The following is a 57,241-nucleotide window of genomic DNA, read 5'->3' on the forward strand; positions in this document are numbered from 1 at the left end:
TAGTTTTATACCGGTCAGACCCTTTAAAAAGAGAATCTTTTACAGATTTATATCCTAAGGTATCGATTACTACAATCTCTATCCTACGGTCAACGCCGTAAGTTTTTCTATACTCCTCATCCATTACAGTTGTATCTCTCCTTTGAGTAAGGGTAAATTGTGCGGTATCGATAAAACTAACAAGATTATCCCAGTTTCCTTCAAATTTTCCGGTCACTGTACGGTGAGCCAGTTCTGCATCTCTTATATCCTTAAGATTTTCAATTACTTTGGCATATCTTGCCTCTTTGACTTCATTGAATTTTATAGGTTGATAAACAGAATTAAAAACCAGGTATCCAAGGAAAATAATCACAATCCAAAGAACTAACTGAATGACAAGTTTCATGCGGGTGCAGTTTAAGATTTAATTAAGTATTCAGGCAAATCTACAATTTTTTTTTATTCGTAAAAGATTCTTCCGAAAAAAACCTTGTTATCTTTGGGCTTCGACGATATTACCATGGAGAAATTAAACGCTGCGAACTTCTACAAATTACTACTCAAAGATTTAAAATTTGAAGCTAAAGTTAAACAGGACATAGCCCTGCAGCAGCTGGCAACTTTTGTGGTAGATGGCAAAGAGGATTCCCTGTTTCTTTTAAAAGGTTTCGCAGGAACCGGAAAGACAACCATCATTAGTTCCCTGGTAAAGAACCTGTGGCAGGTAAGGAAAAGCGGAATCCTCCTGGCGCCAACAGGCCGTGCCGCTAAAGTGATCTCCAACTACTCCGGCCGGGAGGCTTTTACCATCCATAAGAAGATATATTTTCCGAAGAAGAAATCGGGCGCCGGAGTGAGTTTCGTGCTTCAGCCAAATAAACACCGCAACAGTATTTTCATTGTGGATGAAGCTTCCATGATCCCCGATGTCAATACAGATACCCAGATGTTTGAAAATAACTCCCTGCTCGACGATCTGATCGAATATGTTTATTCGGGGCATAACTGCAGATTGATCCTCATAGGAGATACTGCCCAGCTGCCACCTGTTAAGCTGGAGGTGAGCCCGGCACTGGAGGAGCAAAGACTGCAGACGTCCTACTTCCGGGATGTAACTCATATAGAACTGGACGAGGTGGTGCGACAAAGCGAAGAAAGTGATATTCTGCACAATGCTACTTTAATAAGGGAGGCCCTTAGGGAGGAGTTTTACGAGAGCTTCAGCTTTGAAATAAGTAGTAAAAAAGACGTAATAAGGCTGGTAGATGGCTATGAGATCATGGAAGCTATTGAAGATTCCTATCGCAATTTAGGACATGAAGACACTACTATAATTGTGCGGTCGAATAAACGTGCTAACCTTTACAATCAGCAAATAAGGAACAGGATACTTTTTCAGGAGGAAGAGATCTCCGCCGGGGACTACCTCATGGTGGTGAAGAACAATTACTTCTGGGTGAAGCCGAATAGCGAAGCCGGCTTTATTGCCAATGGGGATATCGTAAAGGTGCTGGAGATCTTTGCGATCAAGGAATTATATGGTTTCAGGTTTGCCGAGATCAGGGCGCAAATGGTAGATTATCCCAACATGGAGGCCATAGAGACCGTTGTGCTTCTGGATACGCTGGAAAGCAATAACCCTTCATTAACCTATGAGGAATCGAATAAGCTTTACCAGGAGGTGATGAAGGATTATGAAGAGGAGCGCACCAAATACAAGAAATTCCTGAAGGTGAAGAACAACAAATATTTCAATGCCTTGCAGGTCAAATTTTCATATGCCATGACCTGTCATAAATCCCAGGGGGGGCAATGGAAAACCGTATTTGTAGAGCAGCCTTATCTGCCCAACGGCATTGACCGGGATTATTTGCGTTGGCTTTACACGGCAGTGACCAGGGCGCAGGATAAATTATACCTTATAGGTTTTAAGGATGATTTCTTTGCTCAAACAGATTAGTCAAAAATGTCATTCTTGAGCCACTTTCTTTTTTAAACCTATTTAATAAATTTTATTTCGGAAGAAGAACTATAAAATTAAAATCATGTCTACTCAGCGACCTCTTAAAATAATTGCTATGATTCCGGCGCGCTATGCCGCAACCCGTTTTCCGGGAAAATTGATGCAGGACCTTCATGGGAAAAGTATTATTCTCCGGACTTATGAAGCTGCCAGGAACACCGGCCTTTTTGACCAGGTATACGTGGTGACCGACAGTGATGTCATTTTTGAAGAGATCACTTCAAATGGGGGAAAGGCTATTATGAGCAAGAAAGAGCACGAATGTGGGAGTGATCGTATAGCCGAAGCCGTAGAAGATATGGATGTGGATATAGTAGTGAACGTGCAGGGGGATGAGCCCATGATCGATACCGAAAGCCTAAAGCTGCTTCTCGAGGTCTTTAGAGGTAAAGATGCCCATTTGATCGATCTTGCTTCTTTGAAAACTCCGTTGCAGGAAAAAAAGGATATTAATAATCCGAATAACGTGAAAGTGATCACCAGCAAAGAGGATTTCGCCCTCTACTTTTCAAGGTCACCAATTCCTTACCCGCGTGATGAGAATAGCGGTGTAACCTGGTTCAAACACATTGGGATCTATGCTTTTAGAAAGCAAGCTTTAATGGATTTTTATCGCTTGCCAATGCTGGGATTGGAAGCCACTGAAAAGATCGAGTGCATAAGATACCTTGAGTACGGAAAGAATATAAAGATGGTAGAGACAAAAGTGAAGGGAGTAGGAATTGATACTCCCGAAGATCTGGAAGAAGCGAGAGAGCTATTGGCGAAGGAAAAAAACAGGTAAGAATGTCACTTTTGAGCCATTAGGCAGAGAACATTTGCTCAGGTCTCAACATGAAAATCTCTATCTTTGGTAAAAACTAACTAAAACGATCATGAAAAAAGCACTATTTATTCTTTTTACCGGCCTGTTGAGCGGCTTTGCTACAGCTCAGATCCAGGTTCCACAGCCTAGTCCTTCGGCTAAAATTGAGCAGCAGGTAGGTCTTACCAATGTAGTTGTTAAATATTCCCGTCCGGGGATGAAAGACAGAGAGATCTTTGGTGATCTTGTTCCTTATGGGGAAAAGTGGCGCACAGGTGCGAATAATAACACAACAATTTCTTTTGATACAGATGTCAGCATTGATGGAAAGGAATTAAAAGAAGGGGCTTATGCTATTTACACTGTTCCCGGAGAAGATAATTGGGAAGTGATCTTCTACAAAGACAGCAATAACTGGGGCCTTCCCCAGCAATGGGATGAAAGCAAGGTAGCGCTAAAGGCGACTGCAAATGTGCAGGAGATGCCGATGGAAATGGAAACTTTTACCATTCTTATAGATGAACTTCAAAATGATTCTGCCGCTCTTAATTTTATCTGGGAAAATACTGTAGCCACTTTGCCCATCAACGTTCCAACAGATGAGCGTGCAATGGCCAGTATTCAAAAAGTGATGAACGGCCCTTCAGCAAATGATTACTTTGCTGCTGCGACTTATTATCACGATGAGAAGAAAGACCTGAATAAGGCTTATGAATGGATCAATAAAGCTGTAGATATGGCTGGAGAAGATGCTTTTTGGATAATAAGAAGAAAAGCTCTTATTGAAGCCGACATGGGTAAGAAAAAGGAAGCTATTGCTACGGCTAAAAGATCTTTGGCATCTGCCGAAAAAGCCGGAAACAAAGATTATGTAAAAATGAATAAGGAATCTCTTAAAGAATGGGGAGCACAATAATTAAGGAATAAACCTTTCAAAAAAGCGGCTTTTTAGCCGCTTTTTTATGCTCTAAAAAAATTGAGCTAAAGCCCTGTTTTTGTTGTTTCACAACCTCCGGCTGAAGCCGAAGGCAATTCATATGATTTATATGGTTCAGAAAAATTGCACCGCAGTTCTGGTTTGAGGATTTGATGTGTAATTATGGAATAGTGAAATCTGAGCTTTAGCTCCCGTATGGCAGATCTTTGTAAGGATCATTAATAGCCCATGGCTTCAGCCAGAGGTTCCTTAGTTCCTCCCAGGGGCTTTAGCCCGAATTTTTGCGTTAGTACTCCAGCTTAATTTCTTTCCTTATCTGGTCAAGCAAAGAGATGAGTTGCACGCTCTTTTCAAAGCTCATCACATCACTCTCTATTCTGCCTTTCCGTAACATGTCATTTACGTGCCGGGCCTCATATTCATAACCATAGGAAGCCACATCGAAACTTTTTGTTTCAGCTCCCTGGGGAGTAGTTATTGTTACAGTTGCAGGTTCGTGCCACCTGGAACTTATCTTAATAATGGCTTTGTCTAGTTCAAATTCTGCAACCGTCGGGGTTTTTTTAATGATGGTGCTGTGCAACTCAGCTGTCACGCCGTGTTGATAGGAAAAAACCACATCACAGACTTCATCAACTTTAGTTTTACCCAGCTGAGCTTTGGCTTCGATCTTTTCGGGAATCCCGAGGCTGTGAAGTGCAAGAAAGACCGGGTAGATGCCTATATCCAAAAGGCTGCCACCCCCGAGCCTTTTCAAAAATAGTCTTCCGGTTTCAATGAATGGAGCGTTAAATCCGAAGTCGGCAGTAAGTGTTTTGATCTTGCCGTATTTTCCCGAATTAACTATATCAATAACATATTTAATGTGGGGCAGGAACGGCGTCCACATAGCTTCCATCAGGAAAACCTGCTTCTCCCTGGCAGTGGAGATCATTTCTTCTACCTGTTGGCGATTAATGGCAAATGGTTTTTCACAAAGCACTGCTTTCTCATTTTTCAGGCAGAGTAAGGTGTGCTCATAATGAAAAACATGAGGGGTAGCAATATAAACCACATCTAATTCTTCATCCTGCAGCATCTCTTCATAAGATCCATAAGCCTTTGTTGCTCCATTTTCCTTTGCGAAAAATTCAGCTCTTTCAAAACTTCGGCTGGCCACGGCGTAAAGTTCGGCATCCTTAACTTCCTTTAGACTGGTAGCAAATTTTCCGGCTATCTTACCGGGACCTATAATTCCCCATTTAATTTTTTCAGCTTTCATTCTTCAATGACTTTTGGAGAATTCTTCGGAAGGAAACTTTGCAGGACTACGGCGATGGCAATGACCAGGAGACAACCTGCCAGGTTCAGCCACAGGTAAGGCATCACATCCTGAAAGTAAAGGACAAAAATAATGGCCTGTGTTATCAATGCAGCAATGAAAGTGGCATTACTTTTTACATAGGTAATAAAGAACGCGAGTAAGAATATCCCCAGCACGTTTCCGTAGAAGAGGGATCCAATTATGTTTACCAACTGAATGAGATTATCAAAAAGATCGGCTATACTGGCTACGGCTATGGCGATAAGTCCCCAGATCAACGTAAACCATTTCGACATACGCACATAATGCTCCTGACTCTTCTCGCCTACATTCCTCTTGTAAAGGTCGATCATGGTGGTCGATGCCAGCGCATTTAATTCTGATGCCGTGGAAGACATAGCGGCCGAGAGGATAACAGCTAAGAGAAGACCTATAAGTCCCCGCGGAAGATTGTTCAGGATAAAGTGGATGAATACATAATCCTTGTCATTGGTCTCGACAAGCGGATTTGCCCTGCTAATAAGTTCTGTTGCCTCCTGCCGCACCTGAATTTCAGATTCATTCAGCTGAATCAATTCATTTTTGAATGTGTCCCGATCTCCTTCCTGAAACTTTCCGGCATTAGCATACTGAAGCGTTTTCTGCTGTTTTTGATCCTGAATTTGCTCAAGTTCTGATTGTAGCTGATTATATTCAGAAGAAAGTTCAGAATTCGCGACGGCATTTGTGGCCGCCGGATTAAAATTAAGCGGGGAGTAATTGAACTGATAGAAAACAAAAACCATCACCCCAACCAGCAGAATGAAGAACTGCATAGGAACTTTTAAGAGTCCGTTGAAGATCAACCCCAGCTGACTCTGCCTTACAGATTTCCCTGAAAGATAGCGTTGCACCTGGCTTTGGTCTGTTCCAAAATAGGAGAGGGCTAAAAAGGTGCCGCCAATCATTCCGCTCCAGAAAGTATAGCGGTTATCAAGATCAAAGGAAAAGTCGAGAATATCGAGTTTACCGCTGGCACCGGCAATTTCCAGGGCTTTGGAGAATGTTATCTCTTCCGGCAGGTATTGAATGATAAGAATTAGAGCCACCACCATTCCGAAGAAAATGACTGCCATTTGCTGTTTTTGAGTGACATTCACAGCCTTAGTTCCACCGGAAACCGTGTAGATAGTGACCAGAATTCCGATGATAATATTAAGAGTGGTGAGATTCCAGCCCAAAACTGCAGAAAGAATAATAGCCGGCGCAAAAATGGTAATTCCCGCAGCCAATCCCCGTTGCACCAGGAAGAGAAAAGCTGTTAAAGTCCGCGTCTTTAGATCGAACCGGGATTCAAGATATTCGTAGGCTGTGTAGACTTCGAGTCGGTAATAGATCGGGATGAACACCATGCATATAATAATCATCGCGATGGGCAGACCGAAATAGAATTGAACAAATCCCATCCCGTCGTGAAAAGCCTGTCCCGGAGTAGAAAGAAAAGTGATTGCACTTGCCTGCGTGGCCATAACCGAGAGGCCTACAGTCCACCACCTTGCTTCGTTTCCACCGCGAATATAATCCTGGACATTTTTACTGCCGCGGGTCTTGTAGACGCCATAAGTAACAATAAAAATAAGAGTGCCGGCTAAAATGATCCAGTCAATAAGCTGCATATCAGGAGAAGGTTGTCATTAGGATGTAAAACAGAAATATATAAACTGCATTTGCAATAAGCACTGCGGTGTAGGCTTTTTTCCACTGATATTTTTTAGGTGCTTCCATTAATTTGCAGAATTTTTACCAGCAGATTTTGAGGTGATATTTTCTTCCAGCGAGATCATGTTGGCAAACAATCTAAAAGCTCCCGGTACTCCTGCAGGAAATTCCCTGAAAAAGCTAAGACCGGTATAAATGAAATTTCCTTTGCCGTAGGGAGCCACTAAAAGACTTCCCTTCTTTGGAGTTTCTCCTTTATCATTCATCGCCAGAATTGGAGTGAATTCCTTTGCCCATTTATCCGGAAAGTAAAGGCCTCTTTCCTGAACCCAACCTTCAAAATCCTCTGAAGTTATTTTATTGGGGGAGTTGAGGATCGGGTGGTTTGGCGCCAAAAATGTCACTTTAGCATTCTCATCGGTTACCCTGTCTCTGGAAAGTTCCAGTTCATAGGGAGCAAGTTCATCTGTGACCAATCCGCGGCTGGTATTGTATTGAAGGATGAGGTTTCCGCCCTGCTTTACGTATTCAAACAAAGCCGGCTGCCTGTAGCGCAGTTCCTCAACAGTATTATAAGCCCGGGTTCCTACAACCACAGCATCATACTTTTCCAGAGAGCCAGCTGAAATTGCTTTGGGCTTAAGAATTTCCACATTGTATCCAATTTGTTCCAATGCCTGTGGCACCACATCTCCAGCTCCCGGAATATAGCCGATCAATTTTCCCCTTTTCTGGATATCCAGTTTCACCAGCTGAGTCTTGTTTGGAAGCACCAAAGTTTGCAGAGGTATGTGGGGATAATCCATTTGCAATATCGATTTGGAATATTCTTTTCCCTCCACAACTGCTACCGGATTAAAAGCCGATTTTTTCTGAACTGCGGGAGGCTGAACATTAAAATTGAAAGTGACTTCTTCTCCTTTTTGTAGAGGCCCAAAAATGTGATTTTCAGGAGTTATTTTCCAACCCGGTAAGCTCCCCGGCTTAAGGATTCCTGAAATGCCATTTTTCATTGCCTTTACAGTTACAGGGATGGTTCCTGGAGCACCGTTGGCAAATACCATCACCTCTGTACCGGCTGTGACTGAAATCGCCGGAACTACCTCAAATGGCCGGTAAGATTCTCCGGTGACGGGATCGTTGAATTTATAAGTGATATTTCTTTGAAAAGGAATATTTACATCATTGATCCTTACCACAAATTCTGCTTTGAGGTCCCGCGGAGTTTCAGGTAATCCAACTAAGTCATTATTCTCCACTTTGTACATTCCCAGGCTGCCTTCTTCATTCAGCCAGTAAGGACTCGTAAAATTGACATTTTCGGGAACAATGAAATCCACTCTTTCGAGTGAGGTTTTGTTATTGGCAAGAGATAGGTTGATAGGGATCTCTCTTGCTCCGGGATGAAGCTTTATGGAGATCAGCTGCGTTGGAACCTCACTTCTGTTGATAGCTTCAATATTCAGCTTTACTTCTTCTCCGGGAGTGGCGAGAGAAGTATTAGCCACAGCTTCCAAATAGAGCCCGAGAGAAGCCGCAATAATATCTTTTATCTGATTGGATTTTACTTCTTTCCAGTGCCGGTCTTCCAGCTGCTGAATGAGTTGATATGCTTTTCCAAGTTCGGGCACACTGGCAGCCGGGTCTTGAAAATTAAAGTTCTGCTCGACTTTCTTCAGTATTTCTCCGATCTCTTTTCCACCTTTTAAGCGGCTCCAGCCGGTATTGATGCCATGGAAAACGTCATTGTTGTTCTTTGGGTGATCTCCTTTTAGGAGCTCAATATATTCCGCAGCACTGCCGCGGGTTCCGGTGCTGCCAAAGCCTTGCGACTGGTGCTGGCTGCGGCTTAAAGAAGCGATCTCTGTATTGGATAATCCTTTCAGCGGAAAATATACTCCGGTGTCAAAAGTGAGAAAATGAGACTTGTCTGCTGCATCAAATTCCTCCTGGGATCCATAAAACCAGGGAGAGGTGTTGAAAAATAGCTTTTTTGGCTGCCATGTTCCCAGCTCCTCAGCTTGTTGAGGATATGCCGAACTTTTTCCTGCAAGATCAAAAGCACGGCTGCTTAGGATTGCGGAAGAAGTGTGGTGTCCATGAGTTTCACCCGCCGAATTAGCATCAAAACGATTGATGATCACATCGGGTTTAAAAGATCTTATTGCCCGAACCACATCCTTAAGTACTTCCTCCTCATTCCAGATGCTAAGAGTTTCCTCAGGATTTTTACTGTAGCCAAAGTCATTGGCGCGGGTGAAGAATTGTTCTCCCCCATCGATTTTTCGGGCGGCAAGTAGTTCCTGGGTTCTAATGACTCCCAGCAACTCCCTTAATTGCGGACCGATTAGGTTTTGTCCTCCATCTCCCCTTGTAAGCGAAAGATAGGCAGTGCGTGCGTCGAGTTCATTGCTAAAGTAGGAGATAAGCCGGGTGTTCTCATCATCGGGATGCGCAGCAACATAAAGCACTGAACCAAGAAAATTGAGCTTTTCAATTTCAGAATAAATTTCTGAAGAGCTCCATTTTTCAGGTTTTTGAGCCTGTACTGTGGAGGTGAAGATTAAAAGAACGAGGGCAAAAAGCTTCCGCATAGGATTTTCTTTTGATAAGCTATCAAATATAACAAGTTTCCGCAGCAATCTGATTTAGAGAGCATCTTTCCCTTCATCGGCTTGATATTCTCTCTCTATAAGAGATACAGCTTTTTGAAGAATAAGATTATTAGGATAAGTAATTAATTCGCCTTCAAGAGTGCGTAGGTGTAGATGAAACGCTTTAATATCTTCTATCACGGCCTCAATGGGCATATCTTTATCATGGATCGTAATTCTACTGCCAATCTTATAAGGGAACGAAAAGAAAAGAATGATCCCGGCCGTGATGTTGCTCAAAATGGACCAGATCGCAAACATCGCCACTCCAATAATGGCAAAGAGAGAGGAAAATATCAGCGCGATCTCCTGCGCATTGTAACCCCAGGTAAGCGAAAGCAGGAAAATAGCGATAATGGTCACCAGGATGTTGATATACTTGAACATGAGCCTGGTGCGGGTAATATGGATCTCACTGCGATGACCAACCCTATGGGCTGCTTTTTTCATGATGAACTGCAGGATCCACAGTGCCAAAAGAATCGCTACTGTTGAAATGATCTCAGTACGATTGAGAAAAAACAAATCTAACATTCCTGAAAATGAATTTTGGTAAATATACTTTATAGGATTAGGATAGCTGGATCAAAACCGAATTTATTCGGCCATCTCCCGCAGGGTTTGATACACGAGATGAGTGGGAAGGCCAACTACATTAAAATAGCTTCCCTCTAAATGCTCCACACCAATTAAGCCTATCCATTCCTGAATTCCGTAAGCTCCTGCTTTGTCAAAGGGCCTGAAGTTGTCAATGTAGAATTTCATCTCATCCTCTTCCAGGTGGCTGAAGGTAACTCTTGTGATCGCATGAACAGTACGTACCTTTTCAGAAGTCTTAAAACAAACCGACGTGATCACTTCATGAGTTTTTCCGCTAAGGGCTTTGATCATTTCCAGAGCTTGTGCAGGGTCTTGTGGTTTTTCGAGGGCTTTGCCTGCGTGCCATACAATAGTATCGCTGGTCACCAGAATGTCATTTGTCTTAAGCTCCCCGTCAAAAGCTGCAGCCTTAAGTTCAGCTAAATAATTAGTGATCTCGACATCTTTTAATTCTGAAGGATATTTCTCTTCGACCGGTTTCAGTCTTATCTCAAAATCCAGTCCCAGATCCCTGAAGAACTGTTGACGGCGGGGAGAACCCGATGCCAGTATAATAGTGTAATCTTTTAATTTTTCCTGTAGCATATCTATATCAAAACAAATCTGTAAAGGCCAATGGATAATATCCCTGCGGCCAGAATTAATTTAAGTACCAGGCTTAGGTGATGAAAATCTTTCTTGTTCTCGGCTACTGTTATTTTTACCTGGAAATACAGCAATGGCCCTATGACCAATAAAAGAACATATAACATGGCAGCCCGGCTCTCATAAAGGTAAGTATATAAATAATAAAGAACACTCATGAGAGGCAGAAGCGCAAGAGCGAAAATGACATAATTAGTTCTGCTTCTGCCGAGAAGCACAGGCAGCGTTTGATAACCGGCATTATAATCACCGGTAATATCTTCCTGGTCTTTTACTATTTCCCGGAGGAAATTCACCAGAAAAGCAAAGATCGCGTAGTCGATCAATATCGAAAAAATCACTTTTTGAGTGGTGAGGTTTTCAGGTGTTATAGCAGGAACAAGATCGAATATTCCAACCATCACAATGATCATGGCAACCATGATACTTACCACCAGGTTGCCAACGAGTATGGTTCCTTTGATCTGGGTGGCATAAAAATATAAAAAGGCCGAAGGGATAATGAACAAAGCCACAAATGAAGGTTTACCCACAAGGTTGCTCAAGTAAAAGCCTATTCCCACTCCAATTATATTAAGTACCATGAACCAGTTCCATGCTGCCTTTTCTGAAATTTTGGTGCCTATAAGCAGTTTCTGCGGTTTATTAATTCTATCGGCGGCAGTATCGTGCAGGTCATTGATAATATTACCGGCCGCGGCCAGGCAGATCATTGATAGCACAAGCAGTGAAAAACTTAGATCATCCAGTACGGTATCAATTCCGAAGGGTTCGAACAGGAAGTACTTCACCAGCACCTGTGTGAAAATGATCATCAGGAGATTCGGAAATCTAATAAGTCTCAAAAAAGGCATTTTTGACATGGCTTAAGCTGAAACAAATTTAAGTCCGATGATAGAAGCGATAAGGGTAAAGAGAAAGAATAAACGCCAGAAGTGTACAGGTTCTTTAAAGACAAAGATCCCGATCAATACGGTCCCAAAGGCACCGATTCCCGTCCAAACTGCATAGGCAGTGCCTATAGGCAGATTCTGGGTTACTTTATAGAGGAGGGACATGCTAATGCTAAGGCACACGAAAAAACCCACCATCCACCAGATGGCAGCGCTACCGGTAGTTTCCCGGGCTTTGCCAAGGCAGGTGGCGAAACCTACTTCAAAGAGGCCGGCGATAATGAGGAGGAGCCAATTCATTTATGGTCATCCCATTTGCCCTGAACCTTCAAAACCTGCTCGATCACATCCCGAACACATCCTTTTCCTCCCTTTTTGTGAGAGACATAGCGGGAAATTTCTTTGATCTCCGGCACGGCATCTTGTGGACAACAAGGAAGTCCAACTTTCTTCATGGCATAAAGATCGGGGAGATCGTCACCCATATAAAGCACTTCTTCTGGCTTGATATCGTAGATGTCAAAAAATTCTTCCATTTGCTCCACTTTATCTGGACAACCCAGGTAAATATCTGTAATTCCCAGGCCTTTGAGTCGGGCGCGGACGCCTTCATTTTTTCCGCCGGAGATCACACAGATCGTGTAATCTTTTTCCCTGGCATATTTCATGGCGTACCCATCCTTGATGTTCATGGTGCGCAGCAGTTCGCCGTTGGTGCTAATTTGGATGGAGCCGTCTGTAAGGACGCCGTCTACGTCAAAAATGAAAGTTGTTATTTGGGTAAGGAATTCTTTATAGCTTTTTTCCATGAAAGGTTTGAATTGCTGAAGTTAGTATGTTATAGATCTCCCGGTTTTCTTCTGAAGCTTCCAGGAGTTTTAAATGAGCATCAATAGTGGAACGGTCGTTTCTTATGGCCGGGCCTGTTTGAACCTCGGCAGGGGAGGCGTGTTGGACTTTGTTGGCAGTTTCTGAAATCAAGGGTTTCAAAATCTCGAATGGAATTTCGCTTTTTTGACAGATCTGTTCTCCCACGGCATAAAGGTGGTTCACAAAATTGCAGACAAAAACTGCTGAAAGATGTAGTTTCTTTCTTTGTTCTGAAGAGATCTCATAGTTGTTTCCGGAGATCTTTTCCGCCAGTTTCTTGAGTAATTCCAGGTCTTGTGAAGTGTTTGCTTCCAGGCAGAAAGGGATGGTGCAATAATTCACTTCCCTGTCTTTTGAAAAAGTCTGTAGCGGATAAAATACTCCTCTCCGGGAGCAATTGTCCAGGGCATTTATAGAAACAGAACCCGAGGTGTGAACTACCAGTCCGTCCTGATGTTTTAGCTCTTCAGCAACTTCAGGAATGACATCATCTTTGAGTGCCAGCAGGTAAACATCAGCGGCAGCAAGTTCCAAAATGTCTGTGGTCACTTCTGTCTTACTTCTGAAGAAATCCAGGGAATTTTCTGAATGATTGTAGACTTGTTTGACCCGGATGCCTTCCGCAGCCGAAAGCGCTTTAAAAAGATGTGTGGCGACATTACCCGAACCCAAAAGTACGATCTCGATCATGCGGCTAAATTACCAAAATTCTTTTACTCCTTTGGCTGCTCATTTTGGCCTGAATTGTGGTATTAATAAAATCTTAATTCCTTATAAATTCATTACTTTTGCAGCATTTTAAAAGCAAGCCCTCAATGCAGAAAAAAATAGCTTCTATCATATTTTCCACCCGCCTCATGGCTTTTCTTTTCATCGTGTTTGCCGTGGCACTGGGATTGGGAACCTTTATTGAAAACTGGTACAGTACAGAAACAGCCAAAGTTTGGATATACAATGCACTCTGGTTTGAGGTGATCATGGCTTTTTTCGTGCTGAATTTTGCAGGAAATATTGTGCGGTTCCGACTTCACAAAAAAGAAAAGTGGTCTTCTTTACTGCTGCATCTTTCTTTCATTTTTATACTCGTTGGAGCCTTCGTGACCCGTTACATAAGTTATGAAGGAATGATGCCAATTAGAGAAGGAGCGACCGAAAATACTTTCCTCTCAGAAAAGACATTTTTGACCACCTTTATTGATGGCGAGATTGATGGAGAGCCGCGAAGAAGGGTAGTGGAAAACGAGGTGCTTTTGGCACCCGGAGCTTCCAATGAATTTTCTTTTAATACAGATTATAACGGGCAGCCGGTAAAACTGGAGATCCTTGATTACATACATGGCGCCGAGGAAGGCCTGGTAGAAGATCCTGAAGGGGAGAATTACCTAAAGATCGTTGAAGCCGGTGGAGGCGACAGGCATGATCACTATCTCAAGGAAGGAGAGGTGACCAATATCCACAACGTGCTTTTTGCTTTTAATAAATATACAGATGGAGCCATTAACATCACTCTTGAAAATGGCGAATACACCATCTCTTCACCTTTTGAAGGGACCTATATGCGCATGGCCGATCAACTGCAGGGGCAGGTAGAGGCCGACTCTGTGCAAACTCTATTATTGCGTTCGCTTTACAACATGGCGGGAATGCAGTTTGTGCTGCCAGATCCTGTAATAAGAGGAAAATATGATATAATTCCTACTGAAGAAAAGACAGAAGGCCAGCAGGATGCAGCAGTGGTGCGGGTCACTACTGCAGGAGAATCTGAAACGGTGAAGCTATTAGGGGGAAAAGGCCGACTTACAGATCCTGTTAAGCTTAACCTGGGCGGTCTTGAGTTCTATGTGAGGTATGGTTCAAAAGAATATGAACTTCCCTTCTCAATAAAACTGAATGATTTTATCGCCGAAAAATATCCCGGTACAGAAAAAAGTTACTCTTCTTTTAAAAGTAAGGTGACCGTGATCGATGAGGAGGAAACCTTTGACTATGAGATCTTCATGAATCACGTATTGGATTATGAAGGTTACCGATTCTTTCAGGCGTCTTTTGATCCCGATGAAAAAGGAACAGTTCTTTCGGTTAATCACGATTATTGGGGCACCTGGATCACTTATATAGGTTATACGCTGCTGTACATTGGTCTAATGTGGATACTCTTTGCGAAAGGTTCCCGCTTTGGAGAATTAAAATTGATGCTCGAAAAAGTGAAGAAAAAGAAAGCTAAACTTACGGCTATTCTACTGGTGCTATTTTCTACAACTGCAGGCTTTGCGCAGGAAGATGCACATGAGCATGAGAATTCTATAAGCATTCCAAAGGCGAGGATCGACTCGATCATTAAAGCTAATGTAGTTTCTGAAGAGCATGCTGCTCAATTTGGTCGTTTGGTAGTACAGGATGCCGGTGGAAGGATGAAGCCGGTGAACACCTATTCTTCCGAATTACTCCGGAAGCTCAGTAAGAGTGCAGAGTATGAAGGATTGACATCAGATCAGGTGATGATCTCCCTTACCGAAAATCCCACTATGTGGTATAATGTTCCGGTGATCAATGTGAAGAAAGACAATGACAGTATTCGCCATATCTTAGGTGTGCCCGAAGATCAAAAATACCTGGCGCTAACAAGCTTTTTTGACAAGGAAGGAAATTATAAGCTTGCGCCTTACCTGGAGCGGGCGTATATGGCAGCAGTACCAGATCAGTTTGAAAAAGATTTCATTGAAACTGATAGAAGAGTTAATCTGTTGTACAATGCGCTGCAGGGAAAGATCCTTCGCATTTTTCCAATTCCGGGGCACGAAAATAACAAATGGGTGTCCTTTCCTGAAGCTGCAGAAGCAGGTTTTAAAGGAATGGATTCCGTTTATACAAGACAGATCCTGCCAATGTATTTTGGTGCATTGCGAACTGCAAAAGAGACCGGAGATTATACTCAGGCGAATGAGCTGTTGAGCAGTATTAGAGGTTTCCAAAATAAATTTGGAGCTGAGGTGATGCCTTCAGAAGAGAAGATAGAAACGGAGATCCTCTACAATAAGTACGACATTTTCAGGAATCTGTTTTCAATGTACATGCTGGCCGGGGTGGTCATGTTGATCTTTGTGATCTTCCAGATCTTTAAAGACTCGAAAGCTATTCGTACCCTGATTATAGTGAGTAAAGTGGCGATCATTATTTTCTTCATTTTACATACTGCAGGTCTTATTGCCCGCTGGTATATTTCAGGTCATGCTCCCTGGAGTGATGCCTATGAATCAATGATCTATGTGGCATGGGCTACCATGCTCTTCGGACTCCTCTTCGGAAGAAAAAGCGATATGACCATTGCTGCAACGGCATTTGTGACTTCAATGATCCTCATGATCGCACATTGGAACTGGATGGATCCATCAATTGCAAACCTGCAGCCGGTACTGGATTCCTACTGGTTGATGATCCACGTTTCGGTAATTGTAGGAAGCTACGGGCCATTCACGTTGGGAATGATCCTTGGAGCTGTAGCATTGCTGCTCATGATCTTCACAACTAAAAAGAACAAAAAGAAAATGGATCTCACGATTAAGGAGATCACAATAATCACCGAAATGGCTCTTACCATTGGTCTGGTAATGCTAACAATCGGAAACTTCCTTGGAGGACAGTGGGCCAATGAGAGCTGGGGACGCTACTGGGGCTGGGATCCAAAGGAGACCTGGGCGCTGGTAAGTATCATGGTGTATGCTTTTGTTATTCACATGCGCCTGGTGCCGGGGATGAGAAGCCGATGGCTGTTTAATTTCATGGCTATTGTTGCCTTTGCCAGCATCATGATGACCTATTTTGGAGTGAACTTCTATCTATCCGGTCTGCACTCTTATGCCAGCGGAGACAAGGTTATTACTCCGGATTTCGTCTACTATTCTGTTGTTGTTGTAGCTCTTCTGGGAGCTGTCTCATATTGGAGATTCACGAAATATTACAAGAAAGGCAACCGCAGTAGATTGACAGCAGATTATATTAATAAGAAGAAAAAGAAGAAGAATTAACTAAAAAAAACCTGCTGTTCAGCAGGTTTTTTTTAGTTAATTCTGGTCCCATTTCATTGGATTATTCCCGATGTAATTTTTTATTCGTTCATGCGATTCCCGGTTACGAATAATATGATCATGAAATCTGGGCTGCCAATGAAAATGTTCATTTATCTTTCTGCATTCAAAGGTTGATCGCCCTTTGAACCATCGTATGATTCGGGATAAATTGTCGTGCAACATGGGATTTTTATTTCCTGTAACCCCACCCGAATTCGTATTGATAATGGTAGAGATGCGATTAATCGCGTCTCTACCATCATTTTTATTAATAACAATAATCCCATGAATATGGTCGGGCATTATAACAAGTTCATCCAATGTGACGAATGGGAAATTTTCAGGAATCAATTGCCATAGGTCAAAAATAATGCGGCCAATATCTGACAATTTCATTTCCTTTTGTACAATTGAAATTGAACCGAAATGTGGTTTTCTTTCTGCCGTACAAATTGTTACGAAATAGGCTGCATCCCAAGAATAATCCCAATGCTGCAGCCTGGTTGTGGTAATGCGATATTTATTCCAAAACCTGTTAGTCATTGCCCAAGAATCGAAGCCTGATTAATATCTTAATCCTCTACTCAAATTTCCCCTGCTGGTAATCCTGATACGCCTGCTCGATCTCTTCCATAGTGTTCATGACGAAAGGTCCCTGGGCAACTACAGGTTCATTGAAAGGTTTTGCGTGACCAAAGAGAACAATGCTTTCAGAGAGGGCCTCAAGGCGTAGCTCTTCACTGTCGTTGTTGAATTCCACAAGATGTAGAGACTGGATTATTTCTCCATTGATCTTGATCTCACCCCCTATTACATAGCAAAGTATGTTGTGATCTTTAGGAACTGTGGTGCTGAAAACTCCTTCCGCTTTAATGAAAAGTGTACTTAGGTGAATTTCTGTGAGTGTTTCAAAAGCACCTTTAGTGCCATTAAGATCACCTGAAACTACCTGCGCAAATACTTTTTTATCGTCAAATGAAGCTACCGGAATTTCATCTTTTTGAAGCCCCTTATATGCGGGATCGGTCATCTTCAAATTTGCAGGTAGATTTACCCATAATTGCAGGATCTCCAGCGGCCCACCTTCTTTTTTGAATTTTTCAGAAGAAACTTCGGCATGGGTGAGACCTTTTCCGGCTGTCATCCATTGAACGCCACCACTTTCGATTACGCTGTTATTTCCGTCGGAATCTTTATGTGCAATATCCCCATCAAGAATAAAAGTCACAGTTTCCATTCCGCGGTGCGGGTGTGGCCCAAATGGCAAACCATTATTTCCCGGAGCATAGTTCTGCGGACCGTGGTGATTTAGGAACAGAAAAGGATCTATCATCCTTAATTGCCGGGTGGGCATAGGAGAATAGGTAATAAGATCGGCAATTGGCCGATACTCTGCTTTATAGGTACGCTTCACTGTTCTCATGCCTCTGGATTCAAAATTGAAGGTTAAAAATCAAAATTCTATATTAGCAGGGTCTAAAGATCGAGACTTTATTATTCTGCAAAATGATCATTCTTTATTTCTTACGTAGATCAATTTGTATTTTCCGCGGCCCTGATTTTCCCTGGATTCGATCTCAAATCTATCGATGGAATTTATCATGGGGGTTAATTTCTGAAATCCGTAATTACGGGAGTCAAAGTTAGGCTGCTTCTTTTGTAGCAAACTTCCTACGTCTCCAAGGAAAGCCCATCCGTCATCATCGGCAACATCAGAAATTGTTGAAGAAATGAGCTTAATTACCTTATTGGTGATCTTATCGTAGTCGCTTTTCTTCGTCTCCTTTTCTTTGCTGGACTCTTTAGACTGGTTCTTTAGGATCTCGATATAAATGAACCTGTCACAGGCTACAATAAATGGATCGGGAGTTTTCTTTTCTCCAATTCCAATGACATTCATTCCGGCTTCTCGCAATCTGGTTGCAAGTCGGGTGAAATCACTGTCGCTGGATACCAGGCAGAATCCGTCAACTTTCTGTGAGTACAGGATATCCATGGCATCGATGATCATGGCGGAATCGGTTGCATTTTTGCCTTGTGTATATCCATACTGCTGAATAGGGGTCACTGCGTTTTCCAGCAGCACATTCTTCCATTTTGCGAGATGGGGTTTAGTCCAGTCGCCGTAAATTCTTTTAATCGTAGGGTTGCCGTATTTGGCTATTTCTTCCATCATTTCCTTAACATAGGCTGAAGGAATATTGTCGCCGTCAATTAGGACAGCTAATCTAACATCCATTTAATTCTAATTTCTTGATTATTTTATAAAGATAGGCAATTGAAAACGTCCACTGCAGTTGAGCTAAGGGATTAATAAATTTTTAGGAAAGGCTAAGGCTTGTAAGAAGATAGGTGTCAAAAATGACATTTTTCAGACGTGTTGCGGATTGTGTGGCTCAATGTGGATAAGAATATCAGCTATTTCGGGCATTTCATTGAGAAGACGGTCTTTTAGGTTGTGAGCGATCTCATGCCCTTTATTTACTGAAAGTGTTCCATCTACAATCACGTGTAGATCTACATGAAAGGTCATGCCTGTTTTCCTGATAAAACATTTTTCAGTTTCAATGACGCCTTTTTCTTTTTTAGAAACCTTTCTTATCTCCTCGACCATATCCTCATAGAGGTGTTCGTCCATAATTTCTCCCAAGGCAGGCCGCAGGATCAAATATGCGTTGTAAAGAATAAAACCTGAAGCGAAAAGTGCAGCCCAATCATCGGCTGTTTCGTATCCTTTGCCCATGAAGAGGGCGATGGAAATTCCAATAAAAGCCATGAGCGAAGTAATGGCATCGCTGCGATGGTGCCAGGCATCTGCTTTTAAGGAGCTGCTTTTGGTCTCGTCACTTTTCTTATTGATGAATCTGTAAAAGATCTCTTTTGTGGCTATAATAGCTGCGAGCACTATGAGCGTGTATGGCTTGGGAACTTTATGCGGAGTCTGAATATTATCGATACTTTCCATCACAATAATAGTGGCCGAAACTACTAAAAATCCAACCACAGCAAAGGTGATGAGCGGCTCTACACGGCCATGGCCATAAGGATGATTATCATCGGCAGGACGGGCAGAATACTTAAGCCCGAATAGCACCAGGAGACTGGCAAAAACATCTGTTGTGGATTCAATAGCATCTGCGATTAGTGCATAAGAATTTCCGAAGAAACCGGTCACGCCCTTTATAATAGCCAACACAGCATTGCCGGCAATGCTGTAGTAGGAGGCTTTAATGGCCTGGCGATGAGATTCGGTTTCCATAAATATTTAGAAGCTAAAAGGCCGGTTCTTCACCGGCCTTAATCTATTCTTCCTCTTCCGTGGACTCTTCCATGGTGTGATATACATGCTGTACATCATCGTCCTCTTCCAGCTTTTCCAGAAGCTTTTCAACATCGGCAGCTTCTTCGGGAGATAATTGTTTTGTTACCTGCGGAATGTACTCAAATCCGGAGGAAATAATTTCAATATTACGGCTTTCCAGTTCCTTCTGGATTCCTCCAAAAGCTTCAAAAGGCGCATAAATGATGATTCCGTCTTCATCTTCAAATACTTCTTCGGCACCAAAATCAATAAGTTCCAGTTCCAATTCCTCAGCATCTAATCCGTCTTTAGCTATCCTGAAATTACATGTGTGATCGAACATGAATTCAACAGAGCCGGAAGTACCAAGGTTTCCGTCGCATTTGTTAAAATATGACCTTACGTTGGCAACGGTACGGTTATTATTATCTGTAGCTGTTTCTACCAGCACAGCGATACCGTGCGGAGCATAACCTTCAAAAAGTACAACCTTATAATCGCCCTGGCTTTTATCTGAAGCGCGTTTTATTGCCCGTTCAATATTGTCTTTGGGCATGTTGACACTCTTGGCATTCTGAATCACCGCCCGCAACCTGGAGTTGGTGTCAGGGTCTGGTCCGCCTTCCTTGACAGCCATTACAATGTCTTTCCCAATACGAGTGAAAGCCTTGGCCATAGCAGACCATCGCTTCATTTTGCGCGCTTTCCTGAATTCAAATGCTCTTCCCATTTCCTAGTATTAGTTGAGGCGTAAAAATAGGAAAAATCATCAATCCCCTAAAAAAGATTATTCGCCGGCATCCACTATATTTTCAATGCTTTGGGCGAGTTTGAAATCCTTCTCTGTCACCCCGCCGGCATCATGTGTAGAGAGCGAAATCTGCAATTCACTATAAACGTTCGTCCAGTTTGGGTGGTGTTGTTGAGCTTCAGCTTCAAAAGCTATCCTCACCATCACCGAAAAACATTCTTTAAAGTTCTCAAATTGGAAAGAGGTGTGAATTGCATCATCTTTAAATTCCCATCCTTCAAGATCATCCAGTCTTCGGTTGATCTCATATTGATCCATTATTTCCATAATTTTCGGGTTTTGTTTTAAAGTTAAACATGAAATTACAGGGGTAGGGGGTAATTAGTAGAAGATTAACAATCAGGAAACCAGGGTGCTCGATACTACTTCCTGGATCGAGATCTGTAAATTTTTTGGGAGTAAATTATCTTTGGGGATCACAGCCAGAAAGCGGTCAAAGTTGGAGTCGTAAACGTTCTTAAGCAAGGGGTTTTTTTCTCCCAATATCTCACATATCTCCGCTATTAGGTCGTTATGGTGAATTAGATCATTGCTGCCAAGGTGAAATACGCCTTGCCGGTTCCGGTTTATGATGTAGTGAAGTTGCTGGGTGACCCGGGTCTCATAAGTGGCATTTACAACCACATTAGAGAAGACCTCTATTGCTTCATGTTCCTTAAGCTGCCTTTTGATCTCTTGCACCCTTGGGGAATTTGCACCAAAGACCATGGGTAATCTCGCTATAACATACTTGTTGTTAGGGAGTCGCAGGAGAGCATTTTCGATCTTTATCTTAAACCTGCCGTAGACACTTTGGGAGAGTGTCTTGTCGTATTCATAAGAAGGATAATTGGTGAAGGCATCAAAAACATTGGCCGAAGAAATAAAAACAAGCTTCGTATTCTTATTTTTCTGCAGGTAATCGATGATCTCAAAATGCGCATGGACCTGGGCTAGAAAATCTCCCCGAAGGGCAGAAATGATCACGTTAGGCCGCAGGTTTTCCAGAAGAATACTTATGCTTTCCCTTTCAACATCAAACTGGTGGAACTTTTGATTTTTTCCAAAAGAAGCATTTTCTGTATGGTAGGTGGCATGCGTATCAAAATAGGGGTAAAGCTCTTTATACAGGGCATTCCCGATAAAGCCGCTTCCCCCTAAGATCAATATTTTTTTCAAAAACTATTCTTTATAAAATGGCATTTTTACCACTGTAGCAGGAAGAGCTTTTTTGCGTATCTGAATATTAATTTTACTTCCCGGTGTGGCATACTCTACAGGAACATAGCCCATTCCAATTCCTTTTTCCAGAGAGGGAGACATAGTTCCTGAAGTTACATTGCCAATAACCTTGCCATTATCATCTACAATCTCATAACCCTGGCGGGGAATTCCGCGCTCATCAAGTTCAAAACCTATGAGCTTTCGCTTTGGTCCATTTTCTTTTTGCTCTTTAAGTGCTTCAGAATTTACAAAGTCTTTAGTGAATTTGGTGATCCAACCGAGTCCTGCTTCAATTGGAGAAGTAGTGTCATCGATGTCATTTCCGTAAAGGCAGAATCCCATTTCAAGGCGAAGGGTATCTCTAGCAGCAAGGCCAATAGGTTTGATACCGTAATCTGCACCAGCTTCAAATACCTGGTCCCACACGCGCTGAGCATCTTCGCTCTTCACATAGATCTCGAATCCTCCACTTCCAGTATAACCGGTTGCCGATATGATGACATTTTCCACGCCGGCAAATGGAGCTACTTTGAATGTATAGAATTTAATTTCTGAAAGGTTGACATCAGTAAGAGACTGCATAGCTTCGGCGGCCTTGGGTCCCTGGATGGCCAGTAATGAATATTCATCAGAAAGGTCGCGCATTGTTGCATCCATGGTATTATGCTGGGATATCCAGTTCCAATCCTTCTCGATATTAGAAGCATTTACCACCAATAGATATTTCTCTTCATTGAAACGATAGATGATAAGGTCATCCACAATTCCACCTTCATTATTTGGCATGCAGCTGTACTGTGCCTTTCCGTCTGTAAGTTTTGATGCATCATTAGAGCTTATCTTCTGGATCAAATCCAGGGCATGTTTTCCCGTTATAAGGAATTCCCCCATGTGAGACACATCAAAGACACCAACCGCCTTTCTTACGGTCTCGTGTTCAATATTTACACCTTCATAGGACACAGGCATGTTATAACCTGCAAAAGGTACCATTTTGGCACCAAGTTCTTTATGAGTAGAGCTAAGGGCAGTATTCTTCATTTTTAAAATAAAATTTTGCGCAAATTTATTAATTTCAGAAAGGAATAAGGATTTAATGGATAAATTTTCAACAGAAATAAGTCCGGCAAAGGTTCGGGCCGCAGGAAATTCTATATTTGTACTAGTTTTCAAAAGCACCACCCTATGAAGATCCTTAGCGCCAAACAGATCAAGGAGGCAGATAAGCTTACCATAGAAAAGCAGGAGGTCTCTTCCACCGAACTTATGGAAAGGGCAGCTACTAAGGTCTTTGATGAGATCCACAAGCGCCTGCAGGGAGCGCCCATTCCTGTAAAGATCTTTTGCGGAATAGGAAATAATGGAGGAGACGGCCTGGTGGTAGGAAGGCAGTTGATCGATGCAGGTTATGATGTCACCATCTTCATTGTAAATTACAGTGATCAGCGATCACAGGATTTTCTTATAAACTATGACCGGGTGAAGAACCGGACCAAAAAATGGCCTGTCCTTCTAAAAGCTGAAGACGAGTTTCCTGAGATCAAGATTGGAGATTTCGTTGTCGATGCCATTTTTGGAGTGGGATTGAATAGATCTTTACCCAATTGGGTTGCAGGTTTGGTTAGGCATATAAATGCATCGGGTGCATTTGTACTGTCAATAGATATGCCTTCAGGACTAATGGCCGATGCCGCTGTTGAGGATCGTGAGTCTATTATCAGGGCCAGCTACACTATAACTTTTCAGGTGCCAAAAATGTCATTTTACCTGCCCGATACCGCTCCTTTCGTAGGAGATCTGCAGATCCTGGATATTGGTCTTGATCCGGAGTTTATAGAGGGGGCTAGGGCGGTAGCCGAATTAATTTACAAACCTGAAGCCCGTGCACTTTACACTCCCCGACAAAGATTTACCCACAAAGGGAATTATGGACATGCTTTGATCCTTGGCGGGAGCTATGGTAAGATTGGAAGTGTATGTCTCACAGCTACTTCGGCCATGCGTGCCGGTGCAGGATTGGTTACTATCTATGCACCGAAGTGCGGCTACGAAATTCTTCAAACAGCCTTACCCGAAGCCATGGTGCTCACAGACCCTCACAAAGAGATACTAACCAACATCGAGTTCGATCTTGAGCCCGATGTGATAGGCTTTGGAGTAGGAGTGGGGACTAAGGAGGAAACTATAGAAGCCTTTAGACAGCTGCTTAAAAAAATTAAAAAACCAATGGTCATCGATGCCGATGGTCTCAATATACTTTCCAAAAAGAATGAATTGCTCAAACTTATTCCAGAAGGAAGTGTTCTTACCCCTCATCCTAAAGAATTGGAAAGATTGATTGGCTCCTGGAAAGATGATTTTGAAAAACTGGAAAAAGTAAGATCCTTTACTAAAGAATATAAGTTGATCGTGCTTATCAAAGGCACATACACCTTTGTTGTTACTCCAAATGATCTTTTCGTCAACACCACCGGAAACCCCGGCATGGCAACTGCAGGAAGCGGTGATGTTCTTACGGGAGTAATTACAGCATTTATAGGCCAGGGGTACGAACCTTTGCGAGCTGCAGTGCTGGGAACATATTTGCACGGAAAGGCCGGAGATATTGCTGCAGAGAAATTCAGTTTTGAAGGAGTGGTAGCCGGCGACATTGCAAAAAATACAGGAGCTGCCATTTTTGACCTTTTTGAAACCAAAGAAATTAACAATTCCCAATGAGAGATTGTCACTATATAAGTTCTTCTGTTCTTGATATTGAAGAGATAAGGGAGATCATAGAAAATAAAAAAAGCCTGGCCTTAAGCGAGGAAGCGACATATAATATTGAAAAGGCGAGGAAGTATCTCGATGATAAGATGAAGGAGAATAAAACTCCTATCTACGGGATCAATACCGGATTTGGGTCCTTATGCAACGTAAAAATATCTTCTGAAAACTTAACTAAGCTTCAGGAAAACCTGGTAATGTCCCACGCCTGTGGCACAGGTGAAAAAGTTTCCAAACCAATTATAAGATTGATGCTCCTGCTCAAGATACAGTCTTTGAGCTACGGGCACTCAGGAGTTTCTCTGGAAACGGTGAACAGGTTGATCGATTTTTACAACGAAGACATTCTCCCTGTGGTGTATTCCCAGGGATCATTAGGGGCTTCGGGAGATCTTGCGCCCTTGGCTCATTTGTCGCTTCCTTTGATCGGTAAAGGTGAGGTTTATCATAATGGTAAGCTGATCTCTTCGGGGGAGATGCTAAAGGAGTTTGGTTGGAACCCCATTAATCTTCAATCTAAAGAGGGGTTGGCGCTACTTAATGGAACCCAATTTATGAGCGCTCATGGAGTTCATGCTCTTCTACGGGCTAGCAGACTATCAATGTGGGCCGATATAATTGGCGCCTTATCTGTTGATGCTTTCGATTGCAATACTTCTCCTTTTGATGAGTTGGTGCATCTTGTAAGGCCGCACCGAGGACAGATCAAGACCGCTGAAAGGATTAGAAAAATACTAGCCGGTAGTGAGATCGCAAAGCAGGTAAAACAAAATGTGCAGGATCCATATTCCTTCAGGTGTATCCCGCAGGTTCATGGAGCGAGCAAGGATACTCTCGATTTCGTGTATAAATGTTTTAAGACAGAGATCAATTCGGTCACAGATAATCCGAACATTTTCGTGGATGCCGATAAGGTAATTTCCGGAGGGAACTTTCACGGGCAACCACTGGCTTTATCACTGGATTATCTTGCTATTGCTATGGCTGAGTTAGGAAATATTTCAGAAAGGAGGATCTATCAACTGGTTTCGGGATTGAGAGGCCCCGCCTTTTTAGTAGATGCCCCGGGTTTGAACAGTGGCTTTATGATCCCGCAGTATACAGCAGCAAGTATTGTTAGCCAGAACAAACAGCTGTGTAGTCCTGCGAGTGTAGATTCAATTGTGTCATCAAATGGACAGGAAGATCACGTGAGTATGGGGGCTAATGCTGCTACAAAAGCGGTAAAGGTGGTGGAAAATGTTTCCACGATATTGGCTATAGAACTCTATAACGCCTCACAGGCGCTATCCTATCGGGGGCAGTACAAGACCTCTCCTATGCTTCAGAAACTAATCGCTGAATTCCGCAAAGAGGTGCCTCTGGTGAAGGAGGATGTGGTTATGGCACCATTCATTCAAAAATCAAAAAAATTCCTTGAAACTTACTCGCTTAAGGAATTTGCTTTTGAATAGCGGCCTATCTGCTCATTCATCCAGTCTATAGCATCCTCGAGGGTGCTAAAGATGCCGAAGGAATTCTTGTTGGTATAGAATTGCTGTTCCAGGCGGGCAGTTTCCCGCACCAGTTTGTTTTCTGAAACAATTGCAATGGCTTTAAGCTGTGGATGTTCTGCAGATTCACGGTAAACCATAGGGTTTACTGCATATGAATTGATCCTGTGGGAAATGTACCCGAAGAATTCTTCACCAAAATTATTGCAGCCTATTTCTAAGATCTCTCTATTGGTCTCCACGTCAAGTAAAGCGCCTTCATCCATCTCATTCACGAGAATTCTGTCATGCACCCAGATGACTCCGCAGTCCAGTTGAACTTTCTTTTTCATTATCTGTAGGGGATATGGCTGCGAAATTATGTTTTTTATTTGACATACAAAGAAAGCATAAGACGCTAAATACAAAAAATAAAAGGTCTCCAAAATATCATTTTTGGAGACCTTTTTAGTAAGAGGTTAAGCTGTTTATTTTAATCCTCCCACCATGTCCTTTGGTTTTACCCATTCATCAAATTCTTGGGCAGTAACGTAGCCAAGGTTCACAGCCTCTTCTTTTAGAGTAGTTCCATTTTGATGTGCTGTATTGGCGATCTCTGCCGCTTTGTAATATCCAATTTTTGTATTGAGAGCTGTTACGAGCATTAGGGAATTGTTCAATAACTCCTGTATACGGGGTTTATTAGGTTCAATTCCAACGGCGCAATGTTCATCAAAAGAAGCGCAGGCATCTCCCAACAGCTGTGCGCTTTGAAGAATGTTTGCTGCCATCACCGGTTTGAACACGTTGAGTTCGAATTGTCCCTGCATTCCTCCTACGTTAATGGTGACATCATTACCAATCACCTGTGCGCAAACCATGGTTAGGGCCTCTACCTGGGTAGGATTCACCTTACCCGGCATAATTGAAGATCCTGGTTCATTGGCAGGGATCAGGATCTCACCAATTCCACTTCTTGGACCCGAAGCCAACATACGCACGTCATTGGCAATTTTGTTTAGCGATACTGCAAGAGTCTTTAAAGCCCCGCTAGTTTCCACAAAAGCATCGTGAGCGGCAAGAGCTTCAAATTTATTAGGTGCCGAAATGAAAGGCATTTCGGTGAATTTAGCTATGAATTCGGCTACGCGTTTGGAGTAACCCTTTGGGGTATTTAATCCTGTTCCAACAGCTGTTCCTCCCAGTGCCAGTTCAGAAAGGTGAGGCAAGGTATTTTCTAAGGCATTGAGGCCGTGGTCCAGCTGAGAAACATAGCCGCTAAACTCCTGCCCAAGGGTGAGGGGAGTGGCATCCATGAAGTGGGTGCGACCTATCTTTACCACATCCTTAAATTGATCTGACTTCTTTTTTAAGGTATTTCGGAGTTGTTTCACTCCCGGAATGGTTACTTCTACAATTTTCTTATATACCGCAATATGCATTCCTGTAGGGAAGGTATCATTTGAAGATTGAGATTTATTCACATCATCGTTGGGAGAAAGTACTTTTTCTCCTTCTCCAATTGTTCTTCCTGCCAATTGCTGGGCGCGATTAGCGATCACCTCGTTGAGGTTCATATTACTTTGGGTTCCACTTCCTGTTTGCCATATCACCAGTGGAAATTGATCGTCATGCTTCCCTTCCAGGATCTCATCACAAACTTGTGCGATAAGATCTCTTTTATCTACTGAAAGTACACCGAGTTCGCAGTTCGTAAAAGCGGCTGCTTTTTTAAGATATGCAAAGCCGTAGACGATCTCCAAAGGCATGGAACCCGGAGCACCAATTCTAAAGTTATTCCTGGAGCGTTCAGTCTGGGCTCCCCATAGTTTATCTGAGGGGACTTTTACCTCCCCCATGGTATCTTTTTCGATTCTATAGTCCATGATGTAAAATGATTTACTACAAATTTACATTTTCGCTAAAATCTATACACCCCAAAAAGGAACAAAATTGGGCTTTTCCCAGAATTATTTAAGAAGAGTGGTTGGTTTGACAGTTGGTAAAAAATAAATAAAAACTGTTGCGATAACTTCCTAGAGTTTCTATCTTTGGCAAAGATTCAATAAAATAGGAAACATGTTTGAATTTGATCAATATCTGGGCTTTTTAGCTTTCCTTATAATTCTGCTTATCGGATTTTGGGTAATGTTATTCTTAACTGCCATAATCCCTTACTGGATCGGTGGTGCAGTAAAAGAGATGCTTGACGAAAGGAAGGAAAAGAAACGCCTCGAAAGAGAAAAAGCTTAAAAAAGGACATTTGTCCTTTTTTTTTGGCAAATATTGAAATTCTTTGAAACTATAAATAAAAGAAGCCGTCGATCGACGGCTTCTTTTATTCCTAAGATCTCAGGAATTCTTTAGAATTCTCCTCCCTCGTCATCCATATCATTTCCATTGCTGTTTCTTCTTTGTTGCCTTTGCTGGTCACGGCGCTGTTGATTGAACCTGTAAATGAATGAAAGATTAAAAGAACGTTGTCTCCACTGGAATTCACTGTACCTTTCATAGGTGTTTGTGGTTGTAAAGGATTCTCTTTTTCTGGAATTCAGAAGATCTCTTACGTTGAAAGATAAGGTAGCATTTTCATTAAATAACTCTTTACTTAAAGCTACGTCTATAGACAAGATTCCATCTGTGGTTCCCTGCACACCTTCAGAGGCACCGCGGTAAAAGGCATTTGTCTGCCAGTCTATTTTAGCCGGTAGAGTTACCTTGGAACTAAATCTTGCAAAATAACTGGAATTTTCAGTACTGTAATCTTCGCCATCAAATTCTCCTTCGGTGTTAAATCGGAAGTAATTAAAACTTCCGTTAAGCCTTAACCATTTCGCAGGGTTGTATAAAAGACCCAGTTCGGCCCCGGTTCGTTCATTACTGGACAAGTTAACGGGGATTGTTCTTATGACATTACTGCCCTCCACGTTTTGTTCGATTCTTTCAAAAGCATCAGTTTCTCTTTGATAGTAAACTGAAGAGGTCAAAGTGAGCTTCTTCCATCTTTTCAAGTAGCCAAGGTCAAAGGCGTTTGAGAAGGCGGGCTGTAGGTTGGGATTCCCCTGGAAAATGTTATTGGTACTGCTTCGGGAAGGGAAAGGGTTGATAAACCAGCCTCTCGGCCTGTTTATTCTTCTATTATAACCCAGAGTTATATTTTCTGTTTCCCTAATCTCGTAAATAACATTGACAGTTGGGAAAAGACCTAAATAGTCATTGTCAAAACTTGTATCAATAGGAAAGCCAAAGACATCTCTCAACTGCTCCTCTGTTAATTCAGATTCAATTTCTCCTTTTAAGTTGGTGTACTCCAAACGAAGTCCCAGTAGAAAAGAAAAATCTCCAAGCTTGGTACCATATTGGGAGTAGAGTGCCTGAACATTTTCGGTATAATCAAAAACATTGCTCAATTCCTCATCATATTGAAGTTCCCCGCCATCTTCTTCCTGTTGAAACAGATCGTAGTCTGTTACTTCATTCTCAAAATTTCCGCGGTAGCCTGCTTCAAATTGAGAGTCTTCGCCAAATGGCAGCACATAATCTGCCTGGATTAGATATTCATTCTGGGTTTCAGTTTGATCAATATGTTCTGCATAAAGAAAATTTTCATACGCAATATCATTGAAATCCTCCTCTTCATTAATTGAAGTAGTTTGAACTTCTTCGTCCCGCTCAATTTGAATATCAGCGGTTAATTGATGTCCACTGTCATTAAAACGGTTTATGTAATTAAGGGAGAACTGGTAGCTGTTATCCTCTTCCATTTGGTTCTCTCTCCTGGTGGTTCCATACACTTCAGAACCATCCAGGAAATTTGTAGTAACATTGGTAGTTAGATCTTCATCTTCGCCGGTTCTGTAAAAAGCAGTGGCGGTTAGAGAGGATCGGTCGGTAATATAATATTCAACTCCAAGATTGGTATTGAAGCCCCGGTTGATACGTTCAATATTTCTGTCCTCAATTATTCGATCAAAAAATACTGCGCTGTTTTCGTTGAATCTTGTATCAAAATATCCATTCCCGGGAGCGTCAAAATATCTATAACCTGTAGTATTGAAAATGTTGAATTTATCGGTTCTTAAATTAACGTTTGTTGAAATTCCGGCGTTGTCGGGATATCCGACATTGAGGTTAACGGAACCATTAAACCCGAGGGTCTTTTCTTTGCGAAGGATGATGTTGAGGATACCTGCAGTTCCTTCAGCATCATATCTGGCTGATGGAGAGGTGATCACCTCGACTCTTTCAATGGCATCTGCAGGTAGCTGCGCGAGAACATCTGTACTACCAAAACCGGCCATTGCGGAAGGTTTTCCATTAATTAGGATCCGGACGTTCTCATTTCCTCTTAAACTTATTCCTCCATTAATATCTACTGCAACAGAGGGAACGTTATTGAGTGCATCGGCCACTGTTCCTCCTGCGGTAGTAAGATCCTTTCCAATGTTATAGATCTTCTTATCTAATCTTACCTCTACCTGGGTGGTTTCTGCAGTCACGACTACTTCCTCAAGCTCCCCGGCTGCCATGCCTAGCTCAATAGTTCCCATGTTTATGTCCCTGGTGATTTGACGGTTTGGAAAAGTTTTAGGCTCAAAAGAAATGAACTCTACAGTAATATTATAGGTCCCTTCCCGTACCTCTATTGCAAAATTCCCCTGGGGATCTGTAATTCCACCATTCACGTTAGAAGGGTCTTCTGTACTTTGAAAAGATATTGTTGCATACTCCAGCGGAGTTCCCTGTTCATCGGTGACTTTACCCGAAACTTCGTGTCGCGGTGCCTGTGCAAAGGCTGGGAAAGAAAATAAGAGAATTAAAGAAAAAATTAAGACACTTAAATGGTGCCGCTTTATGCTCGTGATCATAACTGGTTTTTCTTCTTGGACAGAGAAAAAACCGAAAGGTTTAATCATTTTGTTTAAAAAAAAGAAAAAATTTTTTAACAAGCTGATTAACAGCAGTGAAAATGTACCGCTACTTCCTTTTAAAACAGGCAAGTGGAGCAGCTTCTTCTCTTGAGAAAAAAACTTCACAAACTGAATAATGGAGTTATTTAGCTCAATCCAGTAATTCTTCAATATTTGAGGCAGGACGTCCTATTACAGCTTTATTGTTTGTCTCAACAATCGGTCGCTGAATTAATTTAGGGTTTTCAGCCATTACTCTCATAAGTTCGGCGTCGCTAAGGTCCCGGTCACGATAATTTTCTTTCCAGAGCTTTTCTTCCTTTCGAACCAATTCGATAGGCGCCATATTTAATTTCTGAAGCAGATCTGCAATTTCTTTTTCGCTCAATGTTTCCTTCAAATATTCTCTGACTTCAAAATCTTTTCCCGATTCCTCCAGAACCTGTAGACCTTCTCTGGATTTTCTACATCGGGGGTTGTGGTAAATCTTTATCATGACTGTTAGTTAGTAGTTAGTAGTTAGTAGTTCGTAGTTAATAATTCCGTAAGGCATCTTGTTGCATAGATAATAGATTTCTTATTTTAAACCTTAAACCTTAAACCTTAAACCCAAGCAGGCCTACTCTTCAACCTTCTGTCCCATCATCATAAGAAAAGCCTTGAGAAACTGGTTGATATCACCATCCATAACAGAATCCACGTTTCCGGTTTCTTCACCGGTGCGGACATCCTTTACGAGTTTATAGGGATGCATCACATAGTTTCTTATTTGTGAACCCCATTCGATCTTCATTTTGGAATCTTCGATCTCCCGTCGCTGTGCCTGTTGCTTCTGAAGCTCAATTTCATAAAGCTGACTTTTTAGCAACTGCATGGCCTTGGTCTTGTTGTCGAGCTGAGATCTTGTTTCTGAATTTTCAATGACAATTCCTGAAGGAGCATGACGAAGACGAACCGCAGTTTCGACCTTGTTTACATTTTGGCCTCCCGCACCCGATGACCTCATGGTTTCCCAGGAAATATCTGCAGGATTGATCTCGATTTCAATAGTCTCGTCAGCCAATGGATAGACGTAAACGCTCGCAAAGGAAGTATGTCTTTTAGCATTACTGTCAAAAGGGGAAATTCTCACCAGTCGGTGAACACCATTTTCTCCTTTTAACCATCCAAAAGCGAATTCTCCTTCTATCTCTAAAGTTACTGTTTTTACTCCGGCGACCTCCCCTGCCTGATAGTTCAATTCCTTAACAGAGTAGCCTCTGTCTTCGGCCCAACGTAAATACATGCGCATTAGCATCTCGGCCCAGTCACAACTCTCGGTTCCACCGGCACCGGCAGTGACCTGCAGGACTGCACTTAGATTATCGCCTTCTTCAGAAAGCATATTCTTGAACTCAAGGTCTTCGATAAGGGTTTTGGATTTCTCATACCGCTCTTCTACATCTTCGGCAGTAGCTTCCCCTTCTTTATAGAATTCATAAATGACTTCAAGATCATCAACAAGAGTAACCGCTTCTTCGTAATCATCAACCCATTTCTTTTGAGAATTGAGCTCTTTTAGAAGAAGTTCAGCTTTTTTTGGATCGTTCCAGAAATCAGGAGCCAGGGTTTTTTCCTGGAGATTGGAAATTTCTATTTTTTTGGCATCAACGTCAAAGATACCTCCTTAACGCAACCAGGCGATCTTTAAGATCTTTAATAGTATCTATTGTAAGCATACTTGAATTTTAAACAAAAATAGAATTAAAGCGGGTTCTTGAAAACTATTTTACGATTATTTTATAGTTTTAGCTTCGCCAAAAACTCCGGATATGATTAGATCTCTATTATGCTTTTTCAGCCTCCTTTTGCTAAGCTTTTCTATGTCAGCACAAATTTTGGAAAAAAAAGAAGGGCTGAAGAAATCTGAGGGCTACTTTGATTTTTATTATGATCAAAAGGAAGACAAGACCTACCTTGAGGTAGATAAGCTGGATGAAGAATTTCTTTACACTCATTTCCTAACCAGCGGTGTAGGATCAAATGACATTGGCCTGGATCGTGGGCAACTGGGAGGAGAGGTCATAGTGAAATTCCAAAAAGCAGGTAATAAGTTATTACTGGTACAGCCAAATCTTAAATACAGGGCAGTTACTGAGAATGTTCTGGAAAAGCAGAGTGTTGAAGAAGCTTTTGCAAAATCAATTCTCGCAGGTTTTGAAATAAAGGAAGAAAAGGATAGTGGTTTTGTGATTGATCTCACTCCTTTTTTAATGCAGGATGCTCATGGAGTTGCAGATAGATTAAAAGCGGGCAAACACGGAGAATTTAAGATCGACCTTTCAAAAAGTGCCCTGGCGTTGGATCGTACCAAAGCTTTTCCTGAAAATGTTGAATTTGAAGCGCTGCTCACCTTTACAGGAGAAGCAAAAAGCCAGGCTTTAAAAAGTGTATTACCAGATCCAAAAAATCTTACTGTTGTTCAGCATCATTCTTTTGTGAAGCTTCCTGAAGCAGGCTACAAAAAACGCATTTTTGACCCCCGTACCGGCGCGCAGTTTATTTCCTACTATGATTATGCTTCCCCGGTGTTTGAGCCTATAGAGAAGAGGTGGGCAGTAAGACACAGGCTGGAAAAGAAGGATCCCGATGCCCCAATTAGTGAAGCAGTTGAGCCAATAGTATATTATTTAGACCCGGGAACTCCCGAGCCTGTGAGATCTGCTCTGCTTGAAGGAGCAAGCTGGTGGAACGAAGCCTATGCAGAATTGGGTTATAGAGATGCTTTTCAGGTGAAAATGTTGCCCGAGGGTGCAGACCCGCTGGATGTTCGTTATAATGTAATACAGTGGGTTCACAGATCTACCCGCGGCTGGAGCTATGGAGCCAGTGTGGTGGATCCAAGGACAGGAGAGATCATCAAGGGCCATGTAAGTCTGGGAAGTTTGCGAATCCGCCAGGATTTCATGATCGCCCAGGGTCTTATGAACAAGCCTTTTGCCGATGGCGATGAGAACCATGAGGAGATGCTGGACCTTGCAGTGTCGAGGATACGTCAATTGTCTGCTCATGAGGTGGGTCATACCATTGGCTTTGCTCATAATTTTGCAGCCAGTGCAAATGACCGGGCTTCGGTGATGGATTATCCCCACCCCAAATTTGAGATTACCAACGGACAAATAGATTTTTCTGCAGCCTACGATACCGGTATCGGGCTATGGGACAAGTTCTCTGTAAAAGCACTTTATGGAGACGTTCCGCAAGGGGTGTCAGAAAGGGCATTTTTGAATGACATTATTGCTGAAGCTGCTGCAGCAGGATTGCAGTTCATTTCCGACAGAGATGCAAGGGCAGAAGGAGGTGCACACGCCAGTGCACATCTTTGGGACAATGGAAGAAGTGCCGTTGAGGAGCTGGAGCATATCCTGAAGGTGAGGGAAATAGGAATAGAAAATTTTTCTGAAGATAATATTAGGAAGAATGAGCCTTACTCTGTTCTGGAAGATGTATTTGTGCCGGTATATTTTCTTCACAGGTATCAAACGGAAGGTGCAGTTAAACTAATTGGAGGTTTGAATTATAATTACGCTGTCAAAGGCGGTACTGAGGAAATTCAGGAAGTGCTCAGTAAAAAAGAACAGGTGGCTGCTTTAAAAGCCGTTTTAGAGACTCTTTCTGCGGAAAGATTGGCTATTCCCCGGGAAAAACTTGAGCTTTTTCCTCCCAGGTCATATGGTTACGACCGAAGCCGGGAATCTTTCAGAAGCAACACCGGCGTCACCTTTGATGCTCTCGGTGCTCCTGCGACGGCCAGTGAAATGACCCTTTCACTTTTACTTCATCCACAGCGTGCCGCAAGGCTGGTGCAACAGAAGGCTTTAGATCAGGATCAGCTGGGTCTCCGGGAAGTACTGGAAACATTGCTAGATCAAACAGTCAAAAGACCAGCTTCAAAAAAACCTTATCTGGAGCAGGTTCAAAATGTTGTTAATCACAATGTAGTACAATCTATACTACAACTTGCTGCCGATGATAATGCCACTCCTGCCGTAAAAGCCGAAGTTTTTACTGTGCTTCAGGAGTTGGAAAAGTATCTGGGCTCTAAAAAAGATCCTGCTAATCACTTAATTTTACAGGAAATAAAAAGGTTCAGAAAAGATCCTTCAGAATTTAAACCTGAAAACAGGGTACCTCAGATTCCCGACGGTTCTCCTATTGGCAGTTAATACTAATATTAATACATCAATTAAGAATGAAAGAGATAGATCTTAGAAGCGATACGGTAACCAAACCTACAGAAGGTATGATGCAGGCCATCATCAATGCTGAGGTGGGCGATGACGTGTATAAGGAAGATCCCACAGTAAATGAGCTGGAGAGGAAACTAGCCGATATGTTTGGAATGGATGAAGCTTTGTTCTTTCCAACGGGAAGTATGGCCAACCAGGCAGCGATCAAGCTGCATACTCAGCCGGCAGATCAGCTTATTTGTGACAAATGGGCTCATGTTTATAACTATGAAGGCGGCGGGGTTTCCTTCAATAGCGGGGTTTCCTGTAAACTGGTTGACGGTCACCGCGGAATGATCACAGCAGAACAGGTGGTTGAAAACATCAACCCGCCCGACTTTTATCACAGTCCGCTAACCACCCTTGTTTGCCTTGAGAATACGACCAATAAAGGAGGAGGGGCTTGTTATGATTTTGAAGAAATAAAGAAGATCAGAAAGGTTTGTGATGAGCACGACCTGGGATTGCACCTCGACGGCGCCCGACTTTTTAATGCACTTGTAGCTACTAAAGAAGATCCAAAGGAATACGGGAAAATCTTCGACACCATTTCTGTTTGTCTTTCAAAAGGACTGGGAACTCCCCTAGGAACAGTTCTCCTTGGAAACAAGGAGGTGATGAAGAATGCAATGCGGGTGAGAAAAGTCCTTGGAGGTGGAATGCGGCAGATCGGCTTTATGGCTGCTGCCGGAATCTATGCGCTAGACAATCATGTAGAACGCCTGGCTGAAGACAATAAAAGAGCTTCAGAAATTGGAGAGGTCCTTAAAGAGCAGAGCTACATTGGGGAAGTGGAGCCTGTAGAAACCAATATTGTCATCTTTTATTTAAAGAATCTTTCAGATGAAGCAGCTTTCATAGAGGCGCTTAAAAAAGAAAATATCAGGATAAGTAATATGGGGCAGGGGAAGCTGAGAGTGGTAACCCACCTGGACTATTCCGAAGAGATGCACCAAAGATTCCTGGAGGTGCTAAAGGGAATTGAACTATAAAAAAATTACCCGCCAAAAATGACATTTTTGGCGGGTAATTTTTTTATAGTCTATAGACGGTAGTTCATAGTTCGTAGAAGTTTTAAAAGTTTTCAATAAACTCCGAACTCTTAACTCCTAACTATTCCCAAGCATATCGTTCATTCCGGGGATATCGGGCATTCCTTCTTTGGCAACTGCAGCAAGTTCGGCTTCATTTACTTCTGTAGCACGGGCAACAGCTTTATTGAGGGTCAACACCAAATAATCTTCCAGTTGTTCTTTATCTTCCAGAAGTTCATCGGCAATTTCAATATTCTTGATCTCGCGGTTAGCTGAGATCGTTACCTTTAAAAGTCCGTCGGCAGATTGCTCATCAAGCATAACCGTTTTAAGTCTTTCTTTGGTCTCTTCAACCTTTTTCTGGGTCTCTTTGATCTTGTTCATCATGCCCATCATATCTCCAAACATAGTATCAGTTTTATGGTTACAGCAAAACTACCTAAAAAGGTCATTATAGAGAACTTAAACACACAGTTTTAAGTTTTCTTTATTAGAAAGCTTAACTTTGCAGCCGGTAAAATTAAAATGAGAAAATGAAAGTTGCTGCTAACGAAATAATTGCCCCACGTGTAAAAAAGATACCTGTAAATCTTGAAAAACACGGAGATGTTCGCACAGATGATTACTTCTGGCTTCGCGAGCGTGAAAATTCTGAAGTTCTTGACTATCTCACCCGTGAAAACGCATATAATGATCAAATGACAGCTCATACAAAGCAGCTGCAGGAGGATCTTTTTCAGGAGGTTAAAGGAAGGATCAAGGAAGATGATTCATCTGTACCCTACAAACTAAATGGTTACTGGTATATCACTCGGTTTGAAAAAGGTAAGGATTACCCCATTTACTCCCGAAAAAAAGAAACGCTCGAAGCGGCGGAAGAGATCTTATTTGACGTGAACAAGATGGCTGAAGGGCATGACTACTACAGGTTGAGTGGTATTAGTGTGAGCCCCAACAACAAGCTTGTTTCATATGCCGTTGATACAGTTAGCCGAAGAAAGTACACCATATATGTAAAGAACCTGGAGACCGGTGAAATTTATCCTGAAAAAATAAGGAACACTACCGGGGGTGCTACCTGGGCCAATGATAATAAAACCCTTTTCTATGCTCGTAAAGACGAGGAGACTTTACGGAGCAATAAAATTTACAAACATCGTTTAGGTACAAAAGCAAAGGAAGATGAACTGGTTTTCTTTGAAGAGGATGAAACTTTTCACACCTATGTCTACAAGTCTAAATCCAGACGCTACATAATAATAGGCTCAGATAGTACGCTGACTTCAGAATACAGGTTCATTTCAGCCGATGATCCACACGGCGAAGTACAAATTGTACAACCCAGGATAAGAGGTGTGGAATACAGTATTGCTCATTACAGTGATTGTTTCTATATCATGACCAATAAGGACGGGGCTACAAACTTTAAGTTAATGAAAGCTCCGGTTCATGATCCCGGGATAGAGAACTGGGAAGAGGTGATTCCGCACAGGGAGGATGTGTTGCTGGAAGATATTGACCTTTTCAGGGATTATCTTGTAGTAAGTGAAAGAAGTGATGGCCTTAATAAGATCCACATTCGCAGATGGGATGGAACAGATTCCTACTTCTTACCTTTCGATAATGAGACCTACACGGCATTTACCGGAACTAACCCCGACTTTGATACTGAAATTCTCAGGTACACCTATAATTCCTTGCTTACACCAACGCAGGTTGTGGATTTTAATATGCGTACTAGGGAAAAGATCGTAAAAAAGGAGCTGGAAGTTCTTGGGGGGAAATTCAAGAAAGAGAATTATGTCTCAGACCGAATCTGGGCTACTGCTCAGGATGGTACTAAGATCCCTATGACCCTTGTGCATCGCAAGGAGCTTCAAAAAGACGGGAAAAATCCGGTACTACAGTATGCCTATGGTTCATATGGATCTACAATTGATCCTTATTTTTCAAATGTACGTTTGAGCCTGCTTGACCGGGGATTCATTTTTGTCATAGCACACGTTAGGGGAGGCGAGTATCTTGGAAGGCAATGGTATGAAGACGGCAAGTTGCTTAATAAGAAGAATACCTTTACAGATTTCATAGATTGTACAAAACATCTTATTCAGGAGAATTATACTTCTCCAGAGCATATGTACGCCAGTGGAGGTTCTGCCGGCGGATTATTAATGGGAGTGGTCGCCAATATTGCGCCCCAGTTGTACAAGGGTATAATTGCTTCGGTGCCCTTTGTGGATGTGGTCACAACTATGCTGGATGAGACTATTCCTTTAACTACGGGCGAATACGATGAGTGGGGTAATCCAAACGATCCGGAATATTATTTCTACATGAAATCCTATTCCCCGTATGACAATGTAACTGCTCAGGATTATCCAAATATGCTGGTGACAACCGGGCTTCACGATTCCCAGGTACAATATTGGGAACCGGCTAAATGGGTGGCAAAGTTGAGGGAGCTAAAAACTGACTCCAATAAGCTGCTATTTCACACCAACATGGAAGCAGGCCACGGTGGAGCATCAGGCCGTTTTGAGGCGCTAAGGGAAGTAGCTGAAGAATATGCTTTTCTCCTGGATTTAGAGGGAATCACCGAATAATTAAAATATTTGACTTAAATTTGCTTCGTTCGTGACCGGTTTGAAATAGATTATTTCAAACCGGTTATTGTAAATAACTTCAATTTATGAGAGAAGATTTACAGGTTTTTGATAATGTATTACAGCTAATAGGTAATACCCCTCTTGTCCACTTAAACCGTATCACCCAAAATCTTGAAGGAGACTATTTCGCAAAGGTAGAAGCTTTTAATCCGGGGCACTCCACAAAAGATAGAATAGCATTACATATAATAGAAGAAGCCGAAAGAAAGGGAATCCTTAAACCCGGTGATACTATTATTGAGACCACTTCAGGAAACACCGGCTTTAGTATTGCCATGGTGAGTGTTATAAAGGGTTACGAATGTATCCTGGCGGTAAGTTCGAAATCTTCTAAGGATAAGATAGATATGTTGCGCTCTATGGGGGCGAAGGTTTATGTTTGTCCTGCAAACGTAAGTGCCGATGATCCCCGTTCATACTATCAGGTAGCGAAGAGAATGCACGATGAGATAAAAGGTTCAGTTTATATCAATCAATATTTCAACGAGCTCAACATTGAAGCTCATTATCGCACTACAGGACCTGAGATTTGGAAACAGACAGAAGGGAAGATCACCCATTTAGTGGCTTGCAGCGGTACCGGAGGAACTATTTCGGGTACTGCAAGATTCCTGAAAGAACAGAATCCTGCGATCCGTATCCTGGGAATTGACGCTTATGGATCTGTTCTTAAAAAATATCATGAGACCAAAGAGTTTGATTCTTCCGAGATCTATCCTTATCGCATTGAAGGCTTGGGAAAGAACCTCATCCCAACTGCCACAGACTTTGATATCATTGATAAGTTCGTGAAGGTAAGCGATGAAGACAGCGCACATACTGCACGTCAACTTGCCCGTACAGAAGGTTTATTTGTAGGATATACCAGCGGTGCAGCCTTACAGGGAGTACTGCAACTGGCCGAAGAAGGAGAGTTTGACAAGAACAGCAAAATTGTTGTGATCTTTCCCGATCATGGTTCCCGTTACATGAGCAAAGTCTTTAGTGATGATTGGATGAATGAACAGGGCTTTTTTGATAGCAAACATGAGAAAGCCGTAAACCAGATCGAGTTCGTAAAATAACGACTGGAACCTTTGCCTGTTAATATTCGCCGCAATTTTCTTTCAAACAAACCGTTAAGATTTTAGTAGTGGCAGGAGCTGTTAAAGTTTCACTGAACTTCATGTTTTTCAGTGCACTTAGCTCGTCTGCATTCTACAGTTACTATTTATTTACTACTTTTGCCGAAGTGAAAAATATTTAAAAATGGCAGATTTATTCGATAAAATATATAAGGACAAAGGACCTTTAGGTAAATGGAGTGAAGTAGCTGAAGGTTACTTTGTATTCCCAAAACTGGAAGGACCTATTTCCAATCGCATGAAATTCCGGGGACAGGACGTGATCACCTGGAGTGTGAACGATTATCTGGGACTAGCGAACCATCCTGAAGTGCGTAAGGTTGATGCCGAAGCTGCTGCAGAATGGGGATCGGCTTACCCTATGGGTGCCCGTATGATGAGTGGGCATACTACTTTACATGAAAAACTGCAGGACGAATTGGCTTCATTTGTTCATAAAGAAGCTGCATATCTGTTGAATTTTGGGTACCAGGGAATGGTATCGACTATTGATGCCCTTGTTTCCAAAAAAGATGTCATTGTATATGATGTAGATGCTCACGCTTGTATTATAGATGGTGTTCGCCTGCATTTAGGTCAGCGCTTCACGTATAAGCATAATGATATGGAGAGCATTGAGAAGAACCTGCAGCGCGCCGAGAAGATCGTTGAGCAAACCGGTGGCGGAATCCTTGTTATTTCTGAAGGTGTATTTGGAATGAGAGGAGAGCAGGGGAAACTTAAAGAAATAGTTGCCCTTAAGGAAAAATATGATTTCAGACTGCTTGTTGATGATGCCCACGGTTTCGGAACTCTTGGTAAGACAGGAGCAGGAGCAGGTGAGGAGCAGGGCGTACAGGATGGAATTGATGTGTATTTTGCCACTTTTGCCAAGTCTCTTGCAAGTACCGGAGCTTTTATTGCTGCCGACCAGGAGATCATCGATTACCTGAAATATAATCTACGTTCCCAGATGTTTGCCAAGTCTCTTCAAATGCAGCTGGTCATTGGAGCTCTAAAACGTCTTGAAATGCTTAGAACAATGCCCGAGCTTAAGGAAAAGCTGTGGGAGAATACTAATGCACTTCAAAATGGTCTAAAAGATCGCGGATTTGATATAGGTACTACACAAAGTTGTGTTACCCCGGTATATCTTCAGGGAAGTATTCCCGAGGCTATGGCATTGGTGAATGATCTTAGAGAAAACTACGGAATCTTCTGTTCCATTGTAGTTTACCCGGTAATTCCTAAAGGATTGATCCTGCTAAGACTTATTCCAACTGCTACTCATACGCTTGAAGATGTAGAGGTGACTTTATCAGCATTTTCAGCAATTAGAGAGCGTCTGGAAAATGGTACATACCGTAGACTTTCAGCGGGTGTTGCTGAAGCAATGGAAAAATAAGGCTTTCATAAATTCTATATTAAAATCCCCTTTTTAAGGGGATTTTTTTTGTCCGCTTCCAGGCAGCTTTTTTTATAATTTGTTTAGTAGTAAAGAAAATATTTAATGGCTATTTTATTGAAAACGAAATGAATACAAATTCTATAGCTATGGAAGATTTAAAAGTTGCTGTAATCTATTACAGTTCCACAGGAACAAATTATCAACTGGCAAAATGGGCAGAAGAAACAGCCAGGGAATCTGGTGCCGAAGTTAGGTTTCGAAAAGTAAAAGAGCTGGCACCCAGAGAGGCAATCGAGGCCAACGAAGACTGGAAAAAGCATGTAGAAGCGACCAAGGATGTGCAGGAAGCGTCCATGGATGACCTTGAGTGGGCCGACTGTTACATTTTCAGTGCTCCTACCCGTTATGGGAACTTGCCTTCTCAATTCAAGCAATTCCTGGATATGACCGGTGGTCTATGGTTCCAGGGGAAGCTGGCAAATAAGGTAGTTAGTGGAATGACGAGCGCCAGTAATGTACATGGTGGTCAGGAATCTACCTTACTTTCTCTATACAAAACTATGTTCCATTGGGGGGCAATTGTTGCCGCACCGGGTTACACAGATGAAGCTATCTTCAACGCCGGTGGTAATCCTTACGGAGTAAGTATAACGGCGGGTAAGGAAGAGCTGGGAGAGAAGGTAAAAAAAGCAGTGGCTCACCAGGTAAAGAGGACAATGACCCTGGGCAGCTGGGTCAAAAAGGGCAGCAAATAAATCATTTTTTGAGAGGAATATCCGGGCTGTTTAGGTAGGTTTTATAATACCAATTCAGAAAAAAGTCGGGTAAGAGTGGAGTCCAGGTTCTCACAAATTCCCGGATGAGGTCTGGAGGTCTGGATCACAGAGCTTCTTACCGCAGTGAGCCACCTAAAACGGGAGGGAATATCCATTTGCGCAATTGGGCCTCCATTTGCAGAGCCCTGACAGATCTTTTCAAAGGAGGCTAAATTTTTTTCAAGCTGTTCCATGTCGAGATCCGGACAAAGCATGAACAATTTTTCCTGATCGAGCCTGTACTTTACCTGCAGGTATTTGTCCCTTTTGCAAAATAGCACAACCCCCACGTTAAGGAACTCTTCCCGTTCCACCCGTGGTACTACCCGTATGATGGCATATTCATATAAGTGCTTTTCTGGCATTTTGTGCTTCTTTTATAAAGATATTAGAATTGTCCAGGCGTATAAGGAGAAACTGAATATAAGCTTCCCGAATTTCTTGAGGAGAAAGATCACTTTCCTGCCATTGCAACCAATCATCGGGTAGACCTGCTACGATCTCTCTTATTTTTTCCCGGCTTAGTAGCTGCTTTATTTCTATGTCGGCCTCCTGTAACCGGATGGCCTGTGGCAGTAGCACATGATCCTTAATAAAGCTGAAAGGGCTGTGCACATGTTTTTCTAAATTGTTCCAGGAATGGTGAAAGAAAAAGGAAGCTCCGTGATCTATTAGCCACAGCTCCCTGTTCCACATAAGCATGTTAGTGTTTCTATAAGTACGGTCCACATTGGTAATAAAAGCATCTAACCATACAATCCTGGAAGCAGAAGTTTCATCAACAGTGGTAACTGCCGGATCAAAATTTATAGCCCCCGGTAGAAAATGCATGGCGAGATTAAGGCCTTTGCTGCCTTGAAGCAGATCCTGAATTTCTTCATCTCCTTCGGTCCGGCCAAAAGCTTCATCGAGGTTCGCAAACACGAGCTCGGGCACTCTCATTCCTATTGCTCTTGCAATCTCTCCCCCCAAAAACTCAGCTATTAGTGCTTTAACTCCGTGGCCGGCTCCCCTAAACTTTAACACGTATTTGAAATCGTCATCGGCCTCGGCAAGTGCAGGGAGGGAACCACCTTCTCTCAAGGGAGTTATGTAGCGGCAAACCGTTACGGTGCGAATATCCTTTATATCTCCCATATAAGTTGCAAAAATGACATTTCTCAGGCAAATTTAAGATTCTTTGGGAGAGTCCCAGTTAATCATCAGAAATTATATCTGCTTTACAGCTTTTGGGCAGTAAGTTGAACTTCATAGGGAAATGCAAATCCCTTTGGTGTTGCTCCTTTCAGCCAGTCATTGTAATCATTACGATGAAGAACGACAGGCATTCGCTGTTTGTTGTTGTGGATCACGCTCATTAATTCATTAGCTTCTGTCGTCACAATGCTATAGGTCCCCATTTTTTTACCTGTAGCGGGATCCTGCCAATGTGAATAAATACCTGCAAAAGCGAAAGTTTCTTCTTCGGCAGAAGTGATGAGGTATTTTTGTTTGCTCTTACCTTTTTCATCCAACCACTGCCATTCATAATATCCATTGGCAATTATGAGGCAGCGGTTATTTACCGAATTTCGAAAAGCAGGTTTTTCAACGAGCGTTTCGATCCTGGCATTAAGTGTGGATCTTCTAATGTCACTGTCCTTTGCCCAAAACGGGATCAATCCCCAGTTGTAGAAAAGAATCTCCCCCGGGGCCGCATCTGTTATTACCGGGTTTTTGGAAAAATCAAAGCCGTTGATCTCCTCTTGTGGCGTATAAAGCTCCGGCTCGGTAAAGGAAGCATCAAAAGCTTTTTCGATCTCAAAGATTTTGGTATTTAATTTTGTTCTAAAGCACATGGTTCCTTGTGTTCTTCGGCTTGTTGAGAGTTCAGGTTTAAATGAAAATTTCTCCAAAATAACATTTTTGAAGAGTGTAAAAAAAGCCTGTACAAATGTTACAGGCTAAATTTTATGAAAGGTCCAGGGCCTGATTATGCCAGGAGCCTTTTTTGCTTTTGTTGTTTTAAAGCTGTGCTTACAGCTTCAAAGATCTCGCGTTTTAACCTTTTATATTGTCTTGAATAATGGATGACATCGTTAAGGATAGTCTTATGTTCTTTTCTATAAAATTTTCCTTCTTTGGGCTCCCCCAGATCATCTATTAGTTTTCGCAACCTGTTTATGTGCTTCACAACTGTACTTTCGAGAATTTGCAGCTCTTTCCTGGAGAGATTTAACCTTTCGATGAGCTCCTTTACCCTTGAAAAGAGCTGTGATTCAATAATGGGCATGGTATATTCTTTAAGCATATCTTCGAAAAAACGATGTTCGTCTTTAATGAAGTTGAGTTCAGATTTCCACTGCAAGGAGGAGAAATGCATTTCATCGGGTGCTTTCCACTCAATGTACCTGTAGTGATGCGCTTTATTTTCCATGACAGTAAGTATTTTTCTTTCAGTTTTCTTTACTCGTCCGTCTCAGATATTTGGCGGTAAAGGAGAAAATATCCAGTTTGAACTTCCTGAAATTTTTCGCAAAGTCAAGAATTCTCTGTTCAAGCTTCAGGTGTTGATTATGATAGAATACTTCACAGCTTATATCCTCACATTCGAGAATCCCCTCAATGTCATACCGGTGGTTGTGAAGTTCCCTGATAAGCTCAAGGCTTTCTCTTCTAAAATTCTGTAATTCATCATAAAATATCTGAAGCCGCTCATAAAGGTTAAGGACATTTTTTTGAAAAATGTCTGCACCCAGGTATTGGTTTAAGAAGTTGATCTCTTCAGAAAAATAGGAGAGCCTTTCTTTCCATCTACTGTACTCCTTCAGTAGTCGTTCGATCTCCTTTTCATTGGCGGAAAAACTTCTGGAGGTGTTGCGATCCATAATATATTGTATTTAAGGTATTAAGGTAAGGAAATTTCAGTTTTATAAGATGACAAATGTCACTTAAAAATCCATTTTATGGAGCAGGGAAGGAATAAATCTTAAGAAATTATAGCTATTAAAAATTTAACTAAAAATAATTTCGTCCCTTGTATTACGAATCTAAAAATGATATACATTTGGCGCCTCAAACAATTAATAATTCATTTAAAATGAAAAAATCCTTTTTGACTTTTGCTGCTATCGCATTAGTATTCTCTTTTACTTCTTGTAAGGAAACAACTACTGAAACCACTGAAGAAAGTGCAGTAGAGGTGATCGAAACTCCTGAGACTTCTGTTGAGGTTGAGGCTGTTGAGACTGAAGAAGTTGTTGATACTACTAGCACAGGCGGAAACGTAGTAGAAGACATTACAGATACTACTTCTGTAGAATAATTTATTATTCTTAAGAAACCCGGCATTTTAGAATGTCTGAAGAGAGATCCGTGGCGAAAGTCACGGATCTTTTATTTTTACACTCACTGGCAGTTTCTTGCAGGCCTGGTGTTTCTTTTTCCAGCCATAGCTATCCTGTATTTTAACCCTTAGAACAACTGAAGCTTTTTTCTCTTTCTGAACAAGGAAAACCAGTTAGAGTGAAGGCTGGTGGAGGACCAATACCGGTATCCGTGAATAGTGTGCCAGATTTCGGTAAAGTGGGTTCATTAGCAAATTTTCAATAAAGGAATGTTTTTTATTTATAAAGGCGATCATTCCGCTTTCCCTGCTTTCTATGAAAGAGTAGATCCCCATAGGAACGCTTAGGTACTCGAGGGAATGAAATGAATGAGTTACTGCAGATAGCTTTTCCTTAAGCAGCTTTCTATTTTGATGTTGTTCCCTGTCTAGCCCTCCTCCTTCAGAAATGTGGAGGATTCGCAATGCTGCATGGAATTTTTGAGCCAGAGAAATTAGAAAATTAAGGTCAGCTGGTCTTAATTCCACTTTAAAACTATTGGCAAGAACTATTTCGGTAGGGGGATGGAAAGCAATTGTGGAAGGGACACTCAATATTGGACATTTTTGGATCTCTTCAATGATAGTGATCGTATTGCTACCAAAGATCGCTTTGTTTCCTGCAGTATGGCCTTGATTACCTATCACCAAAAAGTCAATCCTGTGTTTGCTCAATTCTTTTGAGATCGCATCGGTCAGCAGGAGGTTGTGACATGACGTGTGGAAAAAATGACCCTCTGCGGCATATTCTTTTAAATCTTTTAAAACTGCTTTGAAATCGACTTCTATTCTTTTTCTCTCTTTCTCTAAGACTGTTTTTGTGGGTCTGGCGATCAATAGGCTGTTCTCATAGTAGTCATTGACCTTATAAGCATGTACGAGTATGTAGTTGACTCGCTCTTCCCGAAACAGATCCACCGCATATCTTCCTGCATTTAAGGCATTGCTGGAAAAATCTGTTGGTAAGAGAATAGTCTTCATCTTATTTCTTCTTCCTGGAAGGGATCACAAGAAATGGTACCTTCACGTTAAAACCTATTTCATTGACGACAGGTGTAAATAATAAATTTTCAAAAAATGAGTGTTTGTTGTTTACCATTACCAGCATATCTACTTCATTTTCTTCCTGAAAGTCATAGATGGCCTTGGTCACACTTTTCTCGGTGACGCTGTAAAAGGAATGGTTAATGTCTTTAAAGGCGCGAGCCAATGCTCTTTTTCTACTGGTCTGAATGTTGTTAAGATTCACGCCGAAATAAACGTGCAGAATATTAATAGTGGAAGAGTGATTTTCTGCCAGTTCCTTCAGGATCTCTAATAGCCTGGGAATTTCCGCCTCATAGTCTGTAGGGAATAATATTTCTCCAGGAGCCTTATACTCATAATGAGAAGGAACGGCCAGGAGGGGGCATCGGGATTTTTTAATTGCATGAACAGTATGGGTCCCAAAAAGGATCTCTTCTGCTCCTGTTGCCCCTTTTGTTCCCATTACAGTGAGGTCTATCTCTTTCTCTGCAACTAATTCCTTTATTTCGTCATTCAATAGATTGAAAGAAGAGATCTTTTCGAAATGGTGTTTTTCGTTTTTAAAATTGTTTCTAATACGCCTTAGAACTCTTTCCAGACCCTGAAGCGATTTATTCCGGTAGATCTCTGTAAGAGTTGGTTGCGTAGCGCTGTATACCAGGTACTCATTGTCATATAGAACCGGGGTGTATGTATTGAGCAGGTAAAACGTACATTCCTCTCTCTCTAAAAGCTGAACGGCATATTTTGCTGCATTATAGGCATTTTCGGAAAAATCTGTAGGTAAGAGTACTTTTTTCATAACCTGAAGATTTAAAAACGGTGGAAATTTTGGAGAACGAGGAATGGAACCTTAGGATGTAGTCCAAACTTATCAATAGTTGAGCTGTAGAGAATATTCTCGAGATAACTGTGACGGGAATTGACCAGAATTAAGAGGTCAATATTCAGGTCGTCGATCATCTTTTCAATAGCTTCCGTTTTTTCCATTGCATCTTCATGATGGTGCGTAACCTTTAGGTCATAAAGCTGCTCAGTTATAGCCATTTTGTTGTCTAATTGTCTTAAAGTCTCTTCTTCAAAACGGGATACATAAAGCATATGCACCTGGGAACGGAAGGAGCGGGCTATTCCGCCAACCAGTTTAAGTTCCCTTTTTTGATAGGGCAGCAGATAGTTGGTAGGAAATAAGATATTTTCAGGTTCTGAAAAACTGTAGTGTTCCGGAATACTTAAGACCGGACACTGCACATATTTTATGATCTGCAGGGTATTACTTCCAAAAGTCAACTTCCTGTCATTGGTGCTACCCCGCGTTGCGGTAATAATAAGATCGGCATTTTCCTTTTCGGCCAAATCGTTGACTTCATCAATGAGAAGTCCAAATGCAGAAATTGTGTAAAAGGTATGTTTGGGATTTGCATATAGCTCTTGAATCTTTGTAGTGATCTTTTCCAGCTCCCTGGTGCATTTATCTTTTACCGTGGCTTTGTACTCATCTAGAAGATTATGGGTGATAACTCCTTCAAAACTATATACTTCATCTGCATAGGCGTGCAAAAGGTAAAATTCGCTCTTCTCATGTTTAAAAAGCTCTGCAGCATACTTGAGAGCATTGAATGCATTTTCTGAAAAGTCGGTAGGAATAATAATCTTTCTCATTTCCGCTGATTTCCCTAAAGTTAATTGAAGTTTTTATAAAAAGGGATGATGGTTATCACATTTTATAGAAAGAGACTGCCGGGTTTTCTTCTATGAAAATAACCTGGTTGGAGAAATTTGCCTCTGTTAGGTATATTCGTAGAACATGTGCTAATGATCACCTGGTAGTCTCTTCCCTTGGTAATTTCATTATGCAATTTATTGATAATCAGTAAATTGCATAGTATATAAATATACGGCAGAAAACATTAATTGTGAAATATTTAGGACCCTAAAATCTCTTTTTTTTGTCTGTACTTTTTTATCTTTAAGAAACAGGTCGTGAAAGGTCAATTCTATTTGAACCAGGTCATTAAAAGAAATTGCTATGAAACCACTTATTTGCCAATGCTGTGGATTACCATTTTCAGAAAAGATGAGAGGAACGAAAAGGGATCACAGCAAAACTTCAGATTATTGTCTTGAGTGCTACAGAGATGGGGAGTTTACCGACCATCATCTCACTATCAATGACATGGAAAAGAAATTACTGGATATGGCCAGGCACCATGATGAGATAAGCATTGAAGAAGCACATCAAACCATAAGATCCCTTCCCGACCTAAAGCGATGGAGAATGACCCATATTCTTTAGCTTTTCTTCTAATATTAGACTTTCCCTAATGAAGAATTTAAGGGGATTTTTTTAAATTTTTTACCTTTGAGATGATCCAAAATTCCAAAGGAAGACTAACGTAAAATCAAAATTATGAAAAGAATAAGCCAATTTCTTGCCTTTTTACTGACCTTAGTTCTAATGAGCTGTGGTGATGAAAAGAAAGATCAGGAAACGATTACCATTGGAGAGGAAGGAACTCTCGAACAGATCGACACAAGTGAAGATGAGATGGAATCAACCTCAGACACCATGCAATCTGGTGCAGCAGTTCAACGTGAGAATGGAGTTGTGCAGGTTAATCTTACCGGGAATGATCTTATGCAGTACAATCTCAATGAGATACGGGTTAAGGCCGGAGAGACCGTTAGACTCACGCTCACCCACATAGGACAACTACCTGAAAACGCAATGGGCCATAATTTTGTGCTTCTTAAACAAGGTACAGATGTGGTGGACTTTGCTCAAAAGGCCGCCACTGCTACAGGTAGTGATTATATCCCTCAGGGAACAGATGCTGTAATTGCCAAGACCGAAATGATTGGAGGTGGCGAAGAGACTACAATAGAATTTACTGCACCCGCAGCAGGTACTTACGAGTATATTTGTAGCTTCCCGGGACATTACGTTCAAATGCGTGGAAAATTTATAGTTGAATAGGAGAGTATAAGGACTGCCGGGTTTTTTCCGGAAGTTCTTTTTAATTCTTGGCCAGCTTCTCTAGCTTCCCTGCGGGTGAATAAATCCTTTTTAGAGATATCCTAACCAACTGAAATTCCTTAGAATGATCATTACCCTCACCGTCAATCCGGCCCTTGATATCTACTCCAAAACCCTGAAGATTGAACCTGATGAAAAACTTAGGTGCAGAGAGCCTCTTATAGATCCGGGAGGTGGAGGAGTTAATGTATCCAGGGTGATAAAAAGATTGGGAGGTGAGTCGACCGCAGTCTACACTAAAGGAGGTCACACAGGTAAATTATTTGCCGACCTGCTCGACAGGGAAGGTGTAGAACAGGATCCGGTTCATGTAAGTAATGACCTAAGGCAGAACTTTGCTATTACTGAAACCTCCACCGGAAAACTTTACAGGTTTGGATTCCCCGGTGCGGAATTAAAAGACCAGGAGTATGAGGCTTTACTTGAAAAAGTAGATAAGTGTAAAGCAGGATCTTTCCTGGTGGCCAGTGGTAGTCTACCACCCGGAGCCCCTGCTGACTTTTACGCACGGGCAGCGGCAAGAGCCAAAAAATGCGGACTTAAATTCATTCTCGATACTTCCGGAAGGTCCTATAAAGGAGTTCTTGAAGCAGGAGCTTTCCTGCTTAAGCCTAATAGAAATGAACTGGAAGATCTTTCAGGAGAAGCTGCGGAAACTTTAGAGCAGCAAAAAAAGGTTCTGCTAAAGATTTTAAAAAAGTATAAAGTAGAGAACATTGTATTGTCTCTTGGATCAAAAGGCGCGCTACTGGCTACAGGAGGCAAGGTGAAACATTTTGCCGCTCCACAGGTAGAGCATGTGAGTTCAATTGGGGCAGGGGACAGTATGGTTGCAGGTATGGTTTACAGCTTGTCAACCGGGCAGGCTATAGAAAAAGCGGTTTTATATGGTCTGGCTTGTGGGAGTGCAACTATAAAATCACCGGGTACAGAACTTCTTCAGGCAAAAGATGTCAAGTTACTTTACGAGCAGATGCTGAAAACTTAAGGTGAACCTTAAAGACCACCGCAACTGAATTGATCTACTTCCTTAACCTCTCCCGCATCCATTTTTCCTAAGTATTCATTCCCTATCCTTACACGTACAAGCCGTAACGTAGGAAACCCGACTGCAGCAGTCATTTTCTTTACCTGGCGAAATTTACCTTCAATTATTGCTATGGAGATCCAGCTCGTAGGCCCGTGGCGGGAGTCTCTTATAGGTTTCGACCGGGTGGGAAATACAGGAGGATTTTCAAGTTTTTTTACCTTACAGGGTAGCGTTAGGTACTTCTTTCCATTTATACCTATTTCCACTCCGCTGCATAAATGCTCAATTGCCTCCACGGTTATTTCCCCATCCACCTGTACATAATATTCTTTATCAACTCCTCTTCCCGTTATTTCGGCACTTACTTTACCGTCTGTTGTTAGCAGTAGAAGTCCTTCAGAATCTTCGTCGAGCCGGCCTATGGACATGGTATTCTCAGGAAAATTATGGAGCTCTCCTAACAAGCGTTTGTTTCTACGCGTGCGCTGGTTAGTTACAAATTGGCTTAAATAGCCATAAGGTTTATACAGTTTAAAATGTCTGTGCATAATTATTAGCAGAAATTAGGAGCTTTAAGCGCTTTATCGATAAAAATAGTGCTTTAGCCGTAAAATTTAACATTTTAAGGGGCCATTTATGTCAAAAATCACCAAAAGTGGGTATTGCAGGGAGAGACAGCATCCACTATTTTTACAACATGAAATTGAATCAGGAATTATTCAGCAATGAATGAGATTCGATGGAATAAAAAATCGGGGGTGTAGGGGCCCCGATTTTTTTTTGCCCCTATATGAGATCATAGGCATGGGCATACTCTGTAAATTCGTACGTGGTCGAAATGCCCAACTTCTTTTTGATATTCTTGCGGTGAGTATTTACTGTGTCAATGGAAATATTGAGTTCTTCTGCGATTTCATTAGAACTTTTACCCAATGCCACTAATCGCAGGACTTCTTTTGCTCTTTTTCCCAGACTCAGAAATTTCCCCAGATTTTCTTTAAAGAACATGTTTTCCTTTAACAGTCGCTCGGCCTTATTCTCAATATGTTTCATCCTGTCTACAGGAAATGCCACCGTCACAACATGAGTTGGTGTGCCATCGGGTGCCTGGTGAAAAATTCTTATAGAAGCAATATGCCAGACCCATTCTTCACGCTCCCTGAATTTCACTTGCTGGAAAAATGTAAAGGTCTCATTGGGATCTTTATTTTCGAGCAACTTTCGCAGCTTGATCATGAAACCCTCCATGTCTTCATTGTTGAAAAATCTGTCATGATATTTTGAACCCATTTCGGCGAGTTCCTGTAAACTTACCCCCAATTGATGCAAGCCCCGGGAGCTCATATAAACAGTAGAAAAATCATCCGGTTTCAATTCATGAACCACTACTACGCCCGGCATAAATTCGGCACAGGCAGAAAAAAGTTCCAGCTTTTGTTCAAAAGATTGCTCCAAGATTTCCATTTAGGTTTGCCTAAAATAGAATAATCCGGACTTTTTTTAAAATTGTAGCAGGGTTATTCGATAAAATTGCACTTTTTCCGATATCTATCACAGAAGGTCATAAGCCCGGGCGAATTCTGTAAGTTCAAAAGAGCTCTTGCAATTAAGTTTTTTTCTGATGGACTTTAGGTGGGAATTAATAGTATCAGCAGAGATCTTTAAAGTATCGGCCATTTCTGAGGTTCTATTTCCTTGAGCTGCAAGAGCCAGGATTTGGAGTTCTCTTGTGCTGAGAGAAGTGAATTTATCGAGGTTTTCTCTGGCAAAATTAGATTCATCCAGTAATCTCTCCGCTTTTGTGATCCAATGAAAATCCTCAAGCGGCACAGCATAGGTTATAGTGTGAGTGGGGGTAAAATTATTATCTATTTGAAAGACCTTCAAAGAAGCTGAATACCACCTGAACTCCCCCTGGATCTTTACCTGGTGGAAAAAGGAAAATGTCTCGTGGATTCCCTCTCTTTCTATTAAACTTCTTAATGAGCTTACGTAGTCACCTATAAAATCCTGATTAAAAAATAAAAGTTGATAATTTTCTTTGACAGCAATGAGTTCCTCCAACGTCAAACCAAGAAGTTCGAGTCCGTTTGAAGTCATAAATATGGGCTTGAAGCCATCCAGTTCGTGGATAACCGTAACTCCCGGCATTTTTTCAAATTCTTCGCGGTATGTACTTATTTTTTCTTTAAAATTCATTCCACCTGTAAAAATAGGATTTTCTACTGTTTTCGGACACTGACTGAATTTTAAAATACCTTGAAGGCTTAATTTTCCAATAATCTAATCAATTCTTTCGCTGCTTTTTCAGCTGAGGCCGGATTCTGGCCGGTGATCAGCTTTCCTGAGACTTTTACTTTCGAAGTGAAAGGTAAGGTTGCACTCGTGTACTTTGCACCCAATGTCTTTAAACGATCCTCCAGGCTAAAGGGAATATTGTCTCTCAATCCTACCATTTTTTCTTCGGTATTTGAAAAAGCCGTGACCTCTTTACCTTGTAAAAGTTCAGGTATTTCTATTGCAGCTGTGAGCAAAGCTGCAGGCCCATGGCATATCGCAGCAATGGGTTTATCCTGATTGTAGAATTCAACCACCAGGCGTGCTGTATCTTCATCTTTGGCAAGATCCCCCATTGGGCCGTGGCCTCCGGGAAAGAAAACAGCATCAAAATCATCTGCCTTAATATCAGAAAGCTTCAATGTAAACTCAAAATCTTTTTGTGCTTTTTCGTCTTTTTTGAATCTCCGGTTTGAGGAGGTTATATTTTCGGTGAGTTCGCTTCTGGGATCTATTGGAGGTTTACCACCTTATGGACTCGCCAGGGTTACAATATAGCCCTTATCGATGAACTCAAAATATGGGTCTGTGAATTCTCCCAGCCATACACCCGTTTTGGAATCTGTATTCACCAGTTCACTGTGAGAAGTAAGAATCATCAGAATCTTTTTCATGTTGCTTTTGTTTAACCATAAAGATCCTCAAAAGGCCGGGTGCGGGCCAAAACCTTATCTTTTAATTAATATAAAAAGCCAACTTATCTTTAACCCACAATCTCCAGGGAACTGTATCCCTGACCATTTCGGGTGAGTCTAACCTGTGTTGCTATTCTCTCTTTTAAAGAATCCACATGGCTTATCACTCCAATGATTTTAGACGATTCTGCCTGTAGTTTTTCAAGAGTATCAAGAGTTTGATCAAGGGTTTCAGGGTCAAGTGTCCCAAAACCTTCATCTATGAAAAGTGAATTGATCTCTACATTTCTGGAGGCGAGATCGCTCAGAGCAAGGGCCATGGATAGACTGAGAAGAAAGGTCTCTCCACCCGACAGTGTCTTAACTGAACGGCGTTGCCCACCCATATGCTCATCAATTGCTACCAGGCTGTCATCTTCCTCTTCAAGGGGTTTATCAATTCTGTAGCGGTCACTCAGGTCTTTCAACCTTCTGTTCGCCAGGACAAGCAATTGGGAAAGGCTTAGGTCCTGTGCAAAATCGTTGAATTTTTTACCTTTGGAATCTCCGATAAGCTCATCAAGAATTTTCCATCGTTTGATGCTTCTCTTTTCTTCTTCGAGTTCGGCTTCTATTTCTGCGATTCTATCTTTTCTCTCCTTATCATTTCTCAGCTTTCGCCTTAATTCTTCACATTCTTCATTGAGGGAAGAAAGTCGGGTTTTATTTTCCTGAAGACTCCTTGAAAGTTCTGCCTCGCTTTCCGGCACATCTTTTTGCTTAAGCTCTTCCAGTTGATCCTTCAGGGTTTTTAAGAAAGCTTCAATTTGCCCTTTTTGAGACCTTAGATCTTCCCGTTTTTTCCGAAGCTGCAAATATTCCGTTTCAGGAAGTAATTTATTAAGTGCTTCGGCTACCTCCTTACAATCTGCTTCAGTGATTTTTGGCTGCAGTTTTTCTTCAAGCTCCTTTCGCTCAGTATTTTTGCCCGAAAGCTTCTGGTTCAACTCTTGTTTCTGGGTGGCAAGGGATTTTTTGTGATGCTGCAACCCGGTCCAGGAATTTTGCAGCTCAAGGCAATCTGTTTCTACATCATTGCCGGTGTAGAGGTTATCCAGTTTCTCCTTGATCTGTTTCCCCTGAACAAGCACTTCCCTGATTTCAGAAATTATTGGCAGCCCAATCAAAATTGCTCCCAGCTTTCTTTTTTCCTGTTCAAATTGCTCCAGCAGGTTAATTCTTTCTTCCCTGTTGTTGCAGAAATCTTCCCAATTTTCCCTGTCCGGATTGATCTCCAAAAATTCCTCTCTAAAATGCCTTTTTTGAGACTCCAGTTTCTGAGTTTTCTCAGCAATATTTTTCTGAAGTTCGGCGATTCTTTTTTGATGATGAGCAAGATTGGTACTTCGAGTTGTCACCTTCTTTTCAAGCTCCGACAGCTCATTTTTTAGTTCAGAAATTTCTTGCTGTAAACGGTCATTTTTGGCAGGTAAGTGAGTTGCATAAGGATGATGCGTACTACCACAAAGTGGACAGGGTTCTCCATTTGTAAGCTTATGCCTAAGATCTTCAAGACTGGCTTTTAAAAGCTCATTTTCCCGTTGAAGCTGTAGGTTTTCTACCTGTTTCTGAAGAATTTCAGCTTGTTTCTTATCTGAATCTATTTTTTGAGGCAACTCCTTTACTTGCGGGAGCAGGTCTGTTTCCTCCTTTTGGTCTCTTTCTAATTCTGCTGAAAGATTCTGAATGATTTGCCATTCCTGTTGTGCTTTTCGTCCCTGCTGAAGAAGTTGTTTTAACCGCGATTTTTCCAATTCCGGCTTCTCAAGATCCACATTGTCTAGCTTCAGCCTTAATTCCTGAAGATTGTTCTCTCCCGAAGCTCTCAATTCCTTTAATTTCTGCTCTTCGGTTTCGGGATTTCCATTTAGCCTGAATGGCACCTCTCGCAGCTCAGAATTGAACCTTTCCTGAAGGTTTTTATACTGGCCTAGTTTTTCATCCCTTTGCAGCTGCAGGTTTCTTACATTTTTGGAAAAGGAATGCAGGCTCGTTTCGATCTCGCCGGTTGCAGGTTCTGTTTTTAAAAACTTCCTGATCTTTTCAAGGCAGCTGTCAATGTCTGCAACGTTCCGCTTTTCTCCCAGGTCATGAGCTTCGAGTTCCGCTTTGAGTTCCTTACAGCTTTCGTCGAGGTTCTTCCAGTTCCGCAGTTCTCCTGCAAAAACCTGCACCTGTTCATGCTGCCTTAGCTTTTCCCCGTGTTGTTTTTCAAAATTCTCCAGTTCCTCAATTGCAGCTAACTTCAGCTTTTCCCTTTTCTGGATCTGGTTAGCTTGAGAGGAGATCGTTTTTTTAAGCTCCTGCAGTTTGTCCAGCTTTTGGATTTCTTTTTCAAGCGGCTCGCAGGTTTTCAGCTTTTCAGTTAAAGAGGAATTTATTTCCTTTAAAGTATCCTCCTCTAAAAGGTCTTTTTGGAGCACATTTATTTCCCGTTGCCGGTCTTCAATTTCAGCATTGACCGTTTTGAATTTCTGATAGACTTTTATACCAACTTGTCGGTAAATTCCGGTTCCTGTAATTTTTTCAAGAAGTTCTCCGCGTTCATCTTTTCGGGCCTTCAGGAATTGAGCAAAATCTCCCTGGGCAAGGAGCACCGACTTTATAAACTGGTTATAATTAAGTCCGATTAATTCTTCATTTTTTGAAGGAACATCAGACTTCTTGTAATCCAGTGGCTTTTCAGTAGCCATGTCATAGAGGAACATTTCATAGTCGCGCAGGTTGTTGTTGCGATTTGTAGAAATACTCCATTCCGAAGCAAAAACTCCGGAGTTGGCCTGGTAAGTGACTTTAGCAAAAGCTTCCTTTTGATTGCGGGTAAGCATCGCACCTTTATTGATGATATCGCTTTTGCTGATCTTTCCAAGACGAGGGACCATATTAAAAAGGGCGAGGGAAATCACGTCCAGGATAGAACTTTTTCCACTGCCCGTAGGCCCGGTGATCGCAAAAAGCGAACTCACATTGAAGGGTGCCTTTGTAAAGTCGATCTCGTGCCGCCCTTTTAAGGAGTTTATATTCTGAAATTCAATTTTTAAAATCTTCATATTTCTGCATTTTCGTCCCGGTGCAACTCCTCAAGGATCACATTAAAGGCTGAAAGGATTTCCTGCCTCGTATCTGCATCGTATTCATGTTTGGCAATAAGCTCCAGAAAAACATCTTTAGGTTGAAGGTCCTGAAGTTGCACATCTGACTGAAATGCCTGAGCCGCTCCTTTTAGCTGATTCTCAAAAGTTGCCCTGTGCTTCACGATCCTGAAACCTTCCTTCTGGAATCCACTGACCAGTTCATCCAGCGCATAAATTTTCAAGGCATCATATTGTTCTTCTTTCAGTTCTACCTCAAGGAGGCTTTCAAGAATTTTCTTTTCCTGCAGTTCCTCCAACTTGAAATTAAGCTCCTCCAAGTTTCCACTTAATTTGAGCAGAGATCGAAACGCCGGCACCGAAATACTCTTTGGTTCCCAGCCTTTTTGAGTATCTATCAGCAGAACCCTTTTTTCATCCCTACGTTCGCTAAACGACAGGGGCAGG

Annotated in this window: 56 protein-coding genes (2 of these 56 running past the window's edge); 17 read left to right on the plus strand and 39 right to left on the minus strand. The window is 41.8% G+C overall.

Annotated features, from left to right (window positions below; genetic code table 11):
* Positions 1-388, minus strand: partial view of a hypothetical protein gene (locus ACXYMT_RS12405; protein ID WP_459059417.1) — the 5' portion only. Its footprint begins 263 nt before the window's first position; the window shows 388 of its 651 coding nt (coding positions 1-388); its start codon is at positions 386-388; its stop codon lies off the left edge, out of view.
* Positions 389-502: 114 nt separating this feature from the next.
* Between ACXYMT_RS12405 and ACXYMT_RS12410 the strand changes: the two genes are divergently transcribed.
* The 3 genes from ACXYMT_RS12410 (at position 503) to ACXYMT_RS12420 (ending at position 3,726) form a co-directional block, all read left to right on the plus strand.
* On the plus strand, positions 503-1,942 hold the full coding sequence (locus ACXYMT_RS12410) for an ATP-dependent DNA helicase (RefSeq protein ID WP_459059418.1): 1,440 nt from the start codon (positions 503-505) through the stop codon (positions 1,940-1,942).
* Positions 1,943-2,027: 85 nt separating this feature from the next.
* Positions 2,028-2,789 (plus strand): 3-deoxy-manno-octulosonate cytidylyltransferase, encoded by a 762-nt coding sequence (gene kdsB / locus ACXYMT_RS12415; RefSeq protein ID WP_459059419.1) that lies wholly within the window; start codon positions 2,028-2,030, stop codon positions 2,787-2,789.
* Positions 2,790-2,880: 91 nt separating this feature from the next.
* Positions 2,881-3,726: a DUF2911 domain-containing protein gene (locus ACXYMT_RS12420; protein ID WP_459059420.1), complete on the plus strand. Its 846-nt coding sequence runs from the start codon at positions 2,881-2,883 to the stop codon at positions 3,724-3,726.
* Between the two features lie 307 nt (positions 3,727-4,033).
* Here ACXYMT_RS12420 and ACXYMT_RS12425 read toward each other — a convergent pair whose 3' ends face one another.
* The 9 genes from ACXYMT_RS12425 to ACXYMT_RS12465 form a co-directional block, all read right to left on the minus strand.
* Positions 4,034-5,008, minus strand: coding sequence for a Gfo/Idh/MocA family protein (locus ACXYMT_RS12425; RefSeq protein ID WP_459059421.1), 975 nt, complete (start codon positions 5,006-5,008; stop codon positions 4,034-4,036).
* Positions 5,005-6,705, minus strand: coding sequence for a sodium:solute symporter family transporter (locus ACXYMT_RS12430; protein ID WP_459059422.1), 1,701 nt, complete (start codon positions 6,703-6,705; stop codon positions 5,005-5,007). Before ACXYMT_RS12430 ends, ACXYMT_RS12425 begins: the two co-directional genes overlap by 4 nt.
* A gap of 108 nt (positions 6,706-6,813) precedes the next feature.
* Positions 6,814-9,342: a PIG-L family deacetylase gene (locus ACXYMT_RS12435; RefSeq protein WP_459059423.1), complete on the minus strand. Its 2,529-nt coding sequence runs from the start codon at positions 9,340-9,342 to the stop codon at positions 6,814-6,816.
* 54 nt (positions 9,343-9,396) lie between these two features.
* On the minus strand, positions 9,397-9,936 hold the full coding sequence (locus tag ACXYMT_RS12440) for a mechanosensitive ion channel domain-containing protein (protein ID WP_459059424.1): 540 nt from the start codon (positions 9,934-9,936) through the stop codon (positions 9,397-9,399).
* A 63-nt stretch (positions 9,937-9,999) separates the two neighbouring features.
* Positions 10,000-10,587 carry a Maf-like protein gene (locus ACXYMT_RS12445; RefSeq protein ID WP_459059425.1) on the minus strand — a complete coding sequence of 196 codons (588 nt, stop codon included), beginning with the start codon at positions 10,585-10,587 and terminating at the stop codon, positions 10,000-10,002.
* Positions 10,588-10,589: 2 nt separating this feature from the next.
* A complete protein-coding gene (locus ACXYMT_RS12450; protein ID WP_459059426.1) occupies positions 10,590-11,501 on the minus strand; it encodes a geranylgeranylglycerol-phosphate geranylgeranyltransferase in 912 nt (303 codons plus the stop codon).
* Positions 11,502-11,513: 12 nt separating this feature from the next.
* Positions 11,514-11,840 (minus strand): DMT family transporter, encoded by a 327-nt coding sequence (locus ACXYMT_RS12455; protein ID WP_459059427.1) that lies wholly within the window; start codon positions 11,838-11,840, stop codon positions 11,514-11,516.
* Positions 11,837-12,349, minus strand: a complete 513-nt coding sequence (locus ACXYMT_RS12460; RefSeq protein ID WP_459059428.1) for a KdsC family phosphatase — start codon at positions 12,347-12,349, stop codon at positions 11,837-11,839. The genes ACXYMT_RS12455 and ACXYMT_RS12460 overlap by 4 nt, the downstream gene beginning before the upstream one ends.
* On the minus strand, positions 12,333-13,100 hold the full coding sequence (locus ACXYMT_RS12465) for a Rossmann-like and DUF2520 domain-containing protein (protein ID WP_459059429.1): 768 nt from the start codon (positions 13,098-13,100) through the stop codon (positions 12,333-12,335). The genes ACXYMT_RS12460 and ACXYMT_RS12465 overlap by 17 nt, the downstream gene beginning before the upstream one ends.
* 125 nt (positions 13,101-13,225) lie before the next feature.
* Here ACXYMT_RS12465 and ACXYMT_RS12470 point away from each other — a divergent pair, with 125 nt between their 5' ends.
* Complete coding sequence (locus ACXYMT_RS12470) at positions 13,226-16,435, plus strand: cytochrome c biogenesis protein (protein WP_459059430.1); 3,210 nt, start codon at positions 13,226-13,228, stop codon at positions 16,433-16,435.
* A gap of 36 nt (positions 16,436-16,471) precedes the next feature.
* On the opposite strand, the gene ACXYMT_RS12475 is transcribed toward ACXYMT_RS12470, so the two are convergent.
* From ACXYMT_RS12475 to gcvT, 8 genes are all read right to left on the minus strand, one after another.
* A complete protein-coding gene (locus ACXYMT_RS12475; protein ID WP_459059431.1) occupies positions 16,472-17,020 on the minus strand; it encodes a transposase in 549 nt (182 codons plus the stop codon).
* Positions 17,021-17,057: 37 nt separating this feature from the next.
* On the minus strand, positions 17,058-17,900 hold the full coding sequence (locus ACXYMT_RS12480; RefSeq protein ID WP_459059432.1) for a pirin family protein: 843 nt from the start codon (positions 17,898-17,900) through the stop codon (positions 17,058-17,060).
* Positions 17,901-17,987: 87 nt separating this feature from the next.
* The gene (locus ACXYMT_RS12485; RefSeq protein ID WP_459059433.1) at positions 17,988-18,716 is read right to left on the minus strand and encodes an NYN domain-containing protein; all 729 of its coding nucleotides are present in this window, start codon (positions 18,714-18,716) and stop codon (positions 17,988-17,990) included.
* A 132-nt stretch (positions 18,717-18,848) separates the two neighbouring features.
* A complete protein-coding gene (locus ACXYMT_RS12490) occupies positions 18,849-19,736 on the minus strand; it encodes a cation diffusion facilitator family transporter (protein ID WP_459059434.1) in 888 nt (295 codons plus the stop codon).
* Between the two features lie 43 nt (positions 19,737-19,779).
* Positions 19,780-20,508, minus strand: a complete 729-nt coding sequence (locus ACXYMT_RS12495) for a YebC/PmpR family DNA-binding transcriptional regulator (RefSeq protein WP_459059435.1) — start codon at positions 20,506-20,508, stop codon at positions 19,780-19,782.
* Between the two features lie 57 nt (positions 20,509-20,565).
* The gene (locus tag ACXYMT_RS12500) at positions 20,566-20,856 is read right to left on the minus strand and encodes a 4a-hydroxytetrahydrobiopterin dehydratase (protein ID WP_459059436.1); all 291 of its coding nucleotides are present in this window, start codon (positions 20,854-20,856) and stop codon (positions 20,566-20,568) included.
* A gap of 72 nt (positions 20,857-20,928) precedes the next feature.
* Positions 20,929-21,747 carry a sugar nucleotide-binding protein gene (locus ACXYMT_RS12505; RefSeq protein WP_459059437.1) on the minus strand — a complete coding sequence of 273 codons (819 nt, stop codon included), beginning with the start codon at positions 21,745-21,747 and terminating at the stop codon, positions 20,929-20,931.
* A gap of 3 nt (positions 21,748-21,750) precedes the next feature.
* Positions 21,751-22,833, minus strand: coding sequence for a glycine cleavage system aminomethyltransferase GcvT (gene gcvT, locus ACXYMT_RS12510; protein WP_459059438.1), 1,083 nt, complete (start codon positions 22,831-22,833; stop codon positions 21,751-21,753).
* 144 nt (positions 22,834-22,977) lie between these two features.
* On the opposite strand from gcvT, the gene ACXYMT_RS12515 reads away from it, so the two are divergent.
* Both ACXYMT_RS12515 and hutH read left to right on the plus strand, forming a co-directional pair.
* Positions 22,978-24,510, plus strand: coding sequence for an NAD(P)H-hydrate dehydratase (locus tag ACXYMT_RS12515; protein WP_459059439.1), 1,533 nt, complete (start codon positions 22,978-22,980; stop codon positions 24,508-24,510).
* Positions 24,507-26,012 carry a histidine ammonia-lyase gene (gene hutH, locus ACXYMT_RS12520; RefSeq protein ID WP_459059440.1) on the plus strand — a complete coding sequence of 502 codons (1,506 nt, stop codon included), beginning with the start codon at positions 24,507-24,509 and terminating at the stop codon, positions 26,010-26,012. The genes ACXYMT_RS12515 and hutH overlap by 4 nt, the downstream gene beginning before the upstream one ends.
* On the opposite strand, the gene ACXYMT_RS12525 is transcribed toward hutH, so the two are convergent.
* Positions 25,982-26,383, minus strand: a complete 402-nt coding sequence (locus ACXYMT_RS12525; protein ID WP_459059441.1) for a hypothetical protein — start codon at positions 26,381-26,383, stop codon at positions 25,982-25,984. The genes hutH and ACXYMT_RS12525 overlap by 31 nt on opposite strands.
* A gap of 135 nt (positions 26,384-26,518) precedes the next feature.
* Positions 26,519-27,916: a class II fumarate hydratase gene (gene fumC, locus ACXYMT_RS12530; protein ID WP_459059442.1), complete on the minus strand. Its 1,398-nt coding sequence runs from the start codon at positions 27,914-27,916 to the stop codon at positions 26,519-26,521.
* 193 nt (positions 27,917-28,109) lie between these two features.
* On the opposite strand from fumC, the gene ACXYMT_RS12535 reads away from it, so the two are divergent.
* Positions 28,110-28,283 carry a hypothetical protein gene (locus ACXYMT_RS12535; RefSeq protein ID WP_228913349.1) on the plus strand — a complete coding sequence of 58 codons (174 nt, stop codon included), beginning with the start codon at positions 28,110-28,112 and terminating at the stop codon, positions 28,281-28,283.
* 110 nt (positions 28,284-28,393) lie between these two features.
* Here ACXYMT_RS12535 and ACXYMT_RS12540 read toward each other — a convergent pair whose 3' ends face one another.
* The 3 genes from ACXYMT_RS12540 to prfB all read right to left on the minus strand — a co-directional run bounded on the left by ACXYMT_RS12540 (position 28,394) and on the right by prfB (position 32,658).
* Entirely contained in the window at positions 28,394-30,898 is a 2,505-nt protein-coding gene (locus tag ACXYMT_RS12540; protein WP_459059443.1) for a TonB-dependent receptor, read from the minus strand.
* 193 nt (positions 30,899-31,091) lie between these two features.
* Positions 31,092-31,436, minus strand: coding sequence for an arsenate reductase (glutaredoxin) (gene arsC / locus ACXYMT_RS12545; protein WP_459059444.1), 345 nt, complete (start codon positions 31,434-31,436; stop codon positions 31,092-31,094).
* Between the two features lie 123 nt (positions 31,437-31,559).
* Positions 31,560-32,658, minus strand: a protein-coding gene (gene prfB, locus ACXYMT_RS12550) for a peptide chain release factor 2 (RefSeq protein ID WP_459059445.1) whose coding sequence is annotated in 2 segments (ribosomal slippage) — positions 31,560-32,594 and positions 32,596-32,658 — 1,098 coding nt in all. Because the reading frame shifts where the segments join, the coding sequence is not laid out codon by codon here.
* A 93-nt stretch (positions 32,659-32,751) separates the two neighbouring features.
* On the opposite strand from prfB, the gene ACXYMT_RS12555 reads away from it, so the two are divergent.
* Together ACXYMT_RS12555 and ACXYMT_RS12560 are read left to right on the plus strand one after the other, a co-directional pair.
* A complete protein-coding gene (locus tag ACXYMT_RS12555; RefSeq protein ID WP_459059446.1) occupies positions 32,752-35,145 on the plus strand; it encodes a zinc-dependent metalloprotease in 2,394 nt (797 codons plus the stop codon).
* Between the two features lie 26 nt (positions 35,146-35,171).
* Positions 35,172-36,200, plus strand: coding sequence for a threonine aldolase family protein (locus ACXYMT_RS12560; protein ID WP_459059447.1), 1,029 nt, complete (start codon positions 35,172-35,174; stop codon positions 36,198-36,200).
* 117 nt (positions 36,201-36,317) lie between these two features.
* On the opposite strand, the gene ACXYMT_RS12565 is transcribed toward ACXYMT_RS12560, so the two are convergent.
* Positions 36,318-36,650, minus strand: a complete 333-nt coding sequence (locus ACXYMT_RS12565; protein ID WP_459059448.1) for a YbaB/EbfC family nucleoid-associated protein — start codon at positions 36,648-36,650, stop codon at positions 36,318-36,320.
* 125 nt (positions 36,651-36,775) lie between these two features.
* Here ACXYMT_RS12565 and ACXYMT_RS12570 point away from each other — a divergent pair, with 125 nt between their 5' ends.
* The 4 genes from ACXYMT_RS12570 to wrbA all read left to right on the plus strand — a co-directional run bounded on the left by ACXYMT_RS12570 (position 36,776) and on the right by wrbA (position 42,174).
* Positions 36,776-38,845 (plus strand): S9 family peptidase, encoded by a 2,070-nt coding sequence (locus tag ACXYMT_RS12570; protein WP_459059449.1) that lies wholly within the window; start codon positions 36,776-36,778, stop codon positions 38,843-38,845.
* Positions 38,846-38,931: 86 nt separating this feature from the next.
* The gene (locus tag ACXYMT_RS12575; protein WP_459059450.1) at positions 38,932-39,972 is read left to right on the plus strand and encodes a PLP-dependent cysteine synthase family protein; all 1,041 of its coding nucleotides are present in this window, start codon (positions 38,932-38,934) and stop codon (positions 39,970-39,972) included.
* 184 nt (positions 39,973-40,156) lie between these two features.
* Positions 40,157-41,416, plus strand: coding sequence for an aminotransferase class I/II-fold pyridoxal phosphate-dependent enzyme (locus ACXYMT_RS12580; RefSeq protein ID WP_459059451.1), 1,260 nt, complete (start codon positions 40,157-40,159; stop codon positions 41,414-41,416).
* A gap of 149 nt (positions 41,417-41,565) precedes the next feature.
* Positions 41,566-42,174 carry an NAD(P)H:quinone oxidoreductase gene (wrbA, locus tag ACXYMT_RS12585; RefSeq protein ID WP_459059452.1) on the plus strand — a complete coding sequence of 203 codons (609 nt, stop codon included), beginning with the start codon at positions 41,566-41,568 and terminating at the stop codon, positions 42,172-42,174.
* A gap of 41 nt (positions 42,175-42,215) precedes the next feature.
* Here the strand turns inward: wrbA and ACXYMT_RS12590 are convergent, their stop codons facing one another.
* The 5 genes from ACXYMT_RS12590 to ACXYMT_RS12610 form a co-directional block, all read right to left on the minus strand.
* Positions 42,216-42,599: a DUF3037 domain-containing protein gene (locus ACXYMT_RS12590; protein WP_459059453.1), complete on the minus strand. Its 384-nt coding sequence runs from the start codon at positions 42,597-42,599 to the stop codon at positions 42,216-42,218.
* On the minus strand, positions 42,577-43,371 hold the full coding sequence (locus ACXYMT_RS12595; protein WP_459059454.1) for a HipA family kinase: 795 nt from the start codon (positions 43,369-43,371) through the stop codon (positions 42,577-42,579). Before ACXYMT_RS12595 ends, ACXYMT_RS12590 begins: the two co-directional genes overlap by 23 nt.
* Positions 43,372-43,454: 83 nt before the next feature.
* On the minus strand, positions 43,455-44,129 hold the full coding sequence (locus ACXYMT_RS12600) for an SOS response-associated peptidase (RefSeq protein ID WP_459059455.1): 675 nt from the start codon (positions 44,127-44,129) through the stop codon (positions 43,455-43,457).
* A 77-nt stretch (positions 44,130-44,206) separates the two neighbouring features.
* Entirely contained in the window at positions 44,207-44,650 is a 444-nt protein-coding gene (locus tag ACXYMT_RS12605; RefSeq protein WP_459059456.1) for a hypothetical protein, read from the minus strand.
* Between the two features lie 19 nt (positions 44,651-44,669).
* A complete protein-coding gene (locus ACXYMT_RS12610; protein WP_459059457.1) occupies positions 44,670-45,101 on the minus strand; it encodes a hypothetical protein in 432 nt (143 codons plus the stop codon).
* 212 nt (positions 45,102-45,313) lie between these two features.
* On the opposite strand from ACXYMT_RS12610, the gene ACXYMT_RS12615 reads away from it, so the two are divergent.
* Positions 45,314-45,538 (plus strand): hypothetical protein, encoded by a 225-nt coding sequence (locus tag ACXYMT_RS12615; RefSeq protein WP_459059458.1) that lies wholly within the window; start codon positions 45,314-45,316, stop codon positions 45,536-45,538.
* 195 nt (positions 45,539-45,733) lie between these two features.
* On the opposite strand, the gene ACXYMT_RS12620 is transcribed toward ACXYMT_RS12615, so the two are convergent.
* The 3 genes from ACXYMT_RS12620 to ACXYMT_RS12630 are packed head-to-tail and all read right to left on the minus strand — an operon-like array spanning position 45,734 to position 48,286.
* Positions 45,734-46,579 (minus strand): universal stress protein, encoded by an 846-nt coding sequence (locus tag ACXYMT_RS12620; protein ID WP_459059459.1) that lies wholly within the window; start codon positions 46,577-46,579, stop codon positions 45,734-45,736.
* Between the two features lies 1 nt (position 46,580).
* Entirely contained in the window at positions 46,581-47,426 is an 846-nt protein-coding gene (locus tag ACXYMT_RS12625; RefSeq protein ID WP_459059460.1) for a universal stress protein, read from the minus strand.
* Between the two features lie 11 nt (positions 47,427-47,437).
* Positions 47,438-48,286: a universal stress protein gene (locus tag ACXYMT_RS12630; RefSeq protein WP_459059461.1), complete on the minus strand. Its 849-nt coding sequence runs from the start codon at positions 48,284-48,286 to the stop codon at positions 47,438-47,440.
* A gap of 367 nt (positions 48,287-48,653) precedes the next feature.
* On the opposite strand from ACXYMT_RS12630, the gene ACXYMT_RS12635 reads away from it, so the two are divergent.
* From ACXYMT_RS12635 to ACXYMT_RS12645, 3 genes are all read left to right on the plus strand, one after another.
* Entirely contained in the window at positions 48,654-48,920 is a 267-nt protein-coding gene (locus ACXYMT_RS12635) for a zinc ribbon domain-containing protein (protein ID WP_459059462.1), read from the plus strand.
* Between the two features lie 114 nt (positions 48,921-49,034).
* The gene (locus tag ACXYMT_RS12640; protein WP_459059463.1) at positions 49,035-49,601 is read left to right on the plus strand and encodes a plastocyanin/azurin family copper-binding protein; all 567 of its coding nucleotides are present in this window, start codon (positions 49,035-49,037) and stop codon (positions 49,599-49,601) included.
* A 124-nt stretch (positions 49,602-49,725) separates the two neighbouring features.
* Positions 49,726-50,649, plus strand: a complete 924-nt coding sequence (locus ACXYMT_RS12645; protein WP_459059464.1) for a 1-phosphofructokinase family hexose kinase — start codon at positions 49,726-49,728, stop codon at positions 50,647-50,649.
* Between the two features lie 8 nt (positions 50,650-50,657).
* Here ACXYMT_RS12645 and ACXYMT_RS12650 read toward each other — a convergent pair whose 3' ends face one another.
* The 7 genes from ACXYMT_RS12650 to sbcD form a co-directional block, all read right to left on the minus strand.
* Positions 50,658-51,239, minus strand: coding sequence for a pseudouridine synthase (locus tag ACXYMT_RS12650; protein WP_459059465.1), 582 nt, complete (start codon positions 51,237-51,239; stop codon positions 50,658-50,660).
* Between the two features lie 238 nt (positions 51,240-51,477).
* Positions 51,478-52,155 carry a LuxR C-terminal-related transcriptional regulator gene (locus ACXYMT_RS12655; protein ID WP_459059466.1) on the minus strand — a complete coding sequence of 226 codons (678 nt, stop codon included), beginning with the start codon at positions 52,153-52,155 and terminating at the stop codon, positions 51,478-51,480.
* Positions 52,156-52,242: 87 nt separating this feature from the next.
* A complete protein-coding gene (locus tag ACXYMT_RS12660) occupies positions 52,243-52,890 on the minus strand; it encodes a helix-turn-helix transcriptional regulator (protein WP_459059467.1) in 648 nt (215 codons plus the stop codon).
* A gap of 68 nt (positions 52,891-52,958) precedes the next feature.
* Complete coding sequence (locus tag ACXYMT_RS12665; protein ID WP_459059589.1) at positions 52,959-53,483, minus strand: type 1 glutamine amidotransferase domain-containing protein; 525 nt, start codon at positions 53,481-53,483, stop codon at positions 52,959-52,961.
* 15 nt (positions 53,484-53,498) lie between these two features.
* Positions 53,499-53,642 (minus strand): hypothetical protein, encoded by a 144-nt coding sequence (locus ACXYMT_RS12670; protein ID WP_459059468.1) that lies wholly within the window; start codon positions 53,640-53,642, stop codon positions 53,499-53,501.
* 89 nt (positions 53,643-53,731) lie between these two features.
* Positions 53,732-56,752 carry an AAA family ATPase gene (locus ACXYMT_RS12675; RefSeq protein ID WP_459059469.1) on the minus strand — a complete coding sequence of 1,007 codons (3,021 nt, stop codon included), beginning with the start codon at positions 56,750-56,752 and terminating at the stop codon, positions 53,732-53,734.
* Positions 56,749-57,241 carry the 3' end of an exonuclease subunit SbcD gene (gene sbcD / locus ACXYMT_RS12680; protein ID WP_459059470.1) on the minus strand. The gene runs 731 nt beyond the window's last position, so only the last 493 of its 1,224 coding nucleotides appear in the window; its start codon lies beyond the right edge, outside the window; it ends in the stop codon at positions 56,749-56,751. Before sbcD ends, ACXYMT_RS12675 begins: the two co-directional genes overlap by 4 nt.

The organism is Salinimicrobium sp. CAU 1759 (assembly GCF_054482715.1).

Coding starts and splice junctions, on each gene's coding strand:
- ACXYMT_RS12410 (WP_459059418.1), top strand. CDS start 503: ATGGAGAAATTAAACGCTGCGAACTTCTACAAATTACTACTCAAAGAT.
- kdsB (WP_459059419.1), top strand. CDS start 2,028: ATGTCTACTCAGCGACCTCTTAAAATAATTGCTATGATTCCGGCGCGC.
- ACXYMT_RS12420 (WP_459059420.1), top strand. CDS start 2,881: ATGAAAAAAGCACTATTTATTCTTTTTACCGGCCTGTTGAGCGGCTTT.
- ACXYMT_RS12425 (WP_459059421.1), bottom strand. CDS start 5,008: ATGAAAGCTGAAAAAATTAAATGGGGAATTATAGGTCCCGGTAAGATA.
- ACXYMT_RS12430 (WP_459059422.1), bottom strand. CDS start 6,705: ATGCAGCTTATTGACTGGATCATTTTAGCCGGCACTCTTATTTTTATT.
- ACXYMT_RS12435 (WP_459059423.1), bottom strand. CDS start 9,342: ATGCGGAAGCTTTTTGCCCTCGTTCTTTTAATCTTCACCTCCACAGTA.
- ACXYMT_RS12440 (WP_459059424.1), bottom strand. CDS start 9,936: ATGTTAGATTTGTTTTTTCTCAATCGTACTGAGATCATTTCAACAGTA.
- ACXYMT_RS12445 (WP_459059425.1), bottom strand. CDS start 10,587: ATGCTACAGGAAAAATTAAAAGATTACACTATTATACTGGCATCGGGT.
- ACXYMT_RS12450 (WP_459059426.1), bottom strand. CDS start 11,501: ATGCCTTTTTTGAGACTTATTAGATTTCCGAATCTCCTGATGATCATT.
- ACXYMT_RS12455 (WP_459059427.1), bottom strand. CDS start 11,840: ATGAATTGGCTCCTCCTCATTATCGCCGGCCTCTTTGAAGTAGGTTTC.
- ACXYMT_RS12460 (WP_459059428.1), bottom strand. CDS start 12,349: ATGGAAAAAAGCTATAAAGAATTCCTTACCCAAATAACAACTTTCATT.
- ACXYMT_RS12465 (WP_459059429.1), bottom strand. CDS start 13,100: ATGATCGAGATCGTACTTTTGGGTTCGGGTAATGTCGCCACACATCTT.
- ACXYMT_RS12470 (WP_459059430.1), top strand. CDS start 13,226: ATGCAGAAAAAAATAGCTTCTATCATATTTTCCACCCGCCTCATGGCT.
- ACXYMT_RS12475 (WP_459059431.1), bottom strand. CDS start 17,020: ATGACTAACAGGTTTTGGAATAAATATCGCATTACCACAACCAGGCTG.
- ACXYMT_RS12480 (WP_459059432.1), bottom strand. CDS start 17,900: ATGAGAACAGTGAAGCGTACCTATAAAGCAGAGTATCGGCCAATTGCC.
- ACXYMT_RS12485 (WP_459059433.1), bottom strand. CDS start 18,716: ATGGATGTTAGATTAGCTGTCCTAATTGACGGCGACAATATTCCTTCA.
- ACXYMT_RS12490 (WP_459059434.1), bottom strand. CDS start 19,736: ATGGAAACCGAATCTCATCGCCAGGCCATTAAAGCCTCCTACTACAGC.
- ACXYMT_RS12495 (WP_459059435.1), bottom strand. CDS start 20,508: ATGGGAAGAGCATTTGAATTCAGGAAAGCGCGCAAAATGAAGCGATGG.
- ACXYMT_RS12500 (WP_459059436.1), bottom strand. CDS start 20,856: ATGGAAATAATGGATCAATATGAGATCAACCGAAGACTGGATGATCTT.
- gcvT (WP_459059438.1), bottom strand. CDS start 22,833: ATGAAGAATACTGCCCTTAGCTCTACTCATAAAGAACTTGGTGCCAAA.
- ACXYMT_RS12515 (WP_459059439.1), top strand. CDS start 22,978: ATGAAGATCCTTAGCGCCAAACAGATCAAGGAGGCAGATAAGCTTACC.
- hutH (WP_459059440.1), top strand. CDS start 24,507: ATGAGAGATTGTCACTATATAAGTTCTTCTGTTCTTGATATTGAAGAG.
- ACXYMT_RS12525 (WP_459059441.1), bottom strand. CDS start 26,383: ATGAAAAAGAAAGTTCAACTGGACTGCGGAGTCATCTGGGTGCATGAC.
- fumC (WP_459059442.1), bottom strand. CDS start 27,916: ATGGACTATAGAATCGAAAAAGATACCATGGGGGAGGTAAAAGTCCCC.
- ACXYMT_RS12535 (WP_228913349.1), top strand. CDS start 28,110: ATGTTTGAATTTGATCAATATCTGGGCTTTTTAGCTTTCCTTATAATT.
- ACXYMT_RS12540 (WP_459059443.1), bottom strand. CDS start 30,898: ATGATCACGAGCATAAAGCGGCACCATTTAAGTGTCTTAATTTTTTCT.
- arsC (WP_459059444.1), bottom strand. CDS start 31,436: ATGATAAAGATTTACCACAACCCCCGATGTAGAAAATCCAGAGAAGGT.
- ACXYMT_RS12555 (WP_459059446.1), top strand. CDS start 32,752: ATGATTAGATCTCTATTATGCTTTTTCAGCCTCCTTTTGCTAAGCTTT.
- ACXYMT_RS12560 (WP_459059447.1), top strand. CDS start 35,172: ATGAAAGAGATAGATCTTAGAAGCGATACGGTAACCAAACCTACAGAA.
- ACXYMT_RS12565 (WP_459059448.1), bottom strand. CDS start 36,650: ATGTTTGGAGATATGATGGGCATGATGAACAAGATCAAAGAGACCCAG.
- ACXYMT_RS12570 (WP_459059449.1), top strand. CDS start 36,776: ATGAAAGTTGCTGCTAACGAAATAATTGCCCCACGTGTAAAAAAGATA.
- ACXYMT_RS12575 (WP_459059450.1), top strand. CDS start 38,932: ATGAGAGAAGATTTACAGGTTTTTGATAATGTATTACAGCTAATAGGT.
- ACXYMT_RS12580 (WP_459059451.1), top strand. CDS start 40,157: ATGGCAGATTTATTCGATAAAATATATAAGGACAAAGGACCTTTAGGT.
- wrbA (WP_459059452.1), top strand. CDS start 41,566: ATGGAAGATTTAAAAGTTGCTGTAATCTATTACAGTTCCACAGGAACA.
- ACXYMT_RS12590 (WP_459059453.1), bottom strand. CDS start 42,599: ATGCCAGAAAAGCACTTATATGAATATGCCATCATACGGGTAGTACCA.
- ACXYMT_RS12595 (WP_459059454.1), bottom strand. CDS start 43,371: ATGGGAGATATAAAGGATATTCGCACCGTAACGGTTTGCCGCTACATA.
- ACXYMT_RS12605 (WP_459059456.1), bottom strand. CDS start 44,650: ATGGAAAATAAAGCGCATCACTACAGGTACATTGAGTGGAAAGCACCC.
- ACXYMT_RS12610 (WP_459059457.1), bottom strand. CDS start 45,101: ATGGATCGCAACACCTCCAGAAGTTTTTCCGCCAATGAAAAGGAGATC.
- ACXYMT_RS12615 (WP_459059458.1), top strand. CDS start 45,314: ATGAAAAAATCCTTTTTGACTTTTGCTGCTATCGCATTAGTATTCTCT.
- ACXYMT_RS12620 (WP_459059459.1), bottom strand. CDS start 46,579: ATGAAGACTATTCTCTTACCAACAGATTTTTCCAGCAATGCCTTAAAT.
- ACXYMT_RS12625 (WP_459059460.1), bottom strand. CDS start 47,426: ATGAAAAAAGTACTCTTACCTACAGATTTTTCCGAAAATGCCTATAAT.
- ACXYMT_RS12630 (WP_459059461.1), bottom strand. CDS start 48,286: ATGAGAAAGATTATTATTCCTACCGACTTTTCAGAAAATGCATTCAAT.
- ACXYMT_RS12635 (WP_459059462.1), top strand. CDS start 48,654: ATGAAACCACTTATTTGCCAATGCTGTGGATTACCATTTTCAGAAAAG.
- ACXYMT_RS12640 (WP_459059463.1), top strand. CDS start 49,035: ATGAAAAGAATAAGCCAATTTCTTGCCTTTTTACTGACCTTAGTTCTA.
- ACXYMT_RS12645 (WP_459059464.1), top strand. CDS start 49,726: ATGATCATTACCCTCACCGTCAATCCGGCCCTTGATATCTACTCCAAA.
- ACXYMT_RS12650 (WP_459059465.1), bottom strand. CDS start 51,239: ATGCACAGACATTTTAAACTGTATAAACCTTATGGCTATTTAAGCCAA.
- ACXYMT_RS12655 (WP_459059466.1), bottom strand. CDS start 52,155: ATGGAAATCTTGGAGCAATCTTTTGAACAAAAGCTGGAACTTTTTTCT.
- ACXYMT_RS12660 (WP_459059467.1), bottom strand. CDS start 52,890: ATGAATTTTAAAGAAAAAATAAGTACATACCGCGAAGAATTTGAAAAA.
- ACXYMT_RS12670 (WP_459059468.1), bottom strand. CDS start 53,642: ATGAAAAAGATTCTGATGATTCTTACTTCTCACAGTGAACTGGTGAAT.
- ACXYMT_RS12675 (WP_459059469.1), bottom strand. CDS start 56,752: ATGAAGATTTTAAAAATTGAATTTCAGAATATAAACTCCTTAAAAGGG.